Source organism: Pseudoalteromonas sp. XMcav11-Q (assembly GCF_040104525.1).
In the GTDB taxonomy this organism is placed as follows: Bacteria; Pseudomonadota; Gammaproteobacteria; order Enterobacterales; family Alteromonadaceae; genus Pseudoalteromonas.
Genome location: NZ_JBECOX010000014.1, coordinates 1 through 57,671, shown reverse-complemented (window position 1 = coordinate 57,671; position 57,671 = coordinate 1). Strand labels below are relative to the sequence as shown.

The following is a 57,671-nucleotide window of genomic DNA, read 5'->3' as shown; positions in this document are numbered from 1 at the left end:
ATGCTAAAAACCGATTAGCTCAATTTGGTAGACGTACGCTGTTATTTGTTGATGAAGTACATCGCTTTAACAAATCCCAGCAAGACGGATTTTTACCTCACATTGAAGATGGCACCTTTATTTTTATTGGCGCGACCACTGAAAACCCTTCTTTTGCACTGAATAACGCGATCTTGTCCCGCGCGCGTGTTTATACCTTACAATCGCTTGTAGAGGACGAACTAGGTCAAGTACTTAAAGACGCGTTGTCACGAGATGAACAGCTGTCGAAATTAGCCATCACCATTGATGACAGCGCACTTGAACTCATTGCCAAAGCCGCTTCGGGAGATGCGAGAAAGGCGCTTAATCTACTGGAGCAGGCGGTTGACTTAAGTTTTGAGCCAAATTCAAACACTCATTTGGTGAATGAACTTGTACTAAAACAAGTGTTGCCCAGCCAATTATCAAGTTATGACAATAAGGGCGACTTATACTATGACCTAATCTCAGCGTTTCATAAATCAGTTCGCGGCAGCGCACCAGATGCAGCGCTCTATTGGTATTGCAAGATATTAGCAGGCGGAGGCGATCCGCTCTATGTTGCAAGGCGATTGCTTGCGATCGCCACGGAAGATATCGGCAATGCAGACCCAAGAGCGATGCAAGTTGCGTTAAATGCTTGGGATATATTTCATCGTGTTGGGCCAAGCGAAGGAGAGCGTGCGATAGCACAGGCAACGCTTTATCTTGCGAGTGCGCCAAAAAGTAACGCGGTCTACATGGCGTTCAATCAAGCTAAACGCGATGCTGTAAGTGATCCGAATTACCCCGTACCTGAACATCTCAGAAATGCACCGACAAAACTAATGAAAGAGCTCGGTTTTGGCGAAGAATACCGTTATGCACATAATGAACCTGGCGCCTTTGCCGCCGGAGAAAATTACTTTCCAGAAGCCATTCAAGAGCGACAATACTATCATCCGACAGATCGGGGACTTGAGAAACAAATAGCCGACAAGCTCAACTATCTACAGACGCAAAATGCGCAAAGTAGCACCAAGAGGTACAAGTAGCGATGCTAATAAATTATCTCACAATTGCGCTAGGTGGAGCGTTTGGTGCAATGTTACGCTTTTTTATCAGCGATATGTCGATAAAACTCTTAGGTAAGGGATTCCCTTTTGGGACGTTGATCGTTAATATTCTTGGTTCATTATTGATGGGTGTGCTTTACGGTTTAATTGAAAAAGAAGTTATTTCAGTTTCTCCATCTAAAACGTTGATAGGTATTGGCTTTTTAGGTGCGCTGACTACTTTTTCTACATTCTCAATGGATTCCTTGTTGTTACTTCAACAAGGGCAATATGTGAAAATGGCGTTTAACGTCACATTAAACGTGGTGGCGTGTATCTTTATGGCCTGGGTTGGTCTTTGCCTCATCATGCAAAAAGGTTAAAAAAACAATGTTAGATTCTAAATACTTTCGTCAAGACATCGAGGAAGCCGCTGCGCGTTTGAAAAAGCGTGGTTTTGAACTCGATGTTGCTAAGATCACCGAATTAGAAGAAAAGCGCAAAGCGCTACAAACCAAAACTCAGGAATTACAGAGTGAGCGTAACAGTTCCTCCAAAGCGATTGGTCAAGCTAAAGCGAAAGGGGAAGACGTTCAACCTTTACTAGATGCTGTTGCAAACTTGGGCGACCAATTAAGTGCAGCGAAAGAAGAGCAGGATAAAATTCTTGCTGAACTTAATGACTACGCAATGTCGTTGCCAAATCTCCCTGCTGAAGAGGTACCTGCAGGTGCTGATGAGTCTGAGAATGTTGAAATAAGCACTTGGGGTGAGCCAAAGCAATTTGACTTTGAAGTTAAAGATCATGTTGACCTTGGTGAAGCGCTTGATAAGGGTCTCGATTTCGAGACTGGTGTTAAGCTAAGTGGTTCTCGCTTTACAGTGATGCGCGGTGGCGTAGCACGTATGCATAGAGCACTTGTACAACTGATGCTGAATACCCACACGGAGCAAAATGGTTATACAGAAATGTATGTACCATATCTTGTGAATAAAGCGAGCTTGTTTGGCACGGGTCAGCTTCCTAAGTTTGCAGAAGATTTATTCCACACAGAAGCATTATCTGAAGACCAAGATGGCTTTAGTCTAATTCCGACGGCAGAAGTACCGTTAACTAACTGCGCTCGCGATGTTATTTATGACGAAAAAGAGCTGCCGATTAAGATGACGGCGCACACGCCTTGTTTTAGAAGCGAAGCAGGTAGCTATGGCCGTGATACGCGCGGACTTATTCGTCAACACCAGTTTGATAAGGTTGAACTTGTCCAGCTTGTAAAACCTGAAGATTCTATGGCAGCGCTTGAAGAGTTAACAGGTCATGCTGAGCAAATTTTACAAGCACTTGGTTTACCTTACAGAAAAGTGGTGCTTTGTACTGGAGACATGGGTTTCGGTGCGACGAAAACGTACGATTTGGAAGTTTGGTTACCAGCACAAAATACCTACAGAGAAATCTCTTCTTGTTCAAACATGTGGGATTTCCAAGCGCGCCGTATGCAAGCGCGTTTCCGTCGTAGTGGTGAGAAGAAGCCAGAACTACTTCATACTCTTAATGGTTCTGGTTTAGCGGTAGGTCGTACTCTAGTTGCGATTTTAGAAAACTACCAGCAGGCAGATGGATCAATTATTGTGCCTGATGCACTAAAACCATATATGGGTGGTGTAGAGGTTATTAAAGCAAGCTAAGATAGTACTGCTTAATTGAGCTTTGCTCGATTTAAAAACTCAAGTTATTGAAAAGAGGTTGGATTCGTCCAGCCTCTTTTTATTACTATATTATGAATGTTTTTTTACAGAGAAAAATAGAAAAACAAGATCGTCAACCAACAATTTAAGTCTTGAATATCTAGGTATCTATATAAAACTAAAATAAATATGCTTTTTGTGCTCAGCTGTACAAGAATTACATTTCTGATCATTGCATGACTCGCTGAGATGTGATTTATTGAAGGTATGGGTTTGGCCAAATCTCATCGGTAAGTAGCACATCTGTATGAAATACGATGTCGCTCGTGTTTAACTTTTCTCAATAAAATCTTTAATTTAAATTGTTAGTACGAATTGTCATTATATCGCAAGTCAATATCTTCGTTTTGAATGACGTTCGCTCAAGTTTGAACTACACAGTATTAGAAACGCTAATGCTGATCGAGAAAAAGGTGAGGATATTACCTATGAAGAGACAGAAAAGAGACCGTTTAGAAAGAGCACATTCACAAGGATTTAAGGCAGGATTAGCCGGTCGGTCGAAAGAAAATTGTCCCTATCAACAAGTAGAACACAGATCAGAATGGTTAGGCGGATGGCGAGAAGCGATGGATAATCGCAACATCTTTAAAACCTGATACCGAATTTTAGGAGAACAAAGCCCCAGATGGGGCTTTGTGTGTTTTTAAAGCTATAAAACGATAACAGCGAAAAAGTTAAAATGCGCTGGTATCTTGGAAAAGACCTACTTTCAAATCTTTTGCTTCATAAATCACGCGACCATCAACTTCGACGATACCATCCGCTAGACCCATAAATAGCTTACGTTTGATAACGCGCTTCATTTCAATGCGATAAGTTACCTTTTTAGCAGTCGGTAAGATTTGACCTGTAAACTTCACTTCGCCCACACCGAGTGCACGACCAAGACCTGGACCACCAGACCAACCAAGGAAGAAGCCTACCAATTGCCACATCGCATCCAAACCTAAACAACCAGGCATTACTGGATCACCTTTAAAGTGGCAGTCGAAGAACCACAGATCAGGGTTGATGTCGAGTTCAGCAATAATTTGACCTTTACCATGCTCACCACCGTCATCATTAATTTGAACGATGCGATCCATCATTAGCATGTTGTCGCTAGGTAGGCGGCAGTTGCCTTCACCAAACATTTCTCCGCGACCACATAAAATAAGTTCTTCTTTTGTATAGCTGTTCTTCGGTTCCATAAATCTTCTTCTTAACTTGCAAATTGACGCTACTTTAGCGTACAGATGTACGCTAAACAACTCCGAACAGTTAAAAAGCGTACGGAGACTTGTAAATTTTGCGCTAAAGATATGTCTATTTGATTAAATTTCAAAAAATTGAAGAGATTAAATGCAAATCAGTTCCAATTAGGGGCGATTTATAATGTGAAAATCATTATAATCGGGGATGATTTTTTAGCAGGCTATTTTGGGTGTTCTATGATCCTTTTTGTTGACTCTTTGACCGTAATTGATTTTTCGTACCTCTGCCCACGTCGTGGTGCGGTAGGTGAAAGTTGGATCACCGATATTGTGCTGCATGGTGAGTTAAACGAAGAGTCTATGGTGTTAGACTTTGCAAAAGTTAAAAAGCAAATCAAACGTATTATCGACGAAAAGCTGGACCACAAATTAGCGGTGCCCAGTGCACTTGCGTGTAATGCAAAACACAGTGAAGGCCGATTTGAATTTGATATGCAATTTGATGGAAATCACTTAGCCATGAATGCACCAGAAGAAGCGGTGTGTGTAGTGGAAGGGGATGAAATCAATGAAGCCAATGCAATCGCTTACCTTAAGTCTGTTATTATGCCGCATATGCCTGAAAACGTGAAAGATTTAGATATAACACTGCGTCCAGAGGCCGCAACTGGCTTCTATTATCACTATAGCCATGGCTTAAAGAAACACGATGGCAACTGTCAGCGTATTATTCATGGTCATCGTTCACTGATTGGTGTAAAGCTCAACGATATCAGCATGCCTAGATTACAAAAACAATGGGCGGATAAATGGCAGGATATTTATCTTGGCAGTGAAGAAGACTTGATTGATCCTAGTTTGCTTCAGTACGTAACCGCGCATGATAAAGATTATGCGTTCGCATATACCTCGTCGCAGGGATATTTTGAGTTGGCGATCAGCAAATCACGTTGCGATATATTACCTTGTGATACAACAGTTGAATGTATTGCGGAGTATCTTGCTGGCCAAATAAAGCTGCAAAACCCACATGATAAGGTTGAAGTAAGAGCATACGAAGGGGTTGGAAAAGGAGCGATTGCGTATGCTTAAACGTGCAATTGTCATATTGCTTGCGAGCACCACTTTATTTGCTGAGGCGCTTGAATTAAAAGGTAACCTGACACAAGGTGGCATGGTCGTCGGCAAGCTTGAAAATGCAACTGAGATAAAGCTAAACGAAACAGAATTAAAGCGCTCTAAAGATGGCTATTTCGTGTTTGGTTTTGGTCGTGATGCTGAACTTAACCACATCTTGAGTTGGCAATCTGATGATGGCCAAAAGCATCGCCAAGCGATAGTGATCACGAAACGAGATTACGATATAGACAAGATCACGGGGGTGGCGAAAAAGTATGTTTCGCCACCAGAGTCGGTGCTAAAACGCATACGTGAAGAAGCACAAGCTGTGTCAAAAGCAAGACAAGGCAATTCGGATTTATTATTCTTTAAAGACCCTGTTTTCAGACCTGCGAAGGGCCGTATTTCAGGTGTTTATGGTAGCCAAAGGTATTTTAATGGTGAGCCAAAACGACCACATTTTGGATTGGATATCGCAAATAAAACGGGTGAGCCGGTCTTAGCGCCGGTATCGGGTAAAGTGGTGTTTGCAAATCCAGATCTTTATTACAGTGGCGGCACTTTGATTATCGATCACGGTCACGGCATTACCTCTACGTATATCCACCTTAGTAAACTGGATGTTAAGGTTGGCGATACGGTAAAAACAGGCGATAAAATCGCTGAAATTGGCGCGACGGGCAGGGTAACTGGCCCGCATTTGGATTGGCGCTTTAATTGGTTCGGGGAACGACTCGATCCAGCTCTACTTATGAAAGATACACTAGCGGATAAAGCAGTAAAAAAATGACAGACGAACAAAGACAAGCCATTGTTGAGCAACGCATCAAAAGCTCAATCACACATGTAACAAAGACCGTTTTCCCAGGCCGAACAAACCACCATAACACTTTATTTGGTGGTGACGCACTGGCTTGGATGGACGAAGTTGCCTTTATTGCTGCAACGCGTTTTTGCCGCAAACCTTTGGTGACTATCTCTTCAGACAGAGTTGATTTCAAAGAGGCAATTCCTGCAGGTACTTTCGCAGAATTAGTATCGAAGGTAGTGCATGTTGGTAATACCAGCTTAAAGGTTGATGTTGAAATCTATCTTGAAAGAATGCACAAAGATGATAAACACTTAGCAATTACAGGTAGTTTTACCTTTGTTGCCGTGGATGACAATCATAGGCCAACTCCTGTTGTTTGTGACAAAATGCTAAACGGCTTTGATAGCTAGTTTTTCGCTAAGATTTTATTTTTAAAATCTCTAAAGCAAATATAGGGCTAAGCCCTATATTTTACCGACCCATAAGAACACATCATACAAAATTGTAAAATTGCTACTCGTCAAGAACCGCTAAAACTCATTTACGATAATTAATCGAGCCATTATTTGTTATTTCTAAGTTGAATCTCTTTCGTTCAGAGGACAAATGAGTCATTTTTTACTCATAATTTTTTGACAGTCAAAAAGCCAAAGACCATACTTTTTACCAATATAGTGAAATAGGAGTGGTGCTCATGGCAATTCCAGTAACCGTTGCAGACGATTCTATGATGTCGAGAAAGGCTGTGCTTAGGGCAATACCTGAAGACTGGGATGTCGAAGTCAGTGAGGCAAAAAATGGCAAAGAAGCATTGGTGATGGTTGAGCAGGGCAAAGCAGAGGTGTTATTTTTGGATCTAACTATGCCAGAAATGGATGGTTTTGAAGTTCTTACGCATCTACACGAACACCATGCAAAAACCGTGGTAATCGTTATTTCCGCCGATATTCAGCCCGAAGCGAAGAAGTTGGTAGATAAACTCGGCGCATTTCGCTTTTTGCAAAAGCCATTACAAAAAGAAGAGTTACATAACACGCTACAAGAGCTAGGTTTATTATGAACATGCCACTCAGTGAAGAGCAAAGGGACGGCTTGCAAGAGCTAATGAATATATCCATGGGCCAAGCAGCGAACTCTTTAGCTCGATTAATTGAAACGAAAATTAGTTTATCTATCCCTGAAATTACTTCGGTCAGCCCAAATCAACTCAATGAGATCTGTAATACCGCACATGTTTACAGAACGAGGCAGTCATTTTTAGGGGAAATTAAAGGTGAAGTCATTAATCTATTGTCACCGCAAGGCTTACAAGAAATAGCCGAACTTATGGACTACGATAGTCCACTGGATGACTCTGATCTTAATGAAGTCTTATTAGATTTATCTAATATCTTGGCTGGTGCATGTTTAAACGGCTTTTCTAGTCAGTTAGAGCTTAAAACCTCATTGACTATGCCGACTATTTACAAACATCAACTATCCGACGACATTGCCGAGTGGAAAACCACATTGGTGATGAAAATTGCATTTATAATCGAGTCTATTGCTTTTGATTCGAGAGTGATTATTTGTTTGGATGAGAAATCCATTAAAACTGTGATCCAAAAACTCAATGCCATGCTTGGAATAGAGGACTGACTGTGTTTAACGAATTGCAGCGTTATATTCCGGTTGGAATTTGTGTACTCGACCAATCACATACGGTGGTTTTTGCGAATGAATTTTTGAAAAACCGACTACCGGATAACACTCACAAAAATATTGAGGGCATGTCTATCGATGAGGTATTTCCTGAAGCTGCAAAAATCATTAAGCGGAAATTGAAGAGTGTTTTTGCTTTAAAAGCAGCAAGTTTTAGCTACTGGGAGCATCGTCCTCATGTTTTTGAACTAAGCAGCAGTCGTCCTGTTACTGGTGATGAAACTTCAATGTATCAGAATATTCAATATGTGCCGATTTTTGAGCATTCTGAAGAAGTGAAAAAGGTATGCGTGATCATACAAGATGTGACGGAGCTTGCGAGCTATTATCAAGAGCAAAAACGTCTAACCGAAGCATTAGAGATAGAAAAGCAGGAGTTAAAAACACTCAACCTTAAGTTGGAAGCTGCACAAAACCAATTACTACAGTCTGAGAAAATGGCAGCAATTGGCCAACTAGCCGCTGGCGTGGCGCATGAAATCAACAATCCAATTGGTTTTGTGAATTCCAATATTCAAAGTTTAGAAGGCCAGGCTAGCGGACTGTTTGCGATGCTCGATTTTTATGAATCGAATTTTAGTACACTTGCCGACAGTGATTTAGCACAGCAGGAGCAGCAGCTCCAAAGTCAGCATAGTATCGACTTTTTAAAGGAGGATGTGCCTGAATTACTGCAAGAGTGCTTAGAAGGGCTGGACCGAGTCTCTAAGATAGTTGAGAGTTTAAAATCCTTTTCTCATGTTGATAACCAGGAGTGGCAAGAGGCAGATCTCATTAAAGGGATTGAAAGTACGCTGAAAATAGCCAACAACTCAATTAAGTACCATGCGGTTATCAACAAAACTTACTCTCTCGATGATGAAGTGTTGCTATATTGTCAGCCAATGCAGATTAATCAGGTATTTTTAAACTTAATTATCAATGCAGCGCAGTCAATAGCGTCAAGCGGTACGGTAACTATCTCTATCGAAGATAAACAAAACGAGGTGGTTATTGCCATCCAAGACACTGGCAAAGGGATCCCTGCTGAGGACATCAATAAAATTTTTAATCCATTTTTTACCACCAAACCTGTTGGTCAAGGCACTGGCCTTGGGCTGTCTCTATCATATAGCATCGTCGCCAAGCACAAGGGTCGCATTCAAGTTGACTCACAAGTCGGTGTCGGCACAACGTTTACGGTATCCTTTCCTAAGCTCAGCGAAGCAGATTTCTCCGACGAATTTACGGATAATTAATCAATCAAACCCAGTTCATAATAAAATTAGCCTTCATTAGGTTAGCGTTTCTTTGCAATTCATGTACTCCCTTATTGTTTTTGTTCTGATTATCCAGTTCTCAATCAGTTGGCTTTAGCTTTCTGACGCTTTCATCATCATAAAATCCAATGCAAAACCGTCACAGCGACAATGCTAAATACTGAAAAATAATTTATAACTAGCTGTTTTTAAGTTTATTTTTACCACTCAAAAATAGATAAAATAAATTGTTGCTCAAATTTTGACAGATAAGAAATATGAGACTAAAGTAACATATAAGACAAATGAGACGGGGCGAAAAATGCAAGCGATCACAGAAAACACACAGTCATTGCAATATCTCACTTTTCAGTCAAGACAGGATTGCTATGCAATTGAGATCCTGTCAATAAAGGAGATTATTGAATTGGGCTCCGTGACAAAAGTCCCTTTGATGCCTGAGTTTATTAAAGGAGTGATTAATTTAAGAGGCTCAGTCGTACCCGTTATCGATCTGTCAGCTCGGCTTTGTGGAGAAGTAATAGAAGTTGGCAGACGAACCTGCATTATCATTTGTGAATTCAGTATTTCTGACAACCTCATTGAGATGGGTGTCATTGTTGACGGCGTTAATGAAGTCATAGAAGTTGACGCAAAAGATCTAACCAACTCACCTCAGTTTGGCGCGCAAATCAGAGCCGACTTCATTGCTTCCATGGTAAGACGCGGAGATGAGCTACTCATCGCGCTAGACCTTGAAAAAGTTCTCTCAGTTGAAGAGATGGCTGAGCTGATAGAGTTAAGCGAGCGTGGTAGTCATCTTGGGGAGTCAGCATAATGCAGATACTTCCAATTAATGAGCTAAAGGCAATCTACAAGTACTACATTAGCGCTGCGGTGTTGCTCAGCCTAGTATTGTCTCTCACGCTATTACTCAGTGTTCGCGTTGATATTTTGTCGCTATCTTCTGTGCTCATCACCAGTGCACTCTTAGCGGTAACGTTAAGGCAGCGTCATTTAACTGCAAAAGTCATTCTTGATTGTGAGGCATTTGCTAGTTATTCGAGTGAGATGCAAGAGCATTGCGAGGTGGAGCAGCACAATACAGAATCTGTTGCCGCGATTTTAGAAACCGTTATTAATCAGGTCTACAGTATTAAAACCTTGGGTAATGACTCGGTTTCTGGGCTGACCTTGCAGTTTTCAGAGCTAAGGCAGGCACTAAATAACACGATCGAATCGGCACGAGGTTCTGTAGAAAATTTTGGTGATGATGAACACTGTTTTGCCAAACACAGTCAAGAAGAACTCAATGAAGTCCTGCATAGTTTGCGCGTGGCTCTCGGTTCAAAACTCGAGGTCGTCAATTCCAATCAAGCTGTAAGTCATGCTGCCAAAGAACTAACTGAGCAAACCAAATCCATTCAAAAAATATCAAAAGAGATCACGTTATTGTCACTCAACGCATCAATTGAAGCTGCAAGAGCGGGGGAAGCCGGTCGGGGGTTTGCCGTGGTAGCGGAAAGGGTGCGTGAGCTTTCGGATATTACCTCAGAAGCTGCAGAGCTTATTATTGAAAAGATGAACGGCTTAACCAATGCCGTTGCTGACAATACTGAAAAGCTCACCGAATCACAGGCACAAGACGTTACGCTTATGGATGACGCTGAATTACATATCCGAAAAGTGCTCAATGAGATGGCGACGGTCGCTAATGAGCTGACGCAATCGGTACATGGATTAGATAATACCGCAAGCAAGATAAAAGCGAACGTCGACGACGCGATAACCGATTTTCAATTTCAAGATAGAGTGAGCCAAAAGCTAGAGCACATTTGCAAAGGGCTTACTTCATTAGTCTCACTATACAGGACCGAAGGTGAGCTAGGCGAGGACGGGTTGGCTGCATTACAGCAAGAAATGTTCAACTCTTACACCATGAAAGAAGAAAGGGAATGTCATGTTTCAACCACTGAAAATACGTCTCAACACGACCATGTTGAAGACGAAGTAACATTTTTCTAGGAGGTCTTATGACTAAGAAAATTATGATAGTAGATGATTCGGCTTCAATTCGTCAGGTGGCAAAAATGACACTACTCGCTGAAGGTTATGAAGTCATTGATGCCTGTGATGGTCTCGACGCAATCAACAAACTAGATGACGGCAAAATCAACCTGATCATTAGTGATTTGAATATGCCAAACATGGACGGGCTGAGCTTGTTGAAGAAAGTGAAAGAAATGGGCCAATATCGCTTTACGCCTTTTTTGATGCTAACCACAGAATCGGGCTCGGATTTCGTGAGTCAAGGCAAGCAAGCGGGAGCAAAGGCTTGGATGATAAAGCCGTTTAAACCCGAAAAGCTGATTAATACCGTTTCACGTATTTTGGCGTAGGAGCATAAATATGAGCAACTTAACCATTGTGCTGCCAGAAGTATTGACCATTTATGAAGTGAGCAAAGTGGCAGCAAAATGGCAGCTCATGTTAAGCGATGACACGACGGCGATAGCAATTGACCTTAGCGAGCTGTTGGAGGTGGACGCTGCAGGCTTTCAATTAGTTGTAGCACTCGCACAGTGTTGTACGGAAAAGCCGTTATCTGTGATAGGTGTCGATGAGCATCACTCACCTTGTGCCTTATGGCTACTCAATACCTTAGTTGCATCAAACTGCGCGCAAAGGAGGTAAAATGGTTGATTTATCCGAAATTCAAGCGGTCTTTATTGAAGAAGCCAAGGAGTTGGTACTTCAATTTGAAGAAAGTCTCTTGGCAATGGAGTCTATACTGCCAAATAGTGACGACGAGATCATAAACGAGGCGTTTCGTGCTGCACATACCATAAAGGGCTCAGCCGGTGTTGTTGGCTATGACCATATTGTCGATTTTACGCATTTTGTTGAAGCAACAATGGAGCTTCTTCGTGATCACGCGCTAAATCCTTGCGAAAAACTGATTTCGACTTTGCTCGAATGTAATGACCATATAAATGCGTTAATTAAGTGCTTAGAGTCAAACGAAGATTTTCCTCAGGCGTTGACCGATGCTGAAACTGGGCTGCTAGAAAGTTTAAAGTCATATAGTGGTTTGCAAGACCAAGTCTCAAGTGAGCAAACCGTTGTCGAAAATCAAGAAGCAACGCAGAGCTTTCGAGTCTCAGCGCAGTTTTATAAGGCCTGCATGGTGGATGGTTTTGATCCGCTCTCGATTATTCGCTACATCGAAAGTAAAGGTAGTACGGTAGAAGTAGATTGGCTAATTGATGAGGTACCTGCGCTTAACGCGGTCACACCAGATGAACTAGAATTATGCCATTTTAGAATGCAGCTAGAGATACATCACTCTACGCGAGAAGATATCGATGAAGCATTTGAGTTTATTGCTGCAGAATCCAATATTGAGATAGCCCCAATTGAAGATGATAAGCCAACGCCAACACTTGTCAAAACTGATAAACAGCCCACCAAAAATAACAAAGTCAAACCAAAGAATCCCGAGCGAATGATGAAAATACCGGCGCAGAAGCTAGATGAATTAGTCAATGAACTTGGCGAGCTGGTTATCGTGTCTGCGGCACTTGAAGATCACACTAAAACAATACGTGACTCGGCCCTTACTGAAATTGTTGAACATATTCAACAACTCGTTAGTGATGTGCAAAGCAGTACACTGCAACTCAGAATGGTACAGATAGGCGAAACGTTTAATCGTTTTAGCCGTGTGGTGCGCGACACCTCAAAGGAGTTGGAAAAACAGGTTTCTTTAGAAATTATGGGGGCTGAAACCGAACTTGATAAATCAATGGTTGAAAAGATAGTCGACCCCCTTACGCACTTAGTTCGCAATGCCATTGATCATGGTATGGAGTCACCAGCACAACGAGCGGACAGTGGAAAGCCTGAATACGGTACCTTATCACTCAAAGCCTTTCATGATTCGGGCAGTATTGTAATAGAGATCAGTGACGATGGACGCGGGCTAGACAAAGAAAAAATTAAAGAAAAAGCAATTCAGCGTAATCTGATCTCACCTGATACTGAGCTTACTGACAAAGAAATTGCTAACTTAATCTTCGAACCAGGCTTTTCCACAGCCGAAAAAGTATCAAATATCTCGGGACGCGGCGTTGGCATGGATGTGGTGAGAAAAAACATTGAAGCGGTACGTGGAACGGTGAGTGTTGAATCTGTCGAGCACCAAGGTACGTGTTTCCAACTCAGGTTGCCGTTAACCATGGCCATTATCGATGGTTTTATGGTGAGTGTTGCTGATGCTAAGTTCGTCATTCCACTCGATATGGTTACAGAGTGTATTGAACTTCCGCTTGGCAATGGGGCAACTCGTCAAACCGATTACATTAATCTGCGCGGTACGGTGCTGCCATTTATTCATTTGAGTCGTATTTTCGACTTACCAACGAACCCTAAGATCAGACCAAGTATTGTCGTTGTGAAGTACGGTCAGTTGCGAGCTGGCATCGTCGTCGATCAGCTGTTAGGTGAGTTTCAAACGGTCATCAAACCACTCGGTGCGTTATTTGAAAAGATGTCGGGGATCAGTGGCTCAAGTATTTTAGGGTCAGGAGACATTGCGCTCATTCTTGATGTACCAAAGCTTATTCATGATTTTGCTCATGAACCTGAATCTAGAAAATTAGCTAACTCTTAATAAGGGGATACATAATGGGAATTTTACCAGCAATCTTTGACAAACAAGTTACTCAACTGTCGAAGGCAGTCGTAAACGCGATTGAACACTCAGATCTTACCCAAGTAAACCCCGCTTTATATGAAGGGGAAGCCAAAACACTCGCGACCAATGTATTAAGTTTGCTTAAAGGCAATGCAGAATTAGAGGCTATCGAGACTACAGGCACATTTGCTGCTCTCCTAGATGGTGCTGGTCGGATTGTTCATCAAAGCAATCAATTCACCCAGCTTATTGCAAATAACGCACAAAGTGATGGTGGATATATTACTGATATGCTGTCGTTGCACAATAACTTTTCCGAGCTGATAGATAAGACCACCAAAGTTAATATGCCAAGCGGATCTTATCAATTAGAAATTATGAATTTAGCACAGCCCATTGCTAACTGTAGTTTCGTGGCTAAATTAATCAGCCAATCGAGTTTGAGCGCTGGAAGTAATAGCGATTTTTATAAGCAAGCCATGGATTACAGTACCGCTTGTATTATGCTGGCTGATGAAAATTACGATATTGTTTATATAAATCGTGCCATGCGAGACATGTTACTCAGGTTAGAAACTGCGATCCAAAGCACGTTACCTACCTTTTGCGTCGACAAACTGGTGGGAGGAAGTATCGACCAGTTCCACCGTAATCCAAGCCACCAGCGCACTATGTTAGCGAGTTTAACCTCTACGCACGTTGCAAAGCTCGGGTTTGGCGAGCACAGCTTGGAGCTCATGATCACCCCCGTATTTGATGAAAGCAATAAGCGTATTTCTACTACGGTTGAGTGGAAAGACGTAACTGATGAAAAGCGCAAAGAGCGCTTGTTAGAAGAAGAGTTTGGTGTTGCCTTCCAAGCGGTAGCTTGCGGGGAATTTGACAGACGCATTGAAGCCAATGAGTTAGAGGGATCGATAGGCAGAATTGCTGAGGCATATAATAAGTCGATGGAAGTGCTGGAATCGGTACTTGAGGACAATTTTGCCGTGCTCAACGCAGTGAGTGAAGGTAACTTATCATTAAAGCCCAAAGTACAAGCACAAGGGCTTTTAGGTGAGCTGGCGCAACGTACAGCCAATCTCACCGATGTGTTAGATACCTTAGCGGCCGATATCGTCGAGTTGGTTTCACAAGCGGTCAAAGGAAACATTCAAAATCGCGCAGACACCTCAAACTATGCCGGCGCATTTAAAACCATGACTGATGGTCTTAACGAGGTATTGGAAGCGACCGAAAAGCCAATTCAAGAAATTGCTAACGTCATGGATGGGTTAAAAGAAGGTCGCCTTGATGTTGAGATTGCAGGAAGCTATTCAGGTGTCTATGACGAGTTGAAGCAAAGCGTCAATAGTACAATCTCCAGTTTAAGTCGCATTATTTGTGATGTTCGTTCTAACTCTGAATCGCTAGCGCAGGCATCAACTGAAGTCTCCTCTACAGCACAGTCATTGGCACAGAGTGCAAGCGAACAGGCCTCATCAGTTGAAGAGACATCAGCCTCTGTTGAACAAATGACGGCATCCATTGCCCAAAATGCAGAAAACTCCAAAATCACCGACGGTATGGCATCAAAAGCGGCAGGTGAAGCACAAGAAGGCGGTAGCGCCGTGGAAGAGACCGTATCGGCCATGAAACAAATTGCGTCTAAGATAGGTATTGTCGATGACATTGCTTATCAAACGAATCTGTTGGCACTCAACGCTGCCATAGAAGCGGCTCGAGCTGGAGAACATGGTAAAGGGTTTGCTGTGGTGGCTGCAGAAGTCAGAAAGCTTGCTGAGCGTTCTCAATTTGCCGCGCAGGAAATATCTCAGTTAGCATCTGGCTCAGTGAGCAAAGCCGAGCGGGCAGGCAGTCTACTTGCTGAAATCGTACCTGCAATTGGTAAAACCTCTGATTTAGTACAAGAGATCTCCGCAGCGTCAGACGAACAAGCGGCAGGTGTTGGCCAAATCAACGACTCGATGAATCAAATCACCCAGCTAACGCAGCAAAATGCGTCATCGTCAGAAGAACTTGCAGCCACCGCGGAAGAAATGTCCAGTCAAGCAGAGACGCTTACCCAACTCGTCGCCTATTTTAAAATCGGAGACATTGAAAGCCAAAGCGAAATCCGAGTGTTAGAAGGAGGCAAGCCGCAAACAGAAGCACAACCCGTCGCCGAGCGAAAAGAAGTGAGTGCTGGGCAAGCTCGCTCAAAAGAGCACTTTGAACAGTTCTAAGGAGGTGCCACATGATTGGGGACTTTATTAGCGATCAAGAATTTACCTGTATTGCTGACTTCTTCAAAGCCGAATCAGGAATACATCTTAGGGATCATAAAAAGAACTTAGTCTGTGGACGACTAAATCAAAGACTGAGGATTTTAGGATTAAGTAGCTATGGTGAGTACATTGAGTATCTAAAGATACCCAATAACAAAGGTGAGCGAAATATGTGCATCGACTTGCTGACTACCAATGAAACCTATTTCTTCAGAGAGCGTAAACACTTTGAAAAGCTCGCAGAGCTGTTTACCACGTACTACCAAAAGTCTGCACCAGATATTTGGTGTGCGGCTTGCTCTTCTGGCGAGGAAGCATACACCTTGGCCATGTGCACGCAGGAGCATTATGGTCACGGGAATTGGGTGGTGCGTGCCAGCGATATTTCTGAGCGGATGCTGGATTTAGCGAAAAAGGCAATTTACCCCTTACATCGTGCTAAAAACATTCCTGACGAATACCTAAGGAAATACTGTCTAAATGGCGTCGGAGAGAAGACCGGCTATATCATGGTGAATGATGAGCTCTATCATAAAGTTAATTTTTTCAAAAATAATCTACTTGTGCCTTATATCGGTGGTAAAGCTGACATAATATTCCTCCGTAATGCACTGATCTATTTTGAAAAAGATGAAAAGGTAAAAATCCTAGAAAATATTTATAGGGCGATGCCGAAGCAAGGTTTTTTGTTTTTAGGACACTCCGAGAGCTTAAATGGCGTGTATGACAAATTTGAATCAATCGCCCCTGCGGTGTATGCAAAATGTTGATGCCAAACAGAGACGTTGAATCAATATTTTTGCAGCCGGGTAGTTTGGCGATTGAGTCATTTCGTCCAGCAACGCTCAATACCTTGCTGGGGTCCTGTGTTTCATTTGTTTTAGTGTCTAAGCAGCACCAACTAGTTGTTGTGAGTCATATGCTATTGCCAACCACAGAAAAACCGAATGACGATGAGCCGGCTAAATATGTCGATAAGACTTTTTCGTTGGTTCGCCAATATTTAAAGCGGTTTAGTATCCCTGAGGGTTGTGTGGAGATTAAGCTTTTTGGTGGTGGAGAGATGTTCAAAACGTCTTGTTCAGAGACTGTCGGTATGCGAAACATCGAAATGAGTCATAAGCTGATTGACGATTATGGATTTAGGCTTATTGCGCGTGATGTTGGCGGCCCTTATTATCGGAGAATTCAAGTGGATCTCAAGGACGGCGCATGCCGGGTAGACCGTTTTCATGTTGCGTTATCGAGCAGGAGAGCAACCTGATGTCGAATAAAATTTCCGTCTATATTATCGATGACTCTGCTGTGGTAAGGCAAACGGTCACTGCGATGTTGGAGTATTCGCCTGAAATCTGCGTGACTAAGGTGTTTAGCAACCCTGTCTTGGCGCAGCCCAGCGTGTTGGCAGAGCCGCCAGATGTAATTATTCTTGATATAGAAATGCCACAGATGGATGGTATTACCTTTTTACGCTGGCTCATGGCCAATAAACCTATCCCCGTGATCATTTGTTCATCGCTAACAACCACAGGTGCTCAATTGTCGGTAGAGGCACTCTCCCTTGGCGCATTTGAAATCTTAACTAAACCAGAGTGTGGCTTAAAATCATTTCTTGAGTCTCAACGCGAGCAATTTATTAAAGTGGTTAAGCAAGCGAGATTCTACAGACCAAAGTCCTCTACGGAAGACATAAGCCGTGCGCCTGCTATCAATGTTGCAATGAGCAATACCAACCTTGCCATTAATACCACTGATAAAGTGGTAGCCATCGGCACTTCGACAGGGGGGACGCAAGCGCTTGAGTACATATTTAGTCAATTAGAACCCGAATTGCCTGGTATTGTGGTGGTACAACATATGCCAGCCAACTTCACTAAAGCCTTTGCTCAAAGGCTAAATGATATTTCAAAATTAAAGATTAAGGAGGCTGAGCATAACGAACGCGTACTGGCTAACCATGTGTACATCGCGCCAGGAAGCCATCACCTTCAGCTTGTTCGTCGTGGTGCATTCTATTACACTCAGCTCAAAGATGGGCCGCCAGTGCAGCGCCATAAGCCTTCGGTCAATGTATTGTTTCAATCTGTTGCGAAGCAAGTTAGAAGTAATGCTATCGGATTTATATTAACCGGAATGGGCGCAGATGGTGCATTTGGTTTGTTAGAAATGAAGAAATCGGGGGCGAAGACTTATGCACAAGATGAAAGCTCCAGCATTGTATTTGGAATGCCAAAAGAGGCCATTAAGCTAAATGCTCACAGTAAAGAAGTGACTCTAGCGGATGTGCCGACGACAATAACTCAATGTTTTTCATGACGTTACTGTTGGGGTGAGCTCAACTCTTGTTTACGCGATTAAAAGGAAATTAGCTTGAAAGCGACTACATTAACCCGTAATTTTTATCATGGATTGGCTGTAGTTATAGCCATCACTCTATTTGGATGTGCGTCACAAAATAGGACAGTTTTAACACCCACCGAGAAATTGAACGCTGAAGCGTTTCACTGTGGCGAGCAGTGGATGACAGAGGTCGATGATCTTTTAATAAGTGGCGATGGTAGCGGGCATGGTCCTGATCTTGGCAGCCAAGAATGGCAATCGGTCATTGAGTTTAAACTTGGTGTAAGAAGTTACTTGGATAAGCCTGACCGTAGCACGCAGGATTGGTGTCGCTATATTGACGAGCACTTAAAACAACATACCCTACATACGCCTTCATTCGCTTGTAACGAGGTAAGAGCAGGAAGCATGGAAGCCGTTATTTGTGATAGTGCGGCGTTGTCTCGACTGGATCGCAGGCTAAATTCTGTGTATAAAAAAATTGTAAAAGAGCCGCATTCGAAGCAGCTTAAAGCCGAGCAAAGAGGGTGGATAAAAGGGCGCAATGCGTGTTGGAAATCTAGCGATAGCACGCATTGCTTGAAGCAGTCGTATATTCACCGTATTGCCGAGCTTGAGGCTCGTTTTGCATTAGTGACTAGCTCCGGGCATACGACGTATCTCTGTAACGATAAGTTATTATCCGTTTTTTACTATGATACTCAGCCACCAAGCATAGTCGCAGAATTTAATGACAGTGAAAAGCTGATGTTCATCGATAACTCTGCCAGTGATACTCATTACCGCGGTGGCGATTATCACCTTAAAGTACAAAGTAATGTAGCAATATTAACTTGGGGTTATTATCAACAGCCCATCCAGTGCAAAGTTACAGTAGACTAAATTTAGAAGCAGATTAGCGCTTCGAGTTGAAGCGCGAATCACCGGTTGAATGATAGCAAATCTTGTCGAGCATCATGATAATAAACGAGTCGTCTTTTGCTTTTCCTAAGAACTCCATAGCGTTAAATTCAAACGTCCCATCAGATTTGACTTCGTATTGAAGAAGAAAATCAAACTTTTCGCCTTCTTCTTCTACATAACCATCAATATTTATGTAGTTTCTGCCCCAATCGCTTGTGAGATAATCCCAAGTGAGTTCGGTAAAAAAATTATTCATAACTTGGCGAAAAGTGTAGTCGCTACACTCTTTAAACGGTGTGTCCTGCATTCGGTCAATTTCTAACTCAGCAGTATAATCGGCATAAGCTACAGATGAGGTGACTAAAAATCCAAGTGCAGCTAGGTTAAGTGAGAGCTGTTTCATCATTTTTCCATTTTTATTTCTGACGCGAAATTAAAGTATATCAAGCAATATGAAATATTTTGTTATTCGAACCAAACTACTTTATTTTTGCCAGTATGTTTAGCCTCATACAAAGCTTTATCAGCATCATTTAAATGTCCTGTAATAGACATTTTTTCCATCTCGGGAAGTACTGCTTTTACACCAATGCTGACCGTGAGATGTATTTTCTCTTCTTCTGACAGAGTAATTTCCAAGTTGGATATAGATTCTCTGATGGTCTCGATCAGTCCGCTAGATGATCCATGTGTGGCATCAAGTAACACAAATGCAAACTCCTCACCTCCCATTCGCGCAGTAAAATCATCACTGCGTAGCGCATCCTTTATGGTGTAAGCAATCAGTTTAATAGCTTTGTCACCAGCATCATGACCGTAGGTATCATTAATAGACTTAAAGTTATCGATATCTACCATACCAATTAAATAGGGGAAGGATATCTCACCAACTTCGGCGGCTTTTTCCATAAAGGCACGTCGGTTGGGCAGGCCTGATAAGGTGTCGGTCATTGCAAGTTCAAGCAGTTTGTTTTCTGCTTCTTGGCGCTCTTTATCGAGTTTAACCGCATAGTATAAACCCGCTAGAGAATCGACCAGTGGTTGTAAGAATTTTGCATCTTCTTCGGTATAGTCAAAAAACTTATTCGCAAGTCCTATCATACCGACCAATTCGCCATTGAGCTTTATCGGCAGCCCTAAAAACTTAGAGATCCTTGGGTGTCCTTTTGGCGTGCCTTTCGACGCAGGGTGCTTGCCTCGTTCATTACTAATGACGGTTTTTCCCGTCAGGATCACTGATCCAAACAGATTATTAAAATCAGTAAAATAGAGATCGTTATCATAATATCTCTGTACCAATTGAGAGCTTAAATCATTCCACTGCATTTCTGAAATGGCATGAATAAAGAGCCTTGGTACACCGGCGGTATGCTCAAGCTCGCCGATCAGCGCAAATTGGCTATCCGCAATGTCGATGAGCTCTTCTAGAATTTCACGGCATGATTTAGACAGATCACCTGTCTTTAAATAGGCTGACTGTGCTTTACTGATAAAAGACAGTAATTGCTTTTGCTTTCGCTCTTGCAACTGTGCTTCCATCCGGTAGGTAATATCCCGGTGAGTACCAGCAAGGCGCAGTGCTCTCCCACTATTATCGCGTTCAACCACTTTGCCATAGGTTTCTATCCACACCCAGTGGCCATCGGCATGTTTCATTCTATAGGACGTGGTGTAGGCATCGGTTAACCCTTGTAGGTGTTTGGCTAGGTCTCTTTCTACGTGACTACGATCGGCTGGATGAATAAGTTGGCGGAAGTAATTAACACTGGTCTCAACGTATTCAAATTCAATTCCAAGCATATCACACCACTTTTTATTAACTTTATTGATATCTGCTGGAATATTCCAATCCCATGTACCTAGCTCCGAGGCTTCTAACAACAGGCGCATCTGTCGGTTCGTCTCATTGAGTTTGTCTTCGGTGTACTTTTGCGCAGTATTTTCGGTAATAAAAGCCTGAATGCTTGTCATTCTGCCGTCGTGGTTAAAGTGCGCCACGGTGATCATACGGATCCAGATCTGTTTTGAGTCTAATGCCATCTCTAGCAAAATTTCAGACGCTTCTAAACCATCCAAGTGGTTTTGTAAGTTAAAATGAAATTTCTCAACACTTGGCTCGGTGAGTAAGTCTTCAAAATGCAATTCCCCGGAGCATAAGTGAAAAGCGTCAATACCAATCACGCGCTCAATATTCGGAGAAACCGTACGAATGCGCAGCCCATTATTGTACTTCCACTTAATTAACACGATTGGTGAAAAGCGGATTAACTCTTGATCTTCGAGGTATAACGAATAGTTTTTTTGTAGCTCTAAAATATTGGTGATAAGACCGCTGATCGTCTCGAGTAAATGAACATCTCGCTCGGCATAGTTTTTCGGTTTGGTATCGATTAAACATACGCCACCGATTGGCTTGCCGTCGAGTCTAAAAGGTACACCCAAGTATGAGCGAATGTAAGGCTCGCCAGTCACGAGCGGGTTATTGGCATAATTTTCATCCAAGGCGGTATCTGGAACAAGCAAAGACCTGTTATGTTTGATTAAGCTCTTACAAAAAGCATCTTGCTCCGGTGTCCTATCGGCTAGGATCCCATGTCTGGCGATCAGATGTTGCCATTGCCCTTCGATTACAGTGACTAAAGTTATTGGTACCTCAAAATAATCAGATAGGGAGGTAAGTAGCGTATTGAGGTCGGCGAGCGGAAAGCTTGATTCGACTAAATCTTGTGTTAATTCAACTTTTGCAAAAGTATCCACGCCTACTCTCCATTATTTAAAAATGCAGCAAGTTGAGTGGTGTTAATTTGTATCTCGTGAGGTAGCGCGGTATCGAGTAACTTTTCCAACTGAATTTCTAGCTCTATCTGCTTTCTTGGCAGTAAGGATTGCTCAATGTTATCCAGTACGAATAGATAGTTATGGGTCGGTGATGGTAATATTTTATAGTTTCTGAAAACTTCTTGAGCTGCAGCTGCCAATTTCGCTGTGGTGAGTTCGCAAGTTGGCAACGCATAGTAAGTGAGCACGGGGTTTATCGAGTAACATAATAGCAGTTCGGTGATAACTTCATAGACGTTAATTTCGTCTGTTACTTCGACTTTTTCTATGGTGATCAGATAGAACTCTTCGTCTTTTGGATTGCTGTGGATCTCACATCTTAAAACACCAAGAGGAGTGTGGTAGATGCCATTACCACTAAAGCATGCCGAGAACTCTGCAAGTATCTGAGATTCTATGTCTTTGCTGAGATTATGCTCGACAACTTGGCCTTCATTATTGATTAATACCCGTGGGCAATCACGCTTTTTTAGTTGTTCCTGTAAAACCGTTTTAAAATAATTATTATTGTATACGTCTATTGCTGCATTAACTTCTTCGAGTAATTTGTCGTTCTCCCATGGTTTACACAAAAACTTATGCGCAACCTTGCTATTAATCATATCAATAAGCATATCGGAGTCGGTATAACCGCTAAGAATTAGGCCAATTGCACCAGGGTTTATTTTTTTGGCTCGTTTTAGAAAATCTCCACCATTCATGAGCGGCATTCTAAAATCAGAGATAATAACCTGAACGGGGTGCGTGTCTATGTACTCAAGAGCTTCAAAAGGATTATCAAAACTGACAACCTCTACCGAAGGCAGCCGTATGACTCGTTTTAACGCCTTAAGTATTGACGTTTCATCGTCTAATATCAGTACTTTGTAACTAACTAAAGTATTTGCTTCTGAGTTCATAGAAAAGCTCCAACCAATCTTGGCTCTTTTGATCAAAAAAGGTGTTGATCACCGTCTGATTGACTTCTTTATTGGTGATAGTGTCTATAAGCAACAATAGCTTAGTGGCATTGCAATCTGAGCTAGCCGTTTCTAGGGCATTAATGAGTGCATACAATTGATCTGTGATGGCTGACTCGTAGCCAATTAACGTGGCTGTATAAAGGGCGATGTGTAATTTCTCGATATAGCAACTCTGTGGGGAATGACATTGACTTTCGGTAATAAGCTGAGCTATTTCTGAGCCGAGCTCACCTAGAAATAATAAGGATTGAAGAAAAACAACACGCTCAGAGTCAATTGATGCGTCATGTAGCTTGTGTACCAATTCCTTAAGTAACTTGACCTTTTTAAAGTTAATATCGCTTAACTGCTCACAGTTCGCGATATCATATCTGGCTGCAACCATATTGTGATAACACACAGAGACAATAATTGCAGACACTAAATCTACACCGAGCGTCTTAATCGCGGTAGAGAGGGAGTATTGCTTCGTCGATAATCCCACATAAGCACTGTTACACAGGTGGAATAATTTAGCTTGAATGAGCACCTCTTGTTCTAGCATCGCTTCAAGCTTGTGAAAATCTAAATCAATGTCTTCAATTTTACTTAGCAAGATAGGCAATTCGTTTTCAATGAAAGTTTCATTTAACGCACGCTTTATTGCTTCTCTTAAAGGCAGCTCATTGAGTCGATAAAAAGCGGTGATAACCTCATCGAATTCTTCTCTTCGAAATGGCTTAGCGATGATAAAGGTCGCAGAAATTGAAGATTTGCACAGTACCTTGCCCGTGGTATCGCCCGTTAATAACACGGTGAGGACTTGCGGATAACGGCGCCTCACGATATTGATTAATTCAACACCGTTAATCGATGGCATAAGGTAGTCACTCACAAAGATGTCTATGCTCGCTAACGTATCTAGGGATTCTATGAATTGTTTAGGTGATGAAAAGGTCAGTATCTCAGCGCCTTCCATGCTGATTTTGAAGTGGCGGTGGAGCGACTTCAACATTAACTCATCGTCATCAACGAGCACAATCCGTGGCACTTGGCTTTTAATAGACATAGTGAGTAAACTCCTCAAGCAAAACAGGTTTTCCGATGAGATATCCTTGTACTTCATCGCATTTTAACTGTTCTAGAATTTCAAGCTGTTCCACGGTTTCTATACCTTCAGCGACAACTTTTAATTCAAGGTCGTGAACTAATCGAATAACATTTTGGACAAGATCTCGAGCTGATTTTGAACTGTCGATATTTTCAATCAGGCTTTTGTCAATTTTGATAACATCCACTGGCAATTTTGAAATATAGCCCAGTGAGGAATATCCCGTACCAAAGTCATCGATGGCAATGGAGAATCCGATTTCTTTTAATTGTAGTAATTTAGTTTTAGCTTGCTCGAGATTTTCTAAAACAAAGTTCTCGGTGATTTCTAACTCGAATTGCTCGGGTTTGAGCGAATACCTTTCAATAATCGAATACATGGTTTGTACAAAGCAGGGATCGGAAAGTTGATAAGGTGAAACATTCACTGCAACTTTTTGGATCTCAAGTTCTTCCTTTTGCCATTCGCACAGTGCGATACACGCCTGCTCAAGTACCCAAGTTCCTATTTTGACTATTTGTCCGTCTTTTTCTGCCAACGGAATAAAATAATCTGGTGAGTTAGCGCCAAACTGGGTGTTCTTCCAGCGAATTAACACTTCGCAACTATTGATTGAATGTTCATTTAAATTAAGCTTAGGCTGGAACCTTAGATAAAACTCATCATTATCAACGGCGTTAAATAATGCCTCAGAGACTTTATGCTCGTTTAGCTTTTCTGAAAGCAGTGATTGCGAATAACGCATATAGAAGTCAGTGCGAGACTCGCAAACAAATTGGGTATAGATAACTAAACTGTCTATTGCTTCCGAGAGTGGTTGCTTAGGCTCAATCATGGTGTACGAGACAGAGAACTTGATTTGGATATTTTTGCGAATGAAAAATTGTTTAATTGAGTTGATTAACTCATCTAAAAATTTGTGTACCTCAATTTCACTTTGTACTGAATCTAGCCAGAAAATGGCTTGATCAAAGCTGATTTCAAGCATCGAAAAATGAGTCGCTTCGCTCAGTAGAGCATGATCTATGATTTTTTTAAACGTATCTGAATATATTGGAGTATTAGAAATAATATTCTTAACCAATAAATCTCGAATTTTCAGGCAGATCATGACAGAGTTATCGGTGCGATTGATATGTTCAAGAAAGCCCAGTTTGCTCTGATAGAAGTTTGGATATTTATCCTGCTCGCTGGAGAGGGGTTTAATGATAAGTAGGTAGCTGGATTCTGTTTTTAGCTTGAGCTCAACTTGACATAACACCCCAGAGCTTTTTAATGTTGCAATTCTGCGCTCAGTAAAATCATCAAGGCATTTATCACTTTCAAAATTAAACAGTTGAAAGAAGTTGCCTTTATTGACCTCGTTTAACACTAATTCCGTGTAAGCGTAATTACAGTCAATGACATTACCTATGGTATTAACTTCGACTAAAGGTGCATTATTATTACGCAGGATTTGGGTTTTTAATTCGTTTTTGTGATGGTTTGTGAGTGCCGCTTCTATCGTTGTGTACAGCTCTTCGTTATTCCAAGGCTTGGATAAAAACTTAAAGGTATTATTCGCGTTGATCAGCGACTTCATATCGTCATAATCAGCTTGCCCACTGAGCACGATGCATTCAATACTAGGATCATGCTTTTTCACTTCTTGGATAAGCTCTTGGCCATTCATGTTGGGCATTCTGAAATCAGTAATAAGCACATGCGGTTTGTGTTCTTGTATCAAACCAAGCGCTTGTCTTGGGTCATCGGTATATACCACTTCATAATGCTGTAAACGCAGAGTGCGTTTAAGCGACTTTAGAATATCAATTTCATCATCAACCAACATGATAGGTGCATTCATAGCTACCCCTGTATTAGCGCATTAATTTTTTCTAACAGAATAGAGTTATCAAACGGTTTAGAAAGGGCATCGTTGGCGCCCATCGCTTTGGCCTTTTCAAGTTCTACATCATTTAACGCAGAGACCACCAAAATCTTAATCGCTTTAAATTCTTCTTTTTCGCGGATAAATGAGATCACTTGAAAGCCATCCATTCCCGGCATGGAAAGATCGAGCGTGATTAAACTTGGTTTAAACTCCGAGATGGCAATGCCTGCCATAAAGCCATCCCCAGCTTCTTGTATCAAATAATCGTTGCCTATCACTCGTCGTATCGCTTTTCTATACTGGGGCTCGTCATCAATGATAAGCACCTTAGCTAAATCCCGTTCTTTATCAGAGTGTAGACCACTTTCTGCGATTTGATAGTCGCTAATAAAGTCTTGCGAAAGGGGGATTTTGTGCTTGTTTAAAAAGGATAAAAAGTCTTCAAGTAAGACACGGTAGTTACCGCGTCCAGGAAGCTTATGACCTTTTAATTCGCCATTGGCAATCCAACGACTCACACTGCGTTGGTGTACGTTACAGTAACTGGCTATTTCGCTTGGTTTAAGTGTTTGCATAGTCTTTTTGCTTTAATTCTCTTACCTATTGGTATAGCACAAGAAAACTAATAAGACAAAAGCGACATTAGAGACAAAGAAAATAGAGTATGTTTATGAGCTAAAGGTATCAAGGCGGGGAGCCTTGATACCATCATGAATGTATAAACCTATAACACCATCGCGGCTATCCAGCCAAAGCAGAGTAGTGGGATGTTGAAGTGAATGAATGTAGGCACCACGGAATCCCATATGTGATCGTGCTGGCCGTCGGCATTTAAGCCAGAAGTGGGTCCAAGTGTGGAATCTGATGCAGGAGAGCCCGCGTCGCCTAGTGCACCTGCGGTTCCCACCAAGGCGGCGGTAGCCATAGCAGAAAAGCCAACTTCTAGAGACAAAGGTACAAATAGCGTGGCAATGATTGGCACGGTTGAAAATGAACTGCCAATTCCCATGGTAATAAGTAAGCCAACAAGTAAAATCATCGCAGCGGCAAGTGGTTTATTATCGCCAACAAAATCGGCACAGCTTGCTACTAAACTTGCCACATCACCCGTCGCTTTCATGACGGAGGCAAAGCCTTGAGCAGAGATCATGATAAAACCTATCATTGCCATCATCGCCACGCCTTTACTGAAAACATCGGAGTTTTGTTCCCATTTCACAATACCAAAAAGGCTAAAAATCATCACGCCAACGAGCCCACCTAATATCATTGAGCCACTGTTATTTTGTGCGATGAGAGAAGCCAGCACCGCAGCGCCGCCGACGATCATGACTTTAGTTGCTTCTTGGCCTTCAGGTACTGTGTTTGACTGAGTACTTTGCTGTTGACTCACCTCATAAACTCGTTTTTTACGATAAGTAATGAAAACGGCAATCAACAGGCCAATCAGCATACCAAGCGCAGGGATCACCATAGCGTATGGCACGTCGAACTTAACCAATTCTAAACCATTGTCTACAAGGTTTTTATGCAAAATAGAGTAAAGGTAAATGCCACCAAATCCATATGGCAACACCATATAACTGGTCGCTAAGCCAAACGTTAAAATACACGCAATCGCACGGCGGTCTATCGTCAGCTTGTTCAGTACGACTAATAGCGGTGGAATGAGGATCGGAATAAACGCAATATGAACTGGCACAAGGTTTTGCGACGCAATCGAGCAAGCCAAAATGATAACCATTATAAACATGCTTAAAAACGTTGAGCCTTCGCTATCATTGGCATTAACCAATTTGAGCAGCTTTTGCGCGAGGATTTGAGTTAAGCCTGACTTCGAAATAGCAACCGCAAACCCACCTAACATGGCATAGCTTAAGGCTATTTCTGCGCCGCCAGATAGCCCATCATTAAAGGCGTTTAAGGTTGTCTTCAAATCTAAACCGGCCACTAAGCCCGCCGCTATTGCACTGACGGTCATAGCGACAATTACATTTATTCTAAAGAGGGTTAACCCCAGCATGAGCAAGACGCCCAAAATAACAGCATTCATACTATTTTCTTGCCTTTCTTTTTATTGATTTATACAACCTCTTCAACTTACCAAGCTCAAGTTTATTAAGTGGTTTTTGTTGATACTGTGACTTTTCAATTAATTGATAAAACTGCCAAAGCGACGCTTCTAACTCAGGAAACAACTTACATAACTCAATAATATGTTGTTTCGCCGTAGTGCCGCTTAGCTGCCCTTTGAAATCGGACACTATAGCATTGTAATAGACAAGTTCGATAGGGCGTTTATGCCGAGTAAGCTGCTTGCTAAGGTAAAATAGCGCAATTGAGAGCAAAAGCAGCATAAACAGGGAAAATATGCCCGCCCAAAGTTGCCCATTGCTCCCAAACCACTCTTTAAACAGTGCGCCTTGCTTTTCTTTGTCAAAATTAATGACGACGCGAGTCCACTGATAGTCAAGCTCCTCGAGCTGTAATCGCAACCAATTAATAGATTGCCAATTAGACAAGCCAATTAAGCTGTAGCCCAAACCGCTTTTGAACTCACTCGATAATTGTTCTAACTGAGAAAGGCTCCCTGTCATGCGCTCTGGGGCAATCCAGGCGGTTGGGTCTAAGCGTTGCCAGCCAATTCCCGGTGTAAAATATTCAACCCAAGCATGTGCGTCATATTGATAAACGCTGTAATAGCCTTGATTGTCATTTTTTTCACCGCCCAGATAGCCTGATACTAAGCGAGCGGGGATACCCGCGCTTCGCAGTAGAAACGCCGCAGCAGAGGCGTAATGACCACAAAAACCGTTAAACGAGCTAAATAGAAAGTCATCAATCCTATCGCTCGATTGGGCTATAGTTGGTGTTAAGGTATAGACGAAACCATTTTGCAAAAAATAGCGCTTCATTAATTCAATGAATTGGCTCGTTGTTGTCGATTGACTGTCCCAGTCGCGCGCCAGTTGCCTTGCCTGTTGATTAATGCCGTCAGGTAATGCGGTGTTACGCCTATAATACCAAGGCCTTAACGAGTCTTGGGGTTCAAAGTCAGTGAAATCGATTTGATACTCGACAGGTTTTGCTGATAGGTTTTTCAAATAGACCGTGCCAAACACGTTACTATTCAACTTAGCGTTTTTCGAATAAGAGTATGACAGGCCATACAACCAAGGAAGTTGACTTGGCTGCGCAATAATGGTTGCTGCGCCGATCGGCTCTTTGGGCAACGCTCTGATATTAGTACCTTGATACTCAGAGACTTTCCATTGCCGTCCGTCAAATTCATCATGAATAATTGCACGCCAATAGAAAGGTCCAGTTTGTTGAGTGTTCTCAAATGACGCCCTAAACACCAAGTCGCTGGACTGGGATAAGTTTGCGATATTGAAAGGATCTACATTCTCAGATAATCCTGTTTTTGCTTGATTCTGCGGTGCAGGTAACTGCCAAAATGCCGGGAGTTTTGGTAAAAAAACGACTAATAAGGTAGCTACAGGCAGCACCAATACCAATCCCTTTGCACTTACCTTAAGCGCAGGTTTGAACCTTAGGTTTTGCTCGAGATTAAGCATGATAGCTAAATTAACAGCCAGCAAAATCAATACAAGAAATGCTGCAAATATACTTTGTGTAAAAAGAAATAAGCACGGATAAGTAAAGAAATTCAAAATACATATTTGTGTAAATTGGCGAGCTTGCGTGGCATGCACTTGTTTCAGTAGCGATGCAACCAACATCAAAGCCACAAAAACATTCACGCTGTTTTTTATACCTATTAATGAGGCCGTTGCAATGGCGCCGAGTAAAGTGACCAAGTTGATAAAGCGAATGCTTAACACGCTTGGTTTAGTCACCAACCTCGATGCTTGCCATAGTGTTAAAACGGTACATAACCCGACAAAACCGATACCAAAATCATCGACAAGAATAATGCTCAGCAGCCATAAAAATAGTGACGTGCTGTAGTACCATTTTGGGAAGCTAGAATTCACTTAATGCCTCCAAGCAACATAGTTTATGGGTTTCACCTTGACCGAACGGGATCCTGTTTTGTTGAAGTAACAGGGCATAACTTGTTTGTTGCTTATCGGCGTCAAGCACCATAGTACAAAGTTTACTCAGACGTTCTTCTTTGCTGCCTGAAAGTTTAGAATAATCGAAAATAATGCGGTGTAAATCGGCCGACTCCGGTGCATTCTGTTTAATTAACATCTGTTCCGTCTTGGCGTAATGCTTCCAAGAAACGCGGCTTAAACTCATCCCTTTTTGATATTGCGAGAGATGGTCGAACTCAACTGAACGCTCTTTCTCTTGTATGCTTTGGCTAGTATTCGAGGCACTGCCGAAGCTAAACTCTGTGTCTACAACGGGCAATGGAGTAGGGTACACGTAGAAAGCATCGTTTGGTTTTATATACGACCAGGTACGAATAAGGCCAAATGGGAAGTAGCTGAGGATTTTAATTACCCCCGTATCATATACGCCACGAGGTAATTCAGGGGCACTTAGCTCGAGAATTTTCTCATCACTCACTTCGGAAATATGGGTAGTCGTTTGGTTGTATTCACTTGAAAGTCGAAGTGATTGGATCTCTGCGCTAGATGAAATACTGAGTCTAATAGATGAACTATATGGGCTAAAATTAGCATTACTTCCCAAATATCGGACATTTGTATTGTTCAAGTTAAAAAAACCTAAAAATAGGGCGGCTATCATCATCACAGCCATAATGTAGGACACTGCAAGGATTAGATTATTCTGATAGTTGATCCCCAATACAAAATTAAGCAAAGCCACAGCGATAAAAAAACCGCCATCCTTAGATGGCAGTATGTAGATATTATTATGAGATAACCGTATTTCTGAGCGTTGATGTCGTTGATAAATATGCTGCTTAACTTTCCGTTTCAAGCGGTTAATCATGCTTAATGTACCGGTACGTTTTGAAAGACCTGTGTCTGAACTTCTGCTTCATTAGTCGTGGTAACGCCAAGTCGATGGGCACAGACTGAAGTGAAAACGGCTTGAACATCATCGGGTATGACGAAATCTCGACCACTAATAAACGCATATGCACGACTTGCGGCTGCAAGTGCGATGCTAGCTCTTGGCGACAAAGGATCGCTAAATTGACCTGAGCTTCGTGTGTGGTTAACTAAGCGAAGGATGTAATCAATAATAGCGTCACTTAGCACAATGTTAGGCACAACTTGTTGATAGGCTAACAGTGTTTTACCATCGATCACTTGTGGTGCTTGAGTCAGTTTTCTCGCTTTCCCAGCTAATTTAATTAGCTGCGCTTCTGCCATTTCCGAGGGGTATCCTAAGCTTATACGCATAAAAAAGCGGTCTAGTTGTGACTCAGGCAGTGGATGCGTGCCAGATTGATGCTGAGGATTTTGCGTTGCAATCACAAAAAATGGGCTAGGGAGCTCATGGCTTACGCCATCGATGGTTACTTGATGTTCTTCCATGGACTCCAACAACGCGCTTTGAGTTTTTGGACTTGCGCGGTTGATTTCATCGGCCAGTAAAACTTGGCTGAAAATTGGACCAGGATGGAATTCAAAAGACTGATGTTCACGGTTAAAAATAGAAGTGCCGGTAATATCAGCTGGGAGTAGATCGCTAGTAAATTGCACGCGACGATATGTCAGACCTAACACATCAGCAAGAGAATGAGATAGCGTCGTCTTACCCATACCTGGTAAATCTTCAATAAGGAGATGGCCGCGACACAAAAGACTGCAGATCGCGAGCTTTATTTGTTCAGGCTTTTCTAAAATAACGGTAGAGAGCGCATCGGTAAGTTTCTTTATTTCTTCATTCATGTAACCAGCTCTAAACGCTTCATTACCGAATCCACTTTATGTGCATTGAAAGGTTTAGCGATAAAGCCCTTAGCACCAAGTTCCCAAGTATTTTGAACATTCTCCATACTATTATGGCCAGAGCACATGATGACATGAGCCACAGGAAAGTTTTCGTTTATGTAGGAAAGAATTTCGGTGCCATCTGTATCGGGAAGCTCAATATCTAAAAAGACAACACTGGGTTGTTTATGTTTTAGTAGCGGCTTTGCAGAATCAAAGTCTTCACAACCATAAACTTCTTCAAACCCTAAGTTCTCCAAAATCTGTGTCAGAAAATCTCTGATCTCAACAGCGTCATCAATTATCAAGATTGGTTCTAGCGGTCTTACAAATTCCATATGTCGATACTTCAAATTACAAATTCAACCACATACTATAAAAAGCGAAACCATAGCTCAATAGAAAATACAGTAAACTTTTTATTAATGTCCGATACCGTCTAGTATTGGACATTAATTGGTGATTTATTTAGCTTCTTGCTGCTGCTAATACTGGAAATAATTGTATCCTATAATTTATATTATGTTAAATAAAATAAATCAAAAGAGAGATTAACTTACTCTCTTGTACAATCAAAATTTCGCTGGATGTTTATGGGCTACTTTTTGACCTGCTTATCCGTTTTCGAATATAAAACTGACACCGCTGTTTCTAGTGCTACATCCCTACCATTATTGTCCATATCGCCAGCTACAATTATATTTGGTTCGAAGTCTTCACGAAAACTACCATTTACGTGATATAAGCGTTCAAACCCAACTTCAACCCAAGCGTTACTTTGATCAAGGACGAGACGTTTGATGCCGCCAAGCAAATCAGCCATCGGTGCGCCAATTACTGCGTCCGCACCCAAAGCATCAAAGCCAATTGTCATGCCTTCTCCAATACTGCCAGTCCAGCGCCCAGCAAGTACAACAAACGGTACCTTTATTTGTTGCTTTGCTGGTTTAGTGAGCGCGTCTTTTAACTCTGCTTTGTTGAATTGTACAGATCCCGTTTGAGTACGGTACTTTTGATACACGCTTGGCGCAGCAGTAAAATGTCCAAGTATGGGTTCTGCGACACCAGTATTCCCGCCGCTGGGTGTATTTCTAAGGTCAATAATATAACCTTTCACTTCACCTAAGAGCTTTAATGCAGCTTTAAACTCATCAACGGTTTGGGCGTTGCCCATGGCGTTATTAAATCGAATATGACCAAATTCATCTATTTTTTCGTAGGATACTTTAGGCCCATTACCTAGCGCATTTATCGCATCATAACTTGCGGCAAGTTCGACAGTTGCTAGCTTTGTATCCCGTTGAAATTCAATTTCGCGTTTTTGATAACGTTTTCCTCCTAACGCAATATTCAGTGCGTAACTCTTCTGAGCCTTATTTAATTGACTCAATGGCACCTGCATTACGTCTTGGATGGCTTGCGATATTGTATTGCCATCTATCCTTGTCACTTTATCTCCGGGTTTTATCCCTTTAACGTCAGCATCGCTGCTACGTTTTACGTCAATAATAAGTGCGCTGTTATCATTAAACTCGACATACATATCTGCACCTGTTGGATACACACTGTAATCCTCTTCATTTAATGGACCAAGATTGAGATGCGGATCTGTAAAGTGGCGTAAATATGCTTGGCTTAAATCAATAAAGGCTTGCTTTGAATCTAAATTATTTAACTTATTCTCAAATAGCTGCCGAGTTTGCTGGTAACCTTTAAAATCATCTAGATATGCGTAATGGGTTTGCAAGTTATGATCGAGTTCTTTCCACGCATCCAACACGCTAAAAGTCTCAGCACTTGCAGCAAAATTTGTTGTTAAAAGGAAGCTGAAGCATAAAAAAGCATTTAATTTCATATTATTATATCCTTGTTATTATTATTTAATCCCAGTTATTTCATACTAATGAAGCGCTGCGCTAAATGGAATACGCTTACAAATATCCGCTTCTGCGATGAGAATTTCCTCTAAACGTTTGTCTATCGTTAATTTGTCGAAATACTCGTAGCCGAGCTCCACAAAGAGGTTTTTGTGTTTTTCTTCTGACTTGGCGATTGCAACATAAAAGTCTTTCTCTTTGCCTTCAGGAAGCGCTTCTGCAACTAAAGAAAAACGCTCGTGGCCCCTAGCCTCAATTACCGCACCAATCAGTAATCTATCAATTAAATATTCATCTGTGCCTTGGCGGAACAATGCGCGCATTTGCTTTATATAGGGGTCTTTTTGATCGTTCCCTAGTAGCGTACCACGCTCGGTTAAGATCTTAAGTACCTGTTTAAAATGGATCATTTCTTCTATTGCGAGATCAGCCATCGCTTTTACTAGCTTGATCCTGTCTGGGTAATGACCAAGCATTGCCATCGCCATTCCGGCTGCTTTTTTTTCTGCAGCGGCGTGATCTTGAAGAAAGGTATCAAAGTCGGCTAGGACTTTTTCAGTCCAGCTAAAAGGTGTGTGATATTTTAATTCAAACATAATTCTATCTTGTATATACAGCTTGTGGTGAGTATAACAAACTCAGACGCTCGAGCGAACTTGCATGCTAAAGAGCGCTGTGTCTTTATCTGCTTTGCCATTACGTGTCGATTCCACTTTATTGGGGTGTGAAAACCACTTCCATGCAGTGACTTTACCACCGATATTGACATGCGGAATGGTCACTTTTTCTTGAGTCACGCCTATAAATTCGGCAAGCGTTTGCTCGGCATCAGTTGCGGTTAGATTGACCATTATAATAGGAATATGATTCATTTTTGCAAAGCTAAGCACCCTATCATGATGCTTGCTATAACAATCCCGCCAATAACCATCGTCTTCAAAATGTTTGTCAAAATCAGGAAAAGTTTCCAAATAACAACGCTTAATGGTGTCGTTAAAGCCCCCTTTTTGTGACAGTAAATTTTCTTTCATTGCCGTCATCAAACGCTTAATTGAGGGAAGCCATTGCTCAAAATCTCGTGTCAAATGTACTATTTTAACTTCAGGATATAAAGCATATAGTTTTTCATAGTCAGCAAAAACGGGCGTGTCAGCAATAAACTCAGCGCAGTCTAACGCTTGCCTTGTGTATGCCGTGTGTGCTGTTTTGTATCCAGCACCTAATGCAGCAATACACAGACTTGTTGTGCCCGTTCGTGGTAAACCCGTTACCAGAAATTTGTGTTTTGTCATATTTAGATAAAGTAATACACGAGGTTGAATGACGCTAAAATAAGTATTACTCCATATGTTGTCGCCATCGCTACTTTTCTGATTGAAAAGTTGGTTTTACCGAGTGCAACATAGTGTGCAACTCGAGAAAACAAAAAAGCAATGCCAAAAGCATGAAGTAGATATGGGTTGATTTGTTGAGTTTCGAGTAACAACATCATTAACAGTACGAAAGGTGTGTACTCGATAAAGTTGCCGTGGATCCGAATTGCACTTTGCAGTTCATCGATACCACCATCTCCAAGCGATACTTTATGTCTGTGTCTGAGTGATATTATGTTAAAACTGAGTTTAATATAGATTAGTGCCAGTAATGCCGCATATAAACCGGTGATCATAAAAAGCCCTCCAATGGAGGGCTTAGTGTATAAGTTTAATTAGTTCACAGCCAGTATTACTCAATTAAGTAAACAGCATAAACTTCCGCGTTCAATGTAATTGCACCTGTGTTATACGCATTTTTGTATGCGCCTTGATCTGCTTCCATTGCCATCGCTGCAGAGCGCACGTAAGGCTGAACTGGCGTTTGCATTGGTTGGAATGAAACTGAGTACAGCTTTGCCAACTCAACATCAAACTCGCCTGCTAGTTCTTTAGCTGCTTTCTTTGCATCTTTAATGGCGGCTTTTTTGAGACTTTGCAGATACTTGCCTTCATTTTCAACACCAAATTCTGTGTTATTGAACTGATTGATGCCGCTGTCTACAAACTCTTGAAGTAACTCTGGGTATTTTTTGATGTCTTTAAGTTTCACAGTCAAGCTGCGGCTCACACGAAAACCATCAAACTCTTCTTCATTTGATTCACGATTGTAGCGTGTCTGTCTGTAAACATTCAGTTGCTCTGCGTGAATATCGTCTTCTTTAATATCGAAGCGTTTAGCGATTTCTATGGCCTTAGCCATAATCTTATCGACGTTTTCTTTGGCTGTGGGTAGCGATTTTTGCTTTTCGGTAATGGCGACACGTATGGTTGCAACATCGGGTTGTACTTGAATAAATGAAGTACCTTTAACATATAAATGCGGCGAGTCAGGCAATGCGCCTGCAAAGCTAAATCCAGATAAACATAATGCCAGTAAGCCAGTTAAAATTCGCATCTTTTGCTCCTAAAAAGTGATACCTGCATATTCAAGCATATTTCAATTAACAACTACTGAATTGGATTTCAAGGTAACAAACTTTAACAAAATGAGTGATTATCACTCTGAGAAGTTATATGTGGTACTCTCAACTTTTGCGCGTGATTGATAAACAAAAATCGCCGCCAATATGAGTTGGCGGCGATTTCTGTTTTAGCTAGGGCCTGTTGACCTTTGCTGTTTGATTTTTGTTCTTCTGAGTGTGTTTTGGTCGCGACGCTCGACTTGCCGCCTAGTAATCTAGGCAAAAGTTGAGCAACAATGAACAAAGCGCACTCAGGTGAACCCAAAGGGCAGCGCTTGACTGGCATTTCTACTGTGTTATCACCTGACTTACATAGAATAACTATGCTACGCAGGCTCTGCCTTGTATAAATACCAGTCAAACTGCTGCAAAAACAAACTTGAAAGATCAACAGGCCCTAAGTAAAAGTAATTAGACGCTACAGCGTTTGTAATTTCTATACTTAGGGAGCCAATAGTTTTTCTCTATCGCTGCCCAAATTGCGTCGTCTTCCATTTCAAGTGCAACGCCCTCTTCCATTGCTTTTTTAGCAACTGCAAAAGCAATTCGCTTACTCAACGGCTCAATTTCAGTTAGGGCTGGTAGTAAGCTACCTTTGCCCGTATTAGCACGTGGTGATGATTCAGCAAGCATTTCGCTCGATACCATCAACATGCTATCTGTAATACGGTTCGCTTTAGCTGCAAGTACACCAAGGCCGATCCCTGGGAAGATATAACTGTTATTACATTGAGGTATGATAATTGTTTGCTCACCATGTACTACAGGTTCAAATGGGCTTCCCGTAGCTACAATTGCTTGACCATCAGTCCACTCAATCACATCTTTTGGATGCGCTTCAACTTGGCGTGATGGATTACTTAGTGGGAAAATTATCGGCTGTTCGCACCCTGCATGCATCGCGCGGATCACTTGCTCAGTGAATAAACCTGCTTGACCTGACACACCAATTAAGATGTCTGGTTTTGCACAGTGCATTACATCTAATAAAGATGCAAATTCACCACTGTATGTCCAATCCGCAAGGTTGGCTTGTTGTTGAACTAGCGCTTCTTGGAAATCTCTTAGCCCTTCCATGCCTTCTGTCAGAAGGCCAAAACGGTCCACCATAAACACTTGGCTTCTCGCTTGCTCGTCGGTTATCCCTTCTGAAATCATTTGGCTAATAATTTGCTCTGCAATACCACAGCCAGCAGAGCCTGCACCAACAAACACCACTTTTTGTTCCGAGAGCTTCGCTCCTTTCACGCGGCAAGCGGCTAGTAGCGAACCTACAGTAACCGCAGCGGTGCCTTGGATATCATCGTTAAAGCTACAGATTTCATCGCGGTAACGTTTCAATAATGGCATTGCGTTAGGTTGTGCGAAATCTTCAAACTGTAACAGCACATTAGGCCAACGGCGTTTCACCGCTTTAATGAATAGATCCAGGAATTCGTCATATTCAGCTTGGCCGATACGCGGGTGTCTTGCGCCCATGTACATTGGGTCATTGAGTAGCTTCTCGTTGTTTGTCCCTACGTCAAGCATTACAGGCAGTGTGTAAGCTGGGCTGATCCCACCACATACGGTGTAAAGTGCCAGCTTACCAATAGGAATACCCATACCACCTATACCTTGGTCGCCAAGGCCTAAAATACGTTCACCATCTGTAACCACAATAACTTTTACTTTGCCTTTAGTGGCATTTCGTAAAATATCGTCGATTTGATAACGGTCTTCATAAGAAATAAACAAACCACGAGAGCTGCGATAGATATCTGAAAACTTCTCACATGCATCACCTACTGTAGGGGTGTAGATGATTGGCATCATTTCTTCCAAATGATCGCGTACTAAACGGTAATACAGCGTTTCGTTGTTATCCTGAATAGCACGCAAGTAAATGTGCTTGTTTAGGTTGTCGCTAAAGCTTGAATATTGCTGATAACAACGCTCAACTTGCTCTTCAATTGTTTCATAACGAGGAGGAAGTAGTCCTGCTAAGTTGAAATTTTCACGCTCGCGTTGAGAGAATGCACTCCCTTTGTTAAGCAGTGGCGTTTCTAATAGTGTAGGACCTGAATAGGGAATGTAGAGATAATTTGGATCGGTTTGTTTAGTCATATTTACAAGCTTGACACTAATTTTTTAGTCTAAGGGTTCATTATTGTCGAAAAGGATTAAATTACAATGAATTTAGTGCTCATCAGACCATTATTAACGCGCTCCAGAGCACGTTAAACGCATTTTTCTGGAACGCTAAATTATAGCCTAAAAGCACTTAAGAAACCACGGCTTATTCGCTGCTCTCACCGAGTGCAACACCTTCTCTTCTTGGATCTGCGCCACCGATTAAATGTGTTCCACGAACCTCAATGGCATGCAGTCCAGAGTTTAAGTCGCGGATCTGTACTTCATGACCTTTTTTCTCAAAGTAAGGTGCTTGTTTTGTCAGCTCAGTGCCTTTTTCAAGCGTTGTGTACTTATTGCGATTGGTGATTTTTGGTAAATCAATCGCAGCCTGCACAGATAATCCCCAGTCCAGAACACCAACTAAGGTTTGAGCAACATAGTTGATAATACGGCTGCCACCCGGTGAGCCGACTATCAATTTCAGCGACCCATCTTTATTAAACACCATTACGGGTGCCATAGAGCTTCTTGGGCGTTTGTTTGCTTCTACCCGGTTAGCGACCCATTTATCCCCTACTTTTGGGGAAAGCGCAAAGTCGGTTAATTGGTTATTGAGTAAATATCCGTTGACCATCACCGTCGAGCCAAATGCCATTTCAATCGAGCTTGTCATAGAAATGGCATTACCCTCTGCATCTACAATCGACACATGGCTGGTCGAAGGTAATTCATAACTATCATCCATAGCATAAGCGAGTGTGCCCGAAGTTGGGTCGCCTACTGGAAAGTCGTGATTATCCATTTCACCGATAAGTTTGCTACGGCCTAATAGATATTGTTCGTTAAGCAATGCTTTTGCTGGCACTTCAACAAAATCAGGATCGGCTACGTAAAAATCTCTATCGGCAAACGCTAGGCGAGATGCTTGAGTAAAGAGGTGCAAGGCTTCTGGGTCATTTGCCTTATACTTACCTAGGTCGTACGGTTCCAGCAGCTTCATCATTTGCAAAACGGCAATACCACCACTGCTAGGCGGTGCCATAGAGCAAACTTTATATACACGATATTCCGTACAGATAGCGTCTCGAGTTTTGCTCTTATAATGTTCTAAGTCGCTCAGCTCCAATTTGCCAGGTGCGATTTCAGACTTTTGCACAGCTTCTACTAATTGAGTGGCATTTTGCCCTTCATAAAAGGCTTGGATCCCTTGTGTTGCTACTTTGTAGTATAGGTTTGCCAAAGGCAGATTCTTTTTAAGGGCCCCTGGTTGTAGTGCTTTACCATCCGGATAAAAATACTCTTTTGCGGGACTGAGCTTTGTCAAACCTGGGTTGAGTTTTTTCTCAAGCAGCATATTTAAACGTGGAGAGACGATAAATCCGTCTCGAGCTAATTCAATCGCTGGTTTGAATAATTCCTGCCATGGCAGTTTACCGTATTTGTCATGTGCTGATTTAAACGCGTGTAGAATACCAGGCACACCAACAGAGCGACCGCCCACCACAGCCTCAATCCATCTAACCGCATTACCCGTATCATCTAAAAATAGATCAGGGCCTGCAAGTTTTGGTGCAGTTTCTCTTCCATCAAAACTAATTAATTCACTGCTTTTCTTGTCGTAGTGCAGGATAAACGCCCCGCCACCTACGCCCGATGATTGCGGCTCAACCAAAGTAAGCACAAGTTGGGTTGCTATCATGGCATCAACCGCACTTCCCCCTTTTGAGAGCATCAATTGACCTGCTTTACTCGCATAGGGATTGGCAGCAACGACCATGTACTTTTCTGCGGTGCGTGCTTCTTTAGATTGGAAACCTGTTGCGGCTTCCGGCTCTCTAATTTCGATTTTTTGTTGCTCAGCTAAGGTGTTGGTTGAAAAGCTGAATGCGGCAATCACGGTTAGTGATGCAAGTGTATGTTTCATAATACCCACTTTGCTTACGTCTTATATTTGGCATCATAAAAGCAATTAGGCACAATATGCAAAAATAATAATGTGAAATCGTATGTTTGAACTTCCAACGAACAAAGAATATCTCATTGGCCCTGTGTCTTTGGCGATATTGTCAACAATATTGATGTTGTTCGGGCTTGGCCCGCACTTAGATTTCGACAGAAACGCAATTGCTGATGGTGAAATATGGCGTATTTTGAGCGGTCAGTTTACCCATAGCAATTGGTATCACTTGATGCTAAACCTGCTTGGGATCTCATTTATTTGGTTATTACATGCCGAATATACAAGACTAAGAAAATATTGGCTGAATGTGCTTTTTCTTGGCCTCTTTACCGGGCTCATGATCTTGCTATTTTCGCCAAACATTGTTGTATATACAGGCTTGAGTGGCTTATTACATGGGCTTATCGTATGGGGAGCGCTTGAAGATATTAAGCGGAAGCTAACAACTGGATATCTGTTGTTTATTGGTGTGTGGGCAAAGGTATGTTGGGAGCAATATGCGGGTGCAAGTGCAGATGTAGCCAAACTGATAGACTCGAGAGTCGCCATTGAAGCACATCTATTTGGTGCAGTTGGTGGTGTGGTTTTAGCTGTTATCTATTTATTTTATAAAACAAAAAAGCCAGCTTAAGCTGGCTTTTTTATCCGCTCATTTGATTACAAGTTTTCTTTGAACAACTTGTATATACGACGGTATTCATCCAACCAACTTGATGGCTGTCTAAAGCCATGCGGTTCAACTGGATAAATCGCCGTTTCAAAGTCTTCCTTTTCTAGCTCAATTAGGCGTTGCACCAAGCGCACCACATCTTGGAAAAACACGTTATCATCAACCATAGGTGCATTGATCAGAAGCTTGTTTTTCAAACCTTCAGCATGATAGATAGGCGAACTACGTTTGTATGCAATTGGGTCTACATCTGGGCGATTAAGGATATTTGAGGTGTACGGGTCGTTGTAATAGGCCCAATCGGTGACTGGACGTAAAGCTGCGCCTGCCTGGAATAGATCCGGCTGAGTAAATAGCGCCATAAATGTCATAAAGCCGCCGTATGAACCACCATAAGTACCTACAGCACCACGGTCAACATTAGCGTTGTTCACCATCCACTCAACACCGTCTGCCAAATCTTCGATTTCTGGTTTACCCATATGACGATAGATTGCCGTTCTCCAGTCTCGGCCATAGCCCTTAGAGCCGCGATAGTCCATATCCATGACGACATAGCCTTCGCTCGCGAGAAGTGAATGGAACATAAACTCTCTAAAGTAGTTAGACCAGCCCATATGTGAGTTCTGCAAATAACCCGCACCATGGTTAAAGATCACAGCCTTACGATTCTTACCCGTTTCACCTTCTTGATAATCTGCTGGGTAATATACTTTTGCGTAGACAGGCTCACCTTGATGGCTTGAAGGAACCGCAACAATCTTAGGTGCAATTAACTTCTTATTTAAAAATGCATCTGAGACCGTATTAGTGAGTCGTGACACCGCTGCTTTTGGCGCTGCATCCGCCACATAAAGTTCTGGAGGCATCATGATTTTTGAGTGAGTTAACAACAGCTTTTGCTCATCTGGGCTTAGCTGGTAATCTGTCAGGCCATCTAAATCGGTTAACTGCTCATCTTCACCGCTTGCTAAATTGACGCGATAAATTTCGTATAAACCTGGGTGATCTTTATTGGCTTTGTAATAAACAAATTGACTATCGTGGGTTAAGGTTGGTTCAGAAACCACAAACTTCCCTGAAGTCATTGCTTTTGCTTTGCCGTTAAGCGGCTTAACATAAAGCTGGCTATATCCAGTTTGCTCTGAAAGATAGTACAAAGCATCTTGGTTGTTTAACCAGCCAAAATCATTGTAGGTGTAATTGATCCAAGCATTGTCATGTAGGCGGTGCTGAGAAACGAATTGTTGTTTATCAAAATCAACAGTTGCTAACCATCTGTCTTTATTATCCCAAGCACCAAGCATCACTGCGACTTGAGAACCGTCACTATTCCATTGGATAGCGGATTGACTCCAGCCCCATGTGTCGATCAAGTTGATATCACGTGGTGCTTTTTCACTCTTATATGATTCACCTTTTGCCTTAGCATTTTCGCGTTTCACCTCGGCTAGTACATCTTCATCAAAGCCAGGCAAAGTATCATAGCTCAGCGTGACTTGCTCTGATTTCGCTAAATCAATGAAAATCACATCAGAACTCATTGGTTTAGTGTCTGCGACGCGGCGGCGAGCTTTTACCGGATCAATGTCACCGTTTTGGCTCACGTAGTTAGGCATGATGTCAGAGTCAGAACGACTTGGTTTGTCATCGGTGATCACGGCGATTAACTTGTCACCAGTAGGTGCTAAGCTAACTGAGATAAGCGTTTTTCCTTTACCAAGATAAAACTGATTATCTTGGATGCTTGCGTTATTCGTTTCTATCTCTTGATTTCTAGCTTCTCGATCTTTGCTGTTTTTGTGCGTTAGCGCGACGAATTGAATCAGTTCGTGTTGCTGCTCAGCGATATATCCATTTGGCTCTTTTACCCCTTCTGGCTTATCCGATAAATGTAACTTTACCAGTTCTTTGGTTAAACCTGTGGCTAAATCGAACGCAAATAGCGCATTGCCTGAACGGTAAGCTAATCGGTTATCACTTAAGAATTGCGGTGCATACTCATAGTTCGAAGAATGAGTAACTTGTATCAAAGCGCCAGACTTCAGGTTTTTAACGAATATGTTGCCCTTAAATTCATAAGATTGTAGCGTCCGACCTTTATTATAAATCGCGTTTGCAGCACCAACAGCATGTAAATCTGACAGCGAAACCGCTTCGCTTGTTTGTGCGCTACTGACTTTAAATAGATCTCTTAACTCTGAACCAGCTTGCTTACGCTTATAGAAAACGGTTTTGCTATCGGCCCCCCAATACGCGCCTTCTGGTTGTCTTCCCAACCAATCAGGATGCGCCATTGCTTGTTTTAGGGTGATCTGCTCACCACCAAAATCAACGGGAGTGACAACAACTTGTGGGACTGGTGAATTGGCTTCAACTTGTTGTGGTTTTGGGCTTACTTCAGTGGTCTGACAACCAGAAAGGAATAAACCTGAAGCGACTGCCATCGAGATAAGAGAGAGTTTCAACATGTGACTTTCTTATAATAGTTAAATTTGCTTAATTTAAGCAGAAAGCCAGCGGAATATCGACAGATTTAAGATTAAAAGCACAATGGGTGGGACAAAAAAAGGCCAGCATAGGGATGCTGGCCAAATACTCTCTGCGCTCACATAGTCGTTGATGGACAACGAGTATGAAATGAGGCCTATCCGCGCCTCACAATAGTAGACCGCACTATCAGAAAAGAGTTCCAAAAATTACAGTAAAAAAATTAAATTTTTTATATCCAACCAGAGCTCTTCGATAAAGGAATGAGCTAACTCAATAGTTATCAGAAGCTTAGGTTTTTAGTTAACAATGGACCTCTTTAGCTAAAAACAGTAGTACTAATTCAAAATTAATTGCTGAGCGGTTTCCATGACCCCAGGGTAGTCTGCTTCAGGCAAGATGTCAGCAAGCTCCGCCAGTGCTTCACCTAATTTATGCAGTGAGTCAGCTGAAACATTGATATGCCCCATTTTTCTGCCCGGTTTCGCATCTTTGCCATACCAGTGACTGGTTGTCCCTGAGACAGCAAGAACTTGCGATGGAATGTGACTTTGCCCTAAAACATTAATCATCGCGGTTGGGCGAAGCAGCCTTGTATCACCAATCGGTAAACCGGCAACGGCGCGAATATGGTTTTCAAACTGGCTTACATGGGCACCTTGTTGAGACCAATGTCCTGAGTTATGTACCCTAGGCGCTATTTCATTAACCAATAATTGACCTTCAACATCGAAAAACTCAATAGCAAGTACACCAACATAATCGAGTGCATTCGCAAGTTTCGCAAATGCGTCTTCCGCTTGCGATTGAATATTGGCTTTCTCTTTCCCGGCAATTGATAAGGTCAGTACACCATTGGTATGCTGGTTTTCAGTCAACGGATAAATTTTACATTCGCCATTTTTTGCTCGCACACCAATAATCGACACTTCACGGTCAAACGGTATCATTTTTTCAGCAACGATAGAGTGAGGCTGTGCTTCAGTGCCTGCTTGCAAAAACTCGGACATTTCGGCCCAAGTACTATCTATTTCAGACTCTGATTTAACTCGCCATTGCCCTTTCCCATCATAGCCTGCCTGACAGGTTTTAACGACCAAAGGCATGCCTAACTCATCAATCGCTGTGAGAAAATGCGCTTTATCCGTAATGATTTTGAAAGGAGCACAAGGAACAGATGTTTTATCTAGTAGTGCTTTTTCTTTCGCGCGATCACCACCGGTGGCGATTGCTTCTGCGCCAGGGTAGAACTTACCGCTTTGTTCGCAAAGCGCTAAAACATCATGTGGAATATGTTCAAATTCGGCAGTGATGGCATCAACATTGTCAATGGCTTGCTGTAATGACTCTGGTGTTGTTGCAAAGGTAACGGGGTTTATTACCGTTTGACTGCCAACATCATAGGCCAACACTTTTATATCAAGATGAGTTGACGATAAGCTCATCATACGGGCTAACTGTCCCGCCCCTAAAACAAGAATATTCATGTTATTTCGCAGGATCTGGATTAGCTAATACCGTTTCTGTTTGTTCTTTTCTGAACGCTTCTACTTTTGCAAAAATCTCAGGCTGCTGACAACCTAAAATTTGAGCTGCTAACAAACCGGCGTTTGCAGCACCAGCGTCGCCAATCGCTAACGTACCTACCGCAACACCTTTAGGCATTTGGCAAATTGACAGTAATGAGTCCACGCCATTTAGCGTTTTTGATTTTACTGGAACGCCAAGTACAGGCAGACTTGTAAATGCTGCCGCCATACCTGGTAGGTGTGCAGCACCGCCAGCACCGGCAATGATAACTTTGATCCCACGTTCTGCTGCTGTCGAAGCATAATCCGCTAAAAGCTGTGGAGTACGGTGAGCTGAAACCACTTTAGTTTCATAATCAATACCAAATTTATCTAACATTTCAGCTGCATGTTGCATTGTAGGCCAGTCTGATTTTGAGCCCATAATGATGCCAACGGTCATAATAATTCCTCGACTAATTTTGAACGATACAGGGCTAAGGTCCTTCACACCTTAGCTGCGGGCATTATACCTGAGTTCGTCTTTAATGCGAAGAATCAACTTATTGCAATTATCACGCGATGACACCCTGAGTTATTTAGACTCTATCAATTCTTCAATACTTAATGCTTTAGCACGGTTAAAGTGAGAGAAAAACGTTTTAGGACCCATAATTAGGCATAGCACCGCGAGACCACCAGGGATCAGCACAATTTTTAAAGCTGGGCCAAGAATATAGCTGTAAAAAAAGATAAAAGGGATGAATAGAATGTATCCGATGAATAAGCTCAAATATTGCATAACAACTCCTATTGAAATTTAATGAGCACGCTCAATTATAATAATGAGCGCGCTCATTATTTGCAAACTTTATCTCTTAAATAATCTGGAATTGTGCTACACTCTCTTCGCAAATAAAAAGGTAACCATATGAAAAAAAGAGAAATTACGTACAATAAAATTCTCAGTGCTAGTTGGCAGCTTTTTCAAGACAATGGTTTTGAAAACACCACTACTCGGCAAATTGCCCAAGCAGCAAACGTGGCAACGGGAACGGTTTTCTCTCACTTCCCCACTAAGCTCGACATGCTCAAAGTCGCAATGCATAACCAAATAGATGAACTAATTAATGAAGCGAAAACATCAGATGAGCAGCATAGTGCCTGCTTAAAGTTACGCCACTATGCAAAGTATTTATTTGCTTTTTATCTTAGCAATAGAGATTTCAGTAAAGAGCTGCTTTGTGGGATTATTTGGCATAGCGAATTCTTTAAGGGGCAACTCAATTTGTTCAAACACTTGTTATTCAGTGAGCAGGAATACAATGAGTTGAAAGCAACCGTTATGATGGACTGCTACTTTATGACCTTATTAGAAGGGTTAAGCAATGAGCATAGTTCTGTTGACCAGATGCTGCATTCTCTATCTCAGAAGTTGAAACTGGTTAACCAATAAATTGTATGATGTGTTCTTTCTTTGAATATTCATACGAATTTACTTGTGCTTTTGAACTTCTGACCATATAAAGCATCTAGGACTAGTGTAATAAGCAAGTGCTTGGGAAAAGTTACTTAGTTCCTTATTTTTGTCTAACGAGGTCAAAATGAAACGCGTCATCTTATTCCTTATCACTAACTTAGCAGTGATGCTTGTGTTAGGAATTGTATTATCTATCTTAATGTCTGTGTTTGGTATTTCTAGCCGAAGCTATACAGGCATTATGGTTATTGCTGCCGTATTTGGATTCGGTGGTTCTTTTATCTCTCTTTACATGTCTAAGTGGATTGCAAAGAAATCAACAGGTGCCCATGTTATTGAGCAACCACGAAACGAAACTGAACATTGGTTAGTTTCTACTGTCGCAGAGCAAGCTAAAAAAGCAGGAATTGCGATGCCAGAAGTTGCGATTTACGACAGCCCTGAAATGAATGCGTTTGCAACCGGGCCGAGTAAAAATAACAGCTTAGTTGCTGTGAGTACTGGCCTACTCCACAACATGAATCAAGACCAAGCAGAGGCAGTGCTTGCGCACGAAGTGTCGCACGTTGCAAATGGCGACATGGTTACACTTACCTTGATCCAAGGTGTTGTAAATACCTTTGTTATATTCTTCGCTAAAGTATTGGCGGGTATTGTTGATAACTTCTTGAATGGCGATGAAGAAGAGTCAGGTGGAAGCTGGACATATTTTATTTTTGATATGATATTCCAGATCCTCTTTGGTATTTTGGCTTCTGTTGTTGTCGCTTACTTTAGTCGTAAACGAGAATTTGCAGCTGATAAAGGTGCAGCGGATTTAGTCGGTGCGCAAAAAATGCGTTCAGCACTAGAGCGTTTGAAGCACAACCATGAATCGCAATTAGAAGGCTCAATGATGGCTTTTGGTATTGCTTCAGGTAAGTCTATTGCAGACTTCTTTGCTTCTCACCCGCCACTTGATGAAAGAATTAAAGCACTTTCGTAACTCTTTTCACATTCATACTAGGGCAACGATTAAGTTGCCCTTTTTTATAGCTCAATTTTATACAGATTATTTCCAACAGCGCTAAACCCTATACGCTTGAGTAGGTTTAATGAACGGTGATTATCAGCCGATACATGCGCCAAAACCACATTGAGCTCAAACTCAATCTGGCTTTTGTTTGCAAATAGACAACGTAAAGCTTCAAACATCACGCCTTTACCCCAATAATCAGGCATTAATTCATAGCCTATATGTAGGCCCTCAATATCACCGTCTTCGTGATAGAAACCAATACATCCAATCACCGCTTTAGTGCTTTTACACACGAGGCAAAAACGACCACCTATACCTTCATATTGACGCTCAATATCCATTTGGATCATGCATTTAAGGTCTACTTCAGTGAGGTTATCGCCGTAATCGTTATACGCTTTTACCTGCGGTAAATTAAGTAACGCTAATAACTGCGGATTATCTTTGTGCCTTATGGGCCTGATGACTAGCCTTGGTGTTTCAAATTCCATAAAATGCTCAGGTCTAAGTATCTGCCGCAATGGTAGCACTTATTGCAGCACATATACCTTTCAATATTATGATCGCTTGCATTGCTTTATAATTTAGCATTTTTGGAGAATGAATATGAGTCAAGAGTTCACCGTTATCCCACCAACGACAAAGGTTTACTGCCCAGAGAGAGGTGAAGGCTGGACTTTAACGGGCATTACAGGGATCGATGAAAATGCATCAGTGATGTTTTCTGGCGTACGCTATACCATCTCAGCAAAAGAAATTGTTGAGTCATTATTGCCAAACTTTAAAAATAGGCAAGAATCAAATAATTAGTACTTTTTAACTATTTTACTGTTGTAAAAGTGTAAATTATGATCAATTATAGCGCTAGATTGCAAAGTCAATAATGGAAGCGCCCGCCTTAAAGGATTAAGTCATCGCATTGAGTTGGACTCAATTGCGAAGACATTGCTTTGTGTTGTTTTAAGTTACAGGACGTACACTTTTTAGGGTTCCTGCTATGTTAAAAGCATCACTCACAACACTTGGTTTACTCTCAACATTACTTTCCACATACACCTATGCAGATAGTTGCCCAGGTCAGGTTTTTGGTATTAACGCTGGCCGCGGCGATATTGGTATTTTGTTTGGCCTAGATGAAGGTGCAGGACAAGCCAGCGCCAATAGTTTAGCCGCTTTTAGTTCGGCAGCACTCGCCTATGATACTAGCAGTGCGCGTTGGTACTATGCATCCGCACCAAGGCCAATCGATTATAAAGTTGATACCAGTCATCTAAACTTACCAGCTGACGCAGATATTCCCATTGAAGGTAAAAAACATCGCTATGTTCAACTGGCATATTTTGATGGAACCTCTCATACCATAGTCGGTAGAACGGCTTATTTGGTGGGATTGGCATATGACAGCACAAACGATAGACTCATTGGAACGAGTTACGATTCTATTTACAGCATAGATAAAAACACAGGCGACGCGACTAAGCTCTCGGATCTCCCCTCATTGGCGGGAAAATACCGCGGCGATCTTGAGTTTTATAATGGTCGCTTAATCCTAGTCACGAGTGCAGCCGTTTACCAAGTTAATACCAACGACTTTTCTGTGACTAAATTATCTGATCACGACCTAACTGCCGTTACAGGGGCAAGCCTTAATAGTAACGGAGAGCTTATTATCAGTCGCGTTATCATTAATGACGCCGGACACACCAACAAAAGTGCGATTTATAAGTTAAACCCTGATACAGGAAGCACCTGTTATATCAATACATTACCAATACGAGTAAATGACCTTACATATAACCCAAATGGTAGCAGTACATGCTATACCGTTACTGGTTGCGGCGGCACACCAACCCCTCCTTCGCCACCGTCTTTTACGTTAACGAGTATTGAAAACACGGTTTATGAAGGAAGTACCCTTAGCTATCAAATTACCTTAAGTAAAGCCTTCGAGCAGGACGTCAGCTTTTCGGTGGCGGTCAATGATGTGACAACGCAATCAGATGACTACGTAGCACCATCTACTTCATTGGTAATACCTGTGGGCAGCACAACAGCTACCATTCAAATAGCAACAATAGACGATGCCGAGTACACTGGCGATCGGGAACTCTCTTTGAGCGTAACAGGCGTGAGCAATACCTCAGGCAATGAAACCCTATCGGGAAACATACTCGACAATGAAACCGCATGTGTGCCTGACAACTACACGCGGATCAATTACGCGTTCGTCAGAGAAGATTCGTTATTCAATAACGACTGGGGTATCAAAGTAAACGGCCAGTATATTAAATTGCTTGATGAATACGGCAGTGCCGGCAGCTATGACATCCTTCAAGGACAATCATTTACCTATGTGCTTGCAATTGATGGTAACAGCAATGCTCTATCAACCAAGTACCAAGTTGCAGGTACCAATCAACGTTGGGAAGATGAAAACGATAATGATTACAATGACTTTGAGGTCAGTGTGACAACACAAACCATTCAAAAAGGTTGTAACTAACAGACTCAAAGCGGCTTACTACCTTTAGAAGCCGCTTTGTTTAACCTGAACTCGGGATAAGAAGTTAGTTAATCCACTAAAATCACTAAGTTCAAAAGCGTAATATCACTCTAGCCAGAAGTTATTTCTTAATACAAGGCAAATTTGTGCGTCAATAGCTGGCCTATTGCAAGCAAATTTAACGCAGTAGTAAGGAATAACAGCTGCTAGAGAACAAATTGTTATCCCGAGTTTAGGTTATTTAATACTAACTGGTACCTGATTTTAGCTCAAACAACTCTAATAACGCTGAGCGAAGCTGTAGCTTTGGTGTGCCCTCACTGTAAGGCGCTGTTGCAAGCAGCGGACAGTCTAGACGAAGCTTTAAACTTTCAAGGTTTTCTTCAAACACAGACATCTCAGGGTCAATCTGGTTTGCAATCCACCCAACCAAATTCAGCCCTTTTTGCTTGATAGATTCTGCCGTTAAAAACGCATGATTCAAACAACCTAGCTTCATGCCAACCACTAAAATAACGGGAAGTTGTGCTCTGACGACCCAATCATACAGATATTCGTTGTCGTTAATGGGCAATGCCCAGCCACCTGCACCTTCACATAATATATACTCAGCGCCTAGTTGCTGAATTTCACTAAAGCGCTCATGTAGCTTATCGACTGTGATGTAAACATTTACCTGTCTTGCTGCAATATGCGGGGCAATTGCTGGTGCAAAACAAAATGGGTTAACTTGCTCGTAAGTACCGTGCACCGTCGCAGCTTCCATTAAACTGATAGCATCGACGTTCACTAGTTCACCAAATGCCTCTTCAGCATCCGCCGCAATCGGCTTAAAGCCAAAAGCCTTTTTGCCGTGCTTAGCCAACAGTTTCAGTAATAAAGTAGAAATATAGGTTTTACCTACTTCTGTGTCGGTCCCAGTTACAAAATATGCTTGATTCATTTCCTTAACTCCAAAAATCCGACTTGATAACTGACATCAAAACCATTTTCACTCTCAGGGTAGCTACTCAGCAGCTGAGCGTAAGCTGATTTGCCTAACAAACCTTGTCGACGAGAAGCGGTTTTTACATCGTTGGCACCGATATTTTTTACCGAGCGCAACGCCTTTAACGGTGTGTCATAACTATCAATCAATAACGCTTCATCCGCCCAAGTCACTGCGAATCCGGCTTGTAGAGCAAAAGATTTAAGTGCCAACAGCGAATAAAATGAATTGATATGGCCACACTCATCGATGGCTCGCCATGCGCTATCGATTTCGTTTAACGAGCCGTCAAGCACTGAGCTTAGCAACACTCGTCCTTCTTTTTTTAGTACTTCATACAACTGCGCAAACAACGCTTGCGGGGAATTAGACCACTGAATTGCAAAATTACTAAAGACTAAGTCGATACAATTTGACTGAATAGCGAGTTTATCCATATCACAGCAAACACTATTTGTCGTATTTTCAGCACTTGCCAACATAGCCAAGCTAAGATCCGCTCCAACATAATGATTCGTGAAGGCGTTTAATCTATGAAAGTTTTCATGTGGCCCGCATCCTAAATCGAGCAACCTAGGAAACATACGCACCGCACCAAGCTCGCTATTTTGCTGTGTTAAACGTGAAAAGAGTACATCTGCGGCCTGTTTTTGTACGTTGGCGTGTTGAGAGTATGATTGCGCGGCTTTTGAAAAGCACTTTGCTGTTTGCGTCTTTTGTGCTTTGCTCATGCTCCCTCCACTAAGGCCGAAACTAAATTGTCTATATCTTCGTGACTGTGCTGTGCCGTTATTGTTATTCGCAATCGTGCGGTATTTTGCGGAACCGTTGGTGGCCTTATAGCCCCAACCCAAAGTCCCTTTTCCTTAAGTTTATGTTGCGCCGCTAATACATTTTCGCTGCTACCATACACAAGAGGCTGTATGGCCGTATCACTTGGAATGGGAGATAAGTTGGTTTGTGCAACTAACGACTTAAAATAGTCGATGTTTACTTGTAATTTGTGTCTCGCTTCAGATGCAGCAAGCAATTTATTCAACTGGCATAATGCAACGCTTGCCATAATAGGCGACAACGCCGTTGTATAGATAAACTCACGATTAAATTGCGTCATGTAATTTATCACATCATGACTTGCTAATACCGCAGCTCCTTGACAGCCCATCGCTTTGCCAAAGGTGATCACCAAAATTTCAGGTTTAATGCCGCTTTCAATCGTGCCAAGTCCTTGCGCTCCCACAACGCCAAACGCATGAGCGTCGTCGACCATGAGCCACGCAGAATGAGACTTAGCCAGCACACTGATTTCAGATATCGGCGCTTTGTCTCCATCCATAGAAAACACCCCTTCAGTCACAATGAGTTTACTGTCGGCTTTGGTTTTTTCTAATCGAGACCTTAAGTGCGTCAAATCATTGTGATTAAAGCGAACAAACTTAGCGCTACCCGCTAAACCACCGTCTAACAGGCTGGCGTGGTTGAGCTTATCTTGGAACACCGCAGCGCTTAATTGCTTTTCTTGGGGCGTGAACAATGCCTTTAACACACTGGTATTAGCGGCAAAACCGCTTGGAAATAACAGTGCTGCATCATAACCCAAAACGCTGCAAAGCTTATCCTCTAGCTGACGGTGAATATCAAGATAACCCGTAACAAGCGCCGAACTACGGCTTCCGGCTTCAGTGCATGCGAGAGCGTTAAATTCCAACGAGTCTGCAAGTCCCAGGTAGTCATTGCTGGCAAAGTTAATATATTGCTGATCAGCAATTTTAATTCTACTTGCAGAGGCCTTTTCAACCACAATGCGTTTTCTTAGCAACCCTTCAGCGTGACGAGCTGCTAAGGCAGATTGAATATACTCAAACGACATTGATTAGTTGGCTTCGTAAAATAGCTCTGATGTCGCCTTGTCTGCAATTGCAGAGCTTAACGATGCCTCATAGGCCTCATCCGAATAATCTTCACGTTTTTCAGGGTTCATCCCAAGTTTTCTGATGAGATTCATATCGGCGTCTGCTTCCGGGTTTTCCGTGGTTAATAGCTTATCACCATAGAAAATTGAGTTAGCGCCAGCGAAGAAACACATCGACTGCATCTGTTCATTCATTGCCGTTCTACCTGCAGATAAACGCACGTAACTGTGTGGCATCATGATGCGCGCAACCGCAATAGTACGGATAAACTCAAAGTGATCGAGATCATCAACATTTTCAAGTGGCGTGCCCTTAACCTTAACAAGCATGTTAATCGGTACACTTTCTGGTTGTTTTGGCAGGTTTGCTAATTGGATCAGCAAGCCATAACGATCAGATGCCTGCTCTCCCATTCCTACAATACCACCAGAGCACACTTTCATTCCTGCATCTCTTACATGATCAAGGGTATCGAGTCTGTCTTGATAAGTTCTTGTCGTGATAATCTGCTCGTAGTATTCAGGTGAGGTGTCCAAATTATGGTTGTAATAATCCAGGCCCGCTTCTCTTAGCGTGTGCGCTTTTTGATTATCCAGTTTACCCAAAGTCATACAGGTTTCTAGACCTAGCTCTTTAACTTCTTTCACCATTTTGGCGATATAAGGCATATCTCTGTCTTTTGGATCAGACCAAGCGGCGCCCATACAAAAACGCGTCGCGCCCTTTTCTTTCGCCAACTTAGCTTGAGTTACAACCTTTTCCACTTCCATCAAACGCTCTCGTTCAAGATCAGTTTTGTAATGACCTGACTGTGGGCAGTATTTGCAATCTTCAGGACAGGCACCCGTTTTGATAGACAGCAAAGTGGAGATTTGAACTTCATTGGGATTGAAGTGTTTGCGGTGAATACTTGCTGCATAAAAAAGTAAGTCGTTAAAAGGCATGGTGAACAGTGTTTTTACTTCTTCATGTGTCCAATCGTGTCTTAGCGCGCCTAATTCCATATTTTCATTCTCTTTTTATTCTTGCCTAAATTTACAACACGAGTATTTTCTAGTGATTAAATTTAGCGCAGTCAAACTGACGGTGATTGGCTTAGTCTACTTCTTAGCTTAGTATTGTCAACGTTACATGCGCCAACAAGGTTTACAAATGAGCAATAAACAGACAATCAATATTGAATTTGATCGCAAGCATATATGGCACCCTTATACATCGATGATTGACCCTCTGCCCGTCTATCCAGCCGCAAGAACATTCGATAACAAAATTGAGCTTGAAACTGGCGAAACTCTCATTGACGGTATGGCATCCTGGTGGAGTGCTGTGCATGGTTATGGTCATCCAGAAATAATCACGGCGATAAAAAATCAAGCAGACACGATGAGCCATGTCATGTTTGGGGGGCTAACTCATCAGCCTGCCGTGGAGTTATGCAAACTACTTGTGGAGCTAACCCCAGCCCCACTTAATCGAGTATTTCTAGCCGACGGTGGCTCAGTCAGTGTTGAAGTTGCAATCAAAATGGCGATCCAATATTGGTTGAGTAAAGGCAAAAAGAACAAAACCCAAATAATGACAGCCAAAAAAGGCTATCACGGTGATACATTCGCGGCGATGAGCGTTTGCGACCCTGTGAATTCGATGCACGCGATGTACCAAGGCTTTTTACCTGAGCAAGTGTTTGTCGATGCCCCTAAAAGTGAGTTTTACGGCAGCCAAAGCCAAGATGAACTTAACACGTTAGAAACCGCATTTGCTGCTCATCATGAAAAGGTCGCGGCATTTATCATCGAACCGATAGTACAAAATGCAGGCGGTATGAACTTCTACCACCCTGAATATCTCAAGGCGATTCGAGCGCTATGCGATAAGTATGAGGTGCTACTAATTTTAGATGAAATTGCGACTGGATTTGGCCGTACAGGTAAAATGTTTGCCTGTGAACACGCAGGGATCTCACCGGATATTATGTGTGTTGGCAAAGCGCTTACTGGCGGAAACATGACGCTCGCGGCCACTTTGGCAACAGAAGATGTGGCTTTGGGTATTAGCCAAGGCGAAGCGAAAGTGTTAATGCACGGACCAACTTTTATGGGAAACCCGCTAGCGTGTGCCGCCGCAGTTGCTAGTCTCACTATCTTAAAGCGCCAAGAAACAATGGCCAATATTGAACGAGTCGCGAGCGCGCTTAACGCACTCAAGCGCTGTCTTAATCTAAATGCAGTAATAGATGTCAGGGTTCTTGGTGCGATTGGCGTGGTGGAAGTGGAAAGGGTTGTTGATGTTGCAAAAATCCAAAAATTCTTTATTCAGAAAGGTGTCTGGATAAGACCATTTGGCAAGCTAATTTATATTATGCCGCCTTATATCACCTCAAATGAAGATATTGAATCACTCATTGACGCGATTTATATTGCCATTGACGGCGAACACTTCTAAAACACAATAAATTTGGAATTAGGTCTATTTCATGACCTAATTCTAACAATGCAATCTAAAATCATGGCGCATAATCAATAAAATTACGTTATTTCGAACTTTCCTCGCTTTGTACCTGAAATGACATCAATGGTATGTTACTATGCTCGCTTTTATCATTAGCAAATGAGAAAAGAGACATATTATCTATGCAGCAAACCGTCAAATTGCAGCCAGCTGAAGCTTATCAGCCCCCTCGTTTTACTGTTTACCAACACCGCCAAATTGATAAGATTGAGCAATTGGATAAACTACCTGAACACCTTCGCTTTCAAATGAAAGTCGTCGCCAACGTGTTTCCTTTTCGCGTTAATAACTTTGTCATTGAAGAGCTCATCGATTGGGACAAAGTGCCTAATGACCCTGTTTTTCAATTAACTTTCCCACAGCGCGGTATGTTGGATGACGAGTCATACGAGCAAATGGCCAACTTGTTAAGTCGTGAACATACACCAGAAGAAGTGTTTAACCTTGCCACCAAAATTCGTCAAAAGTTAAACCCGCACCCAGCTGGTCAAATGGAAAAAAATGTTCCTGAGTATGAAGGTGAACGCGTAGACGGAATCCAACACAAATATAAAGAAACAGTGTTGTTTTTCCCGTCTCAAGGACAATACTGCCACTCATATTGCACTTTCTGCTTCCGCTGGGCGCAGTTTGTTGGAAAGGCAACTCGCTTCAATAATAACGACGCCGAGCTGCTTCACAACTACTTAGCCGAACACACTGAAGTGACCGATCTATTGATGACTGGTGGCGATCCTATGGTAATGCGCACCGTTAAATTGCGTAAATACCTAGAGGCGCTAAAAGAACCAAGGTTTGACCATATTCGTACCATCAGGATCGGTACTAAATCTCTCACTTTTTGGCCTTTTAGATACGTCACCGATCCAGATGCACAAGAGCTGTTAGCCTTACTAAAAGAGCTGGTTGATGCCGGAAAGCATGTGTCAATCATGGCGCACGTTAACCACAAACAAGAACTGCGTACTGATGTCACACGTGAAGCGATTAAACTCATCCGCAAAACAGGTGCACAGATCAGAACACAAGCACCGCTTTTAAATAATATAAACGTAGACGCTGACATGTGGGCTGACATGTGGAAAGAGCAAACACAGCTTGGCATGATCCCCTACTACATGTTTATCGAGCGTGATACCGGCGCTAAGCGTTACTTTGAAATCCCGTTACATAAAACGTGGGAAACTTTCCGTGAAGCTTATAAGCAAGTCTCTGGTGTGAGCCGCACAGTTCGAGGCCCTTCAATGAGTGCAGGTCCTGGAAAAGTTGAAGTGTCTGGCGTAACCGAAGTCGCGGGCGAAAAAGTATTTGTGCTGCGCTTTATTCAAGCTCGAAACCCTGACTGGGTGCAGCGTCCATTCTTTGCCAAGTTCGACGAGAATGCCCACTGGCTGGATGACTTAAAGCCAGCATTTGGCGAAGAGAAGTTTTTCTGGCAGGACGAGTACGACGCCATGTAAATGTAAAAATATCAAAAAGCCAGCAAATTGCTGGCTTTTATTTTATCTGGCGCATTTAAATAACCTAGTGCTTGAATAAGATACGAGCTAACTCATTGCTTTTAAAATCACAGTGAATTATTTCCTTATCTAGCCAGATAGTTTTGCAGATAACTGGCTGCTAAAAGCATTAATTTGAATAATGTTTTAACTGTATCTATCAGGTTTGATTGCTAGAAATTAATCAAATCTGACTGTCGAATAAGGGCCAAATTCGGCCGTTCAATAGCAACATCATATCTTAAACCTAATTGCGATAACGGACACTCGACTGACTCGTATTTGGACAAAATGAGTAGGGAGAACGTCTGTATTAGGTGAGTTTCGCATAAAAATTTCTATGGCGCGAAGTTAATGGCCTTGTTAGTAGCTATGTCCAAAGCGCCCACCTGATGTAAATTAAACGAATTAGCATCTGGTTTTCTTCTTGATACTTTTCTTCGCTACAAGGAATATCGTCTTCATCATGAGATTGCCACCAAGCATACAACGCTTCTAGTTCCTTCTTGGCTGCTCGATGTTTATCATCAGCGTCCCAATCAGTATGACCGCTTAATAACTCTTCCTTTTCTACGCAATCAGAAAGTAGCTGAAAACAAGCATGGAGCATGACGGAATCTTTATCCCGCCATCCTTCATTAAGAGTATCAATTTTCAAAATATTTCCAGGTTCCACGGATTTCCTTTTGGCTACTAACGCCCAATTAAGGTGTGAAGCACGCGACCACTTCACTCAACTTGACCACCGTAAACACAAAACTCAACCCAAACCAAAAATGCCAAGCGTGCTGAATCACTCTTAAATTGTTTGTGTACGCCCGACATGGGCATTAACTAATGAGGTGAAAGTCCTCTGTAGGAAGATCACCGTTTAAATAACTGATTGTTATTAAACGATAACTACTAGCGAATGGCAAGTGCAAATCCGCGA

56 protein-coding genes (1 of these 56 running past the window's edge) are annotated in these 57,671 nt (G+C 42.2%); 27 read left to right on the top strand and 29 right to left on the bottom strand.

The annotated features are described in order from the left end of the window. From ABMY45_RS19530 to rmf, 4 genes are all read left to right on the top strand, one after another. Nucleotides 1–1,055 carry the 3' portion of a replication-associated recombination protein A gene (locus ABMY45_RS19530; protein ID WP_227387133.1) on the top strand. It extends 286 nt beyond the left edge of the window, so the window shows 1,055 of its 1,341 coding nt (coding positions 287–1,341); its start codon lies off the left edge, out of view; it ends in the stop codon at nt 1,053–1,055. Nucleotides 1,056–1,057: 2 nt separating this feature from the next. Then, the gene (gene crcB, locus ABMY45_RS19525; RefSeq protein WP_010604733.1) at nt 1,058–1,438 is read left to right on the top strand and encodes a fluoride efflux transporter CrcB; all 381 of its coding nucleotides are present in this window, start codon (nt 1,058–1,060) and stop codon (nt 1,436–1,438) included. A gap of 7 nt (nt 1,439–1,445) precedes the next feature. After that, nucleotides 1,446–2,741, top strand: coding sequence for a serine--tRNA ligase (gene serS / locus ABMY45_RS19520; protein ID WP_045988497.1), 1,296 nt, complete (start codon nt 1,446–1,448; stop codon nt 2,739–2,741). 488 nt (nt 2,742–3,229) lie between these two features. Further along, nucleotides 3,230–3,400 carry a ribosome modulation factor gene (rmf, locus tag ABMY45_RS19515; protein ID WP_010372771.1) on the top strand — a complete coding sequence of 57 codons (171 nt, stop codon included), beginning with the start codon at nt 3,230–3,232 and terminating at the stop codon, nt 3,398–3,400. Between the two features lie 78 nt (nt 3,401–3,478). Here the strand turns inward: rmf and fabA are convergent, their stop codons facing one another. Then, nucleotides 3,479–3,994, bottom strand: coding sequence for a 3-hydroxyacyl-[acyl-carrier-protein] dehydratase FabA (gene fabA / locus ABMY45_RS19510; RefSeq protein WP_010372774.1), 516 nt, complete (start codon nt 3,992–3,994; stop codon nt 3,479–3,481). 240 nt (nt 3,995–4,234) lie between these two features. Here fabA and ABMY45_RS19505 point away from each other — a divergent pair, with 240 nt between their 5' ends. The 16 genes from ABMY45_RS19505 (at nt 4,235) to ABMY45_RS19430 (ending at nt 19,051) form a co-directional block, all read left to right on the top strand. Next, the gene (locus ABMY45_RS19505) at nt 4,235–5,089 is read left to right on the top strand and encodes a 6-carboxytetrahydropterin synthase (RefSeq protein ID WP_010604735.1); all 855 of its coding nucleotides are present in this window, start codon (nt 4,235–4,237) and stop codon (nt 5,087–5,089) included. Then, entirely contained in the window at nt 5,082–5,906 is an 825-nt protein-coding gene (locus ABMY45_RS19500) for a M23 family metallopeptidase (protein WP_235367436.1), read from the top strand. The genes ABMY45_RS19505 and ABMY45_RS19500 overlap by 8 nt, the downstream gene beginning before the upstream one ends. Further along, entirely contained in the window at nt 5,903–6,337 is a 435-nt protein-coding gene (locus tag ABMY45_RS19495; protein ID WP_010372783.1) for an acyl-CoA thioesterase, read from the top strand. Before ABMY45_RS19500 ends, ABMY45_RS19495 begins: the two co-directional genes overlap by 4 nt. A gap of 284 nt (nt 6,338–6,621) precedes the next feature. Continuing rightward, nucleotides 6,622–6,987, top strand: a complete 366-nt coding sequence (locus ABMY45_RS19490; RefSeq protein WP_010372787.1) for a response regulator — start codon at nt 6,622–6,624, stop codon at nt 6,985–6,987. After that, the gene (locus ABMY45_RS19485) at nt 6,984–7,565 is read left to right on the top strand and encodes a chemotaxis protein CheX (RefSeq protein WP_010604738.1); all 582 of its coding nucleotides are present in this window, start codon (nt 6,984–6,986) and stop codon (nt 7,563–7,565) included. The genes ABMY45_RS19490 and ABMY45_RS19485 overlap by 4 nt, the downstream gene beginning before the upstream one ends. A 2-nt stretch (nt 7,566–7,567) precedes the next feature. Further along, complete coding sequence (locus tag ABMY45_RS19480; RefSeq protein ID WP_235367435.1) at nt 7,568–8,866, top strand: ATP-binding protein; 1,299 nt, start codon at nt 7,568–7,570, stop codon at nt 8,864–8,866. A 322-nt stretch (nt 8,867–9,188) separates the two neighbouring features. After that, nucleotides 9,189–9,704: a chemotaxis protein CheW gene (locus tag ABMY45_RS19475; protein WP_010604740.1), complete on the top strand. Its 516-nt coding sequence runs from the start codon at nt 9,189–9,191 to the stop codon at nt 9,702–9,704. After that, complete coding sequence (locus ABMY45_RS19470) at nt 9,704–10,891, top strand: methyl-accepting chemotaxis protein (protein WP_235367434.1); 1,188 nt, start codon at nt 9,704–9,706, stop codon at nt 10,889–10,891. Before ABMY45_RS19475 ends, ABMY45_RS19470 begins: the two co-directional genes overlap by 1 nt. An 8-nt stretch (nt 10,892–10,899) precedes the next feature. Beyond that, complete coding sequence (locus ABMY45_RS19465) at nt 10,900–11,265, top strand: response regulator (RefSeq protein WP_010372802.1); 366 nt, start codon at nt 10,900–10,902, stop codon at nt 11,263–11,265. Between the two features lie 10 nt (nt 11,266–11,275). Next, nucleotides 11,276–11,560: an STAS domain-containing protein gene (locus ABMY45_RS19460; protein ID WP_010604743.1), complete on the top strand. Its 285-nt coding sequence runs from the start codon at nt 11,276–11,278 to the stop codon at nt 11,558–11,560. Between the two features lies 1 nt (nt 11,561). Then, a complete protein-coding gene (locus ABMY45_RS19455; protein WP_069020652.1) occupies nt 11,562–13,538 on the top strand; it encodes a chemotaxis protein CheA in 1,977 nt (658 codons plus the stop codon). 14 nt (nt 13,539–13,552) lie between these two features. Next, a complete protein-coding gene (locus ABMY45_RS19450; RefSeq protein WP_227387130.1) occupies nt 13,553–15,787 on the top strand; it encodes a methyl-accepting chemotaxis protein in 2,235 nt (744 codons plus the stop codon). A gap of 11 nt (nt 15,788–15,798) precedes the next feature. Next, on the top strand, nt 15,799–16,599 hold the full coding sequence (locus tag ABMY45_RS19445) for a CheR family methyltransferase (RefSeq protein ID WP_010604746.1): 801 nt from the start codon (nt 15,799–15,801) through the stop codon (nt 16,597–16,599). After that, nucleotides 16,593–17,093, top strand: a complete 501-nt coding sequence (locus tag ABMY45_RS19440) for a chemotaxis protein CheD (protein WP_227387129.1) — start codon at nt 16,593–16,595, stop codon at nt 17,091–17,093. Before ABMY45_RS19445 ends, ABMY45_RS19440 begins: the two co-directional genes overlap by 7 nt. After that, nucleotides 17,093–18,145: a chemotaxis response regulator protein-glutamate methylesterase gene (locus ABMY45_RS19435; RefSeq protein WP_174168877.1), complete on the top strand. Its 1,053-nt coding sequence runs from the start codon at nt 17,093–17,095 to the stop codon at nt 18,143–18,145. The genes ABMY45_RS19440 and ABMY45_RS19435 overlap by 1 nt, the downstream gene beginning before the upstream one ends. 54 nt (nt 18,146–18,199) lie before the next feature. Further along, nucleotides 18,200–19,051 carry a lysozyme inhibitor LprI family protein gene (locus ABMY45_RS19430; RefSeq protein ID WP_349289369.1) on the top strand — a complete coding sequence of 284 codons (852 nt, stop codon included), beginning with the start codon at nt 18,200–18,202 and terminating at the stop codon, nt 19,049–19,051. Between the two features lie 13 nt (nt 19,052–19,064). Here ABMY45_RS19430 and ABMY45_RS19425 read toward each other — a convergent pair whose 3' ends face one another. From ABMY45_RS19425 to ggt, 18 genes are all read right to left on the bottom strand, one after another. After that, entirely contained in the window at nt 19,065–19,478 is a 414-nt protein-coding gene (locus ABMY45_RS19425; protein ID WP_349289368.1) for a hypothetical protein, read from the bottom strand. Between the two features lie 59 nt (nt 19,479–19,537). Continuing rightward, a complete protein-coding gene (locus ABMY45_RS19420; protein WP_211866005.1) occupies nt 19,538–21,829 on the bottom strand; it encodes a diguanylate cyclase in 2,292 nt (763 codons plus the stop codon). Nucleotides 21,830–21,831: 2 nt separating this feature from the next. Then, a complete protein-coding gene (locus tag ABMY45_RS19415; RefSeq protein WP_349289367.1) occupies nt 21,832–22,809 on the bottom strand; it encodes a response regulator in 978 nt (325 codons plus the stop codon). Then, complete coding sequence (locus tag ABMY45_RS19410; protein WP_010604753.1) at nt 22,781–23,920, bottom strand: response regulator; 1,140 nt, start codon at nt 23,918–23,920, stop codon at nt 22,781–22,783. Before ABMY45_RS19410 ends, ABMY45_RS19415 begins: the two co-directional genes overlap by 29 nt. Further along, entirely contained in the window at nt 23,910–25,808 is a 1,899-nt protein-coding gene (locus ABMY45_RS19405; protein ID WP_206472939.1) for an EAL domain-containing protein, read from the bottom strand. The genes ABMY45_RS19410 and ABMY45_RS19405 overlap by 11 nt, the downstream gene beginning before the upstream one ends. A gap of 2 nt (nt 25,809–25,810) precedes the next feature. Next, nucleotides 25,811–26,410 carry a response regulator gene (locus ABMY45_RS19400; protein ID WP_017217411.1) on the bottom strand — a complete coding sequence of 200 codons (600 nt, stop codon included), beginning with the start codon at nt 26,408–26,410 and terminating at the stop codon, nt 25,811–25,813. Nucleotides 26,411–26,559: 149 nt separating this feature from the next. After that, nucleotides 26,560–27,888: a Na+/H+ antiporter family protein gene (locus tag ABMY45_RS19395; protein ID WP_010372843.1), complete on the bottom strand. Its 1,329-nt coding sequence runs from the start codon at nt 27,886–27,888 to the stop codon at nt 26,560–26,562. A 1-nt stretch (nt 27,889) separates the two neighbouring features. Next, nucleotides 27,890–29,833 carry a DUF3488 and transglutaminase-like domain-containing protein gene (locus ABMY45_RS19390; protein ID WP_349289366.1) on the bottom strand — a complete coding sequence of 648 codons (1,944 nt, stop codon included), beginning with the start codon at nt 29,831–29,833 and terminating at the stop codon, nt 27,890–27,892. Beyond that, on the bottom strand, nt 29,823–30,752 hold the full coding sequence (locus ABMY45_RS19385) for a DUF58 domain-containing protein (RefSeq protein WP_349289365.1): 930 nt from the start codon (nt 30,750–30,752) through the stop codon (nt 29,823–29,825). The genes ABMY45_RS19390 and ABMY45_RS19385 overlap by 11 nt, the downstream gene beginning before the upstream one ends. Before the next feature lie 14 nt (nt 30,753–30,766). After that, nucleotides 30,767–31,672, bottom strand: a complete 906-nt coding sequence (locus ABMY45_RS19380; protein WP_349289364.1) for an AAA family ATPase — start codon at nt 31,670–31,672, stop codon at nt 30,767–30,769. Then, nucleotides 31,669–32,052, bottom strand: coding sequence for a response regulator (locus ABMY45_RS19375; protein ID WP_010372856.1), 384 nt, complete (start codon nt 32,050–32,052; stop codon nt 31,669–31,671). Before ABMY45_RS19375 ends, ABMY45_RS19380 begins: the two co-directional genes overlap by 4 nt. 260 nt (nt 32,053–32,312) lie before the next feature. Further along, nucleotides 32,313–33,569, bottom strand: a complete 1,257-nt coding sequence (locus tag ABMY45_RS19370; RefSeq protein ID WP_349289363.1) for a S41 family peptidase — start codon at nt 33,567–33,569, stop codon at nt 32,313–32,315. Nucleotides 33,570–33,614: 45 nt separating this feature from the next. Further along, on the bottom strand, nt 33,615–34,187 hold the full coding sequence (locus tag ABMY45_RS19365; protein ID WP_010604765.1) for a tRNA-(ms[2]io[6]A)-hydroxylase: 573 nt from the start codon (nt 34,185–34,187) through the stop codon (nt 33,615–33,617). A gap of 42 nt (nt 34,188–34,229) precedes the next feature. Continuing rightward, nucleotides 34,230–34,883 (bottom strand): sulfotransferase family protein, encoded by a 654-nt coding sequence (locus ABMY45_RS19360; RefSeq protein WP_174168867.1) that lies wholly within the window; start codon nt 34,881–34,883, stop codon nt 34,230–34,232. Between the two features lie 2 nt (nt 34,884–34,885). Next, nucleotides 34,886–35,260 carry an MAPEG family protein gene (locus tag ABMY45_RS19355; protein ID WP_017217387.1) on the bottom strand — a complete coding sequence of 125 codons (375 nt, stop codon included), beginning with the start codon at nt 35,258–35,260 and terminating at the stop codon, nt 34,886–34,888. 56 nt (nt 35,261–35,316) lie between these two features. After that, on the bottom strand, nt 35,317–36,021 hold the full coding sequence (locus ABMY45_RS19350) for an SIMPL domain-containing protein (protein WP_174168866.1): 705 nt from the start codon (nt 36,019–36,021) through the stop codon (nt 35,317–35,319). Nucleotides 36,022–36,499: 478 nt separating this feature from the next. Beyond that, nucleotides 36,500–38,194 carry an NAD-dependent malic enzyme gene (locus ABMY45_RS19345; protein WP_138583474.1) on the bottom strand — a complete coding sequence of 565 codons (1,695 nt, stop codon included), beginning with the start codon at nt 38,192–38,194 and terminating at the stop codon, nt 36,500–36,502. Between the two features lie 172 nt (nt 38,195–38,366). Beyond that, nucleotides 38,367–40,127, bottom strand: a complete 1,761-nt coding sequence (gene ggt, locus ABMY45_RS19340) for a gamma-glutamyltransferase (protein WP_349289362.1) — start codon at nt 40,125–40,127, stop codon at nt 38,367–38,369. Nucleotides 40,128–40,209: 82 nt separating this feature from the next. On the opposite strand from ggt, the gene rrtA reads away from it, so the two are divergent. After that, nucleotides 40,210–40,794: a rhombosortase gene (gene rrtA / locus ABMY45_RS19335; protein ID WP_349289361.1), complete on the top strand. Its 585-nt coding sequence runs from the start codon at nt 40,210–40,212 to the stop codon at nt 40,792–40,794. A 26-nt stretch (nt 40,795–40,820) separates the two neighbouring features. On the opposite strand, the gene ABMY45_RS19330 is transcribed toward rrtA, so the two are convergent. From ABMY45_RS19330 to ABMY45_RS19315, 4 genes are all read right to left on the bottom strand, one after another. Then, on the bottom strand, nt 40,821–43,304 hold the full coding sequence (locus tag ABMY45_RS19330) for a prolyl oligopeptidase family serine peptidase (RefSeq protein ID WP_349289360.1): 2,484 nt from the start codon (nt 43,302–43,304) through the stop codon (nt 40,821–40,823). 357 nt (nt 43,305–43,661) lie between these two features. Beyond that, nucleotides 43,662–44,810, bottom strand: coding sequence for a 5-(carboxyamino)imidazole ribonucleotide synthase (locus ABMY45_RS19325; RefSeq protein ID WP_349289359.1), 1,149 nt, complete (start codon nt 44,808–44,810; stop codon nt 43,662–43,664). Nucleotide 44,811: 1 nt separating this feature from the next. Next, the gene (gene purE, locus ABMY45_RS19320; protein WP_010372883.1) at nt 44,812–45,294 is read right to left on the bottom strand and encodes a 5-(carboxyamino)imidazole ribonucleotide mutase; all 483 of its coding nucleotides are present in this window, start codon (nt 45,292–45,294) and stop codon (nt 44,812–44,814) included. Between the two features lie 132 nt (nt 45,295–45,426). Beyond that, a complete protein-coding gene (locus tag ABMY45_RS19315) occupies nt 45,427–45,633 on the bottom strand; it encodes a hypothetical protein (protein ID WP_174168861.1) in 207 nt (68 codons plus the stop codon). 129 nt (nt 45,634–45,762) lie between these two features. Between ABMY45_RS19315 and ABMY45_RS19310 the strand changes: the two genes are divergently transcribed. Together ABMY45_RS19310 and htpX are read left to right on the top strand one after the other, a co-directional pair. Then, nucleotides 45,763–46,287: a TetR/AcrR family transcriptional regulator gene (locus ABMY45_RS19310; RefSeq protein WP_349289358.1), complete on the top strand. Its 525-nt coding sequence runs from the start codon at nt 45,763–45,765 to the stop codon at nt 46,285–46,287. Nucleotides 46,288–46,435: 148 nt separating this feature from the next. Further along, complete coding sequence (gene htpX, locus ABMY45_RS19305; RefSeq protein ID WP_206472955.1) at nt 46,436–47,296, top strand: protease HtpX; 861 nt, start codon at nt 46,436–46,438, stop codon at nt 47,294–47,296. A 44-nt stretch (nt 47,297–47,340) separates the two neighbouring features. Here the strand turns inward: htpX and ABMY45_RS19300 are convergent, their stop codons facing one another. After that, nucleotides 47,341–47,820: a GNAT family N-acetyltransferase gene (locus ABMY45_RS19300; RefSeq protein ID WP_206472957.1), complete on the bottom strand. Its 480-nt coding sequence runs from the start codon at nt 47,818–47,820 to the stop codon at nt 47,341–47,343. A 115-nt stretch (nt 47,821–47,935) separates the two neighbouring features. On the opposite strand from ABMY45_RS19300, the gene ABMY45_RS19295 reads away from it, so the two are divergent. After that, nucleotides 47,936–48,139, top strand: a complete 204-nt coding sequence (locus ABMY45_RS19295) for a hypothetical protein (RefSeq protein WP_010604778.1) — start codon at nt 47,936–47,938, stop codon at nt 48,137–48,139. Nucleotides 48,140–48,326: 187 nt separating this feature from the next. Beyond that, a complete protein-coding gene (locus ABMY45_RS19290) occupies nt 48,327–49,832 on the top strand; it encodes a hemolysin (RefSeq protein ID WP_206472959.1) in 1,506 nt (501 codons plus the stop codon). A 247-nt stretch (nt 49,833–50,079) separates the two neighbouring features. Here the strand turns inward: ABMY45_RS19290 and bioD are convergent, their stop codons facing one another. Genes bioD through bioB form a run of 4 tightly spaced genes read right to left on the bottom strand, consistent with a single transcriptional unit; the run spans nt 50,080 to nt 53,737 of the window. After that, nucleotides 50,080–50,775 carry a dethiobiotin synthase gene (gene bioD, locus ABMY45_RS19285; RefSeq protein WP_227387123.1) on the bottom strand — a complete coding sequence of 232 codons (696 nt, stop codon included), beginning with the start codon at nt 50,773–50,775 and terminating at the stop codon, nt 50,080–50,082. Further along, on the bottom strand, nt 50,772–51,551 hold the full coding sequence (locus ABMY45_RS19280; RefSeq protein WP_206472963.1) for a methyltransferase domain-containing protein: 780 nt from the start codon (nt 51,549–51,551) through the stop codon (nt 50,772–50,774). Before ABMY45_RS19280 ends, bioD begins: the two co-directional genes overlap by 4 nt. Then, on the bottom strand, nt 51,548–52,690 hold the full coding sequence (locus tag ABMY45_RS19275; protein WP_206472965.1) for an 8-amino-7-oxononanoate synthase: 1,143 nt from the start codon (nt 52,688–52,690) through the stop codon (nt 51,548–51,550). Before ABMY45_RS19275 ends, ABMY45_RS19280 begins: the two co-directional genes overlap by 4 nt. 3 nt (nt 52,691–52,693) lie before the next feature. Beyond that, nucleotides 52,694–53,737, bottom strand: coding sequence for a biotin synthase BioB (gene bioB, locus ABMY45_RS19270; protein WP_010604783.1), 1,044 nt, complete (start codon nt 53,735–53,737; stop codon nt 52,694–52,696). 148 nt (nt 53,738–53,885) lie between these two features. Between bioB and bioA the strand changes: the two genes are divergently transcribed. Together bioA and ABMY45_RS19260 are read left to right on the top strand one after the other, a co-directional pair. After that, on the top strand, nt 53,886–55,175 hold the full coding sequence (bioA, locus tag ABMY45_RS19265; RefSeq protein WP_349289357.1) for an adenosylmethionine--8-amino-7-oxononanoate transaminase: 1,290 nt from the start codon (nt 53,886–53,888) through the stop codon (nt 55,173–55,175). 188 nt (nt 55,176–55,363) lie between these two features. Further along, on the top strand, nt 55,364–56,701 hold the full coding sequence (locus ABMY45_RS19260; protein ID WP_102056818.1) for a lysine 2,3-aminomutase: 1,338 nt from the start codon (nt 55,364–55,366) through the stop codon (nt 56,699–56,701). A gap of 409 nt (nt 56,702–57,110) precedes the next feature. Here ABMY45_RS19260 and ABMY45_RS19255 read toward each other — a convergent pair whose 3' ends face one another. Further along, the gene (locus ABMY45_RS19255; protein ID WP_349289356.1) at nt 57,111–57,350 is read right to left on the bottom strand and encodes a hypothetical protein; all 240 of its coding nucleotides are present in this window, start codon (nt 57,348–57,350) and stop codon (nt 57,111–57,113) included. Nucleotides 57,351–57,671: the final 321 nt, after the last annotated feature.

What these genes read in the sequence shown, in the direction of transcription:
- ABMY45_RS19410 (WP_010604753.1), bottom strand. Translation starts at nt 23,920, where the DNA reads ATGTCTATTAAAAGCCAAGTGCCACGGATTGTGCTCGTTGATGACGAT.
- ABMY45_RS19365 (WP_010604765.1), bottom strand. Translation starts at nt 34,187, where the DNA reads ATGTTTGAATTAAAATATCACACACCTTTTAGCTGGACTGAAAAAGTC.
- ABMY45_RS19415 (WP_349289367.1), bottom strand. Translation starts at nt 22,809, where the DNA reads ATGAACTCAGAAGCAAATACTTTAGTTAGTTACAAAGTACTGATATTA.
- ABMY45_RS19395 (WP_010372843.1), bottom strand. Translation starts at nt 27,888, where the DNA reads ATGAATGCTGTTATTTTGGGCGTCTTGCTCATGCTGGGGTTAACCCTC.
- ABMY45_RS19370 (WP_349289363.1), bottom strand. Translation starts at nt 33,569, where the DNA reads ATGAAATTAAATGCTTTTTTATGCTTCAGCTTCCTTTTAACAACAAAT.
- ABMY45_RS19405 (WP_206472939.1), bottom strand. Translation starts at nt 25,808, where the DNA reads ATGAATGCACCTATCATGTTGGTTGATGATGAAATTGATATTCTAAAG.
- fabA (WP_010372774.1), bottom strand. Translation starts at nt 3,994, where the DNA reads ATGGAACCGAAGAACAGCTATACAAAAGAAGAACTTATTTTATGTGGT.
- ABMY45_RS19260 (WP_102056818.1), top strand. Translation starts at nt 55,364, where the DNA reads ATGCAGCAAACCGTCAAATTGCAGCCAGCTGAAGCTTATCAGCCCCCT.
- ABMY45_RS19460 (WP_010604743.1), top strand. Translation starts at nt 11,276, where the DNA reads ATGAGCAACTTAACCATTGTGCTGCCAGAAGTATTGACCATTTATGAA.
- ABMY45_RS19425 (WP_349289368.1), bottom strand. Translation starts at nt 19,478, where the DNA reads ATGATGAAACAGCTCTCACTTAACCTAGCTGCACTTGGATTTTTAGTC.
- ABMY45_RS19400 (WP_017217411.1), bottom strand. Translation starts at nt 26,410, where the DNA reads ATGCAAACACTTAAACCAAGCGAAATAGCCAGTTACTGTAACGTACAC.
- ABMY45_RS19490 (WP_010372787.1), top strand. Translation starts at nt 6,622, where the DNA reads ATGGCAATTCCAGTAACCGTTGCAGACGATTCTATGATGTCGAGAAAG.
- ABMY45_RS19435 (WP_174168877.1), top strand. Translation starts at nt 17,093, where the DNA reads ATGTCGAATAAAATTTCCGTCTATATTATCGATGACTCTGCTGTGGTA.
- purE (WP_010372883.1), bottom strand. Translation starts at nt 45,294, where the DNA reads ATGACCGTTGGCATCATTATGGGCTCAAAATCAGACTGGCCTACAATG.
- ABMY45_RS19375 (WP_010372856.1), bottom strand. Translation starts at nt 32,052, where the DNA reads ATGGAATTTGTAAGACCGCTAGAACCAATCTTGATAATTGATGACGCT.
- bioA (WP_349289357.1), top strand. Translation starts at nt 53,886, where the DNA reads ATGAGCAATAAACAGACAATCAATATTGAATTTGATCGCAAGCATATA.
- ABMY45_RS19465 (WP_010372802.1), top strand. Translation starts at nt 10,900, where the DNA reads ATGACTAAGAAAATTATGATAGTAGATGATTCGGCTTCAATTCGTCAG.
- ABMY45_RS19380 (WP_349289364.1), bottom strand. Translation starts at nt 31,672, where the DNA reads ATGAATGAAGAAATAAAGAAACTTACCGATGCGCTCTCTACCGTTATT.
- ABMY45_RS19500 (WP_235367436.1), top strand. Translation starts at nt 5,082, where the DNA reads ATGCTTAAACGTGCAATTGTCATATTGCTTGCGAGCACCACTTTATTT.
- ABMY45_RS19455 (WP_069020652.1), top strand. Translation starts at nt 11,562, where the DNA reads ATGGTTGATTTATCCGAAATTCAAGCGGTCTTTATTGAAGAAGCCAAG.
- ABMY45_RS19475 (WP_010604740.1), top strand. Translation starts at nt 9,189, where the DNA reads ATGCAAGCGATCACAGAAAACACACAGTCATTGCAATATCTCACTTTT.
- ABMY45_RS19450 (WP_227387130.1), top strand. Translation starts at nt 13,553, where the DNA reads ATGGGAATTTTACCAGCAATCTTTGACAAACAAGTTACTCAACTGTCG.
- ABMY45_RS19485 (WP_010604738.1), top strand. Translation starts at nt 6,984, where the DNA reads ATGAACATGCCACTCAGTGAAGAGCAAAGGGACGGCTTGCAAGAGCTA.
- ABMY45_RS19330 (WP_349289360.1), bottom strand. Translation starts at nt 43,304, where the DNA reads ATGTTGAAACTCTCTCTTATCTCGATGGCAGTCGCTTCAGGTTTATTC.
- rrtA (WP_349289361.1), top strand. Translation starts at nt 40,210, where the DNA reads ATGTTTGAACTTCCAACGAACAAAGAATATCTCATTGGCCCTGTGTCT.
- htpX (WP_206472955.1), top strand. Translation starts at nt 46,436, where the DNA reads ATGAAACGCGTCATCTTATTCCTTATCACTAACTTAGCAGTGATGCTT.
- ABMY45_RS19310 (WP_349289358.1), top strand. Translation starts at nt 45,763, where the DNA reads ATGAAAAAAAGAGAAATTACGTACAATAAAATTCTCAGTGCTAGTTGG.
- ABMY45_RS19325 (WP_349289359.1), bottom strand. Translation starts at nt 44,810, where the DNA reads ATGAATATTCTTGTTTTAGGGGCGGGACAGTTAGCCCGTATGATGAGC.
- ABMY45_RS19355 (WP_017217387.1), bottom strand. Translation starts at nt 35,260, where the DNA reads ATGATCACCGGTTTATATGCGGCATTACTGGCACTAATCTATATTAAA.
- ABMY45_RS19440 (WP_227387129.1), top strand. Translation starts at nt 16,593, where the DNA reads ATGTTGATGCCAAACAGAGACGTTGAATCAATATTTTTGCAGCCGGGT.
- ABMY45_RS19495 (WP_010372783.1), top strand. Translation starts at nt 5,903, where the DNA reads ATGACAGACGAACAAAGACAAGCCATTGTTGAGCAACGCATCAAAAGC.
- ABMY45_RS19290 (WP_206472959.1), top strand. Translation starts at nt 48,327, where the DNA reads ATGTTAAAAGCATCACTCACAACACTTGGTTTACTCTCAACATTACTT.
- ggt (WP_349289362.1), bottom strand. Translation starts at nt 40,127, where the DNA reads ATGAAACATACACTTGCATCACTAACCGTGATTGCCGCATTCAGCTTT.
- ABMY45_RS19345 (WP_138583474.1), bottom strand. Translation starts at nt 38,194, where the DNA reads ATGACTAAACAAACCGATCCAAATTATCTCTACATTCCCTATTCAGGT.
- ABMY45_RS19280 (WP_206472963.1), bottom strand. Translation starts at nt 51,551, where the DNA reads ATGAGCAAAGCACAAAAGACGCAAACAGCAAAGTGCTTTTCAAAAGCC.
- ABMY45_RS19505 (WP_010604735.1), top strand. Translation starts at nt 4,235, where the DNA reads ATGATCCTTTTTGTTGACTCTTTGACCGTAATTGATTTTTCGTACCTC.
- ABMY45_RS19295 (WP_010604778.1), top strand. Translation starts at nt 47,936, where the DNA reads ATGAGTCAAGAGTTCACCGTTATCCCACCAACGACAAAGGTTTACTGC.
- ABMY45_RS19445 (WP_010604746.1), top strand. Translation starts at nt 15,799, where the DNA reads ATGATTGGGGACTTTATTAGCGATCAAGAATTTACCTGTATTGCTGAC.
- ABMY45_RS19350 (WP_174168866.1), bottom strand. Translation starts at nt 36,021, where the DNA reads ATGCGAATTTTAACTGGCTTACTGGCATTATGTTTATCTGGATTTAGC.
- ABMY45_RS19315 (WP_174168861.1), bottom strand. Translation starts at nt 45,633, where the DNA reads ATGCAATATTTGAGCTTATTCATCGGATACATTCTATTCATCCCTTTT.
- crcB (WP_010604733.1), top strand. Translation starts at nt 1,058, where the DNA reads ATGCTAATAAATTATCTCACAATTGCGCTAGGTGGAGCGTTTGGTGCA.
- serS (WP_045988497.1), top strand. Translation starts at nt 1,446, where the DNA reads ATGTTAGATTCTAAATACTTTCGTCAAGACATCGAGGAAGCCGCTGCG.
- bioD (WP_227387123.1), bottom strand. Translation starts at nt 50,775, where the DNA reads ATGAATCAAGCATATTTTGTAACTGGGACCGACACAGAAGTAGGTAAA.
- ABMY45_RS19300 (WP_206472957.1), bottom strand. Translation starts at nt 47,820, where the DNA reads ATGGAATTTGAAACACCAAGGCTAGTCATCAGGCCCATAAGGCACAAA.
- ABMY45_RS19360 (WP_174168867.1), bottom strand. Translation starts at nt 34,883, where the DNA reads ATGACAAAACACAAATTTCTGGTAACGGGTTTACCACGAACGGGCACA.
- ABMY45_RS19470 (WP_235367434.1), top strand. Translation starts at nt 9,704, where the DNA reads ATGCAGATACTTCCAATTAATGAGCTAAAGGCAATCTACAAGTACTAC.
- ABMY45_RS19255 (WP_349289356.1), bottom strand. Translation starts at nt 57,350, where the DNA reads ATGCTCCATGCTTGTTTTCAGCTACTTTCTGATTGCGTAGAAAAGGAA.
- ABMY45_RS19275 (WP_206472965.1), bottom strand. Translation starts at nt 52,690, where the DNA reads ATGTCGTTTGAGTATATTCAATCTGCCTTAGCAGCTCGTCACGCTGAA.
- rmf (WP_010372771.1), top strand. Translation starts at nt 3,230, where the DNA reads ATGAAGAGACAGAAAAGAGACCGTTTAGAAAGAGCACATTCACAAGGA.
- bioB (WP_010604783.1), bottom strand. Translation starts at nt 53,737, where the DNA reads ATGGAATTAGGCGCGCTAAGACACGATTGGACACATGAAGAAGTAAAA.